The 56,240-nt window shown below is 73.6% G+C and carries 51 protein-coding genes and 1 pseudogene (2 of these 52 only partly in view); 26 read left to right on the forward strand and 26 right to left on the reverse strand.

All coding sequences use genetic code 11. The features are described from left to right. Positions 1 to 652, forward strand: the final stretch of a protein-coding gene (locus ABT158_RS16015) for an alpha/beta fold hydrolase (protein ID WP_352353778.1). The gene continues 875 nt to the left of window position 1, outside the view; 652 of the gene's 1,527 nt are visible here — the last part of the coding sequence; the start codon falls outside the window, past its left edge; it ends in the stop codon at positions 650 to 652. Between the two features lie 47 nt (positions 653 to 699). On the opposite strand, the gene ABT158_RS16020 is transcribed toward ABT158_RS16015, so the two are convergent. Continuing rightward, positions 700 to 1,956, reverse strand: coding sequence for a cation:proton antiporter (locus ABT158_RS16020; protein WP_352353780.1), 1,257 nt, complete (start codon positions 1,954 to 1,956; stop codon positions 700 to 702). Between the two features lie 189 nt (positions 1,957 to 2,145). Here ABT158_RS16020 and ABT158_RS16025 point away from each other — a divergent pair, with 189 nt between their 5' ends. Next, complete coding sequence (locus ABT158_RS16025; RefSeq protein ID WP_352353782.1) at positions 2,146 to 2,667, forward strand: snapalysin family zinc-dependent metalloprotease; 522 nt, start codon at positions 2,146 to 2,148, stop codon at positions 2,665 to 2,667. Between the two features lie 138 nt (positions 2,668 to 2,805). Continuing rightward, positions 2,806 to 4,227, forward strand: a complete 1,422-nt coding sequence (locus tag ABT158_RS16030) for a PI-PLC domain-containing protein (RefSeq protein WP_352353784.1) — start codon at positions 2,806 to 2,808, stop codon at positions 4,225 to 4,227. On the opposite strand, the gene ABT158_RS16035 is transcribed toward ABT158_RS16030, so the two are convergent. From ABT158_RS16035 to ABT158_RS16050, 4 genes are all read right to left on the reverse strand, one after another. After that, a complete protein-coding gene (locus ABT158_RS16035) occupies positions 4,202 to 4,732 on the reverse strand; it encodes a GNAT family N-acetyltransferase (protein WP_352353786.1) in 531 nt (176 codons plus the stop codon). The genes ABT158_RS16030 and ABT158_RS16035 overlap by 26 nt on opposite strands. Before the next feature lie 64 nt (positions 4,733 to 4,796). After that, entirely contained in the window at positions 4,797 to 5,396 is a 600-nt protein-coding gene (locus ABT158_RS16040; protein WP_352353788.1) for a hypothetical protein, read from the reverse strand. 126 nt (positions 5,397 to 5,522) lie between these two features. Then, positions 5,523 to 5,930, reverse strand: a complete 408-nt coding sequence (locus tag ABT158_RS16045; RefSeq protein WP_352353790.1) for an ATP-binding protein — start codon at positions 5,928 to 5,930, stop codon at positions 5,523 to 5,525. 183 nt (positions 5,931 to 6,113) lie between these two features. Further along, a complete protein-coding gene (locus ABT158_RS16050) occupies positions 6,114 to 6,665 on the reverse strand; it encodes a helix-turn-helix domain-containing protein (protein ID WP_352353792.1) in 552 nt (183 codons plus the stop codon). Positions 6,666 to 6,737: 72 nt separating this feature from the next. Between ABT158_RS16050 and ABT158_RS16055 the strand changes: the two genes are divergently transcribed. Continuing rightward, a complete protein-coding gene (locus ABT158_RS16055; RefSeq protein ID WP_352353794.1) occupies positions 6,738 to 7,571 on the forward strand; it encodes an alpha/beta fold hydrolase in 834 nt (277 codons plus the stop codon). Here the strand turns inward: ABT158_RS16055 and ABT158_RS16060 are convergent. The 3 genes from ABT158_RS16060 to ABT158_RS16070 all read right to left on the reverse strand — a co-directional run bounded on the left by ABT158_RS16060 (position 7,561) and on the right by ABT158_RS16070 (position 12,342). After that, positions 7,561 to 8,103, reverse strand: coding sequence for a cysteine hydrolase family protein (locus ABT158_RS16060; protein WP_352353796.1), 543 nt, complete (start codon positions 8,101 to 8,103; stop codon positions 7,561 to 7,563). The two genes, ABT158_RS16055 and ABT158_RS16060, sit on opposite strands and share 11 nt — an antisense overlap. 64 nt (positions 8,104 to 8,167) lie before the next feature. Further along, positions 8,168 to 9,916 (reverse strand): CBM35 domain-containing protein, encoded by a 1,749-nt coding sequence (locus tag ABT158_RS16065; protein WP_352353798.1) that lies wholly within the window; start codon positions 9,914 to 9,916, stop codon positions 8,168 to 8,170. Positions 9,917 to 9,933: 17 nt separating this feature from the next. Continuing rightward, positions 9,934 to 12,342 (reverse strand): PQQ-dependent sugar dehydrogenase, encoded by a 2,409-nt coding sequence (locus ABT158_RS16070; protein WP_352353800.1) that lies wholly within the window; start codon positions 12,340 to 12,342, stop codon positions 9,934 to 9,936. Positions 12,343 to 12,653: 311 nt separating this feature from the next. Between ABT158_RS16070 and ABT158_RS16075 the strand changes: the two genes are divergently transcribed. Then, positions 12,654 to 13,127: a GNAT family N-acetyltransferase gene (locus tag ABT158_RS16075; protein WP_352353802.1), complete on the forward strand. Its 474-nt coding sequence runs from the start codon at positions 12,654 to 12,656 to the stop codon at positions 13,125 to 13,127. A gap of 13 nt (positions 13,128 to 13,140) precedes the next feature. Here the strand turns inward: ABT158_RS16075 and ABT158_RS16080 are convergent, their stop codons facing one another. Continuing rightward, positions 13,141 to 13,590 carry a DUF6789 family protein gene (locus ABT158_RS16080; protein ID WP_352353804.1) on the reverse strand — a complete coding sequence of 150 codons (450 nt, stop codon included), beginning with the start codon at positions 13,588 to 13,590 and terminating at the stop codon, positions 13,141 to 13,143. A 123-nt stretch (positions 13,591 to 13,713) separates the two neighbouring features. Here ABT158_RS16080 and ABT158_RS16085 point away from each other — a divergent pair, with 123 nt between their 5' ends. Further along, positions 13,714 to 15,354, forward strand: a complete 1,641-nt coding sequence (locus ABT158_RS16085) for a RecQ family ATP-dependent DNA helicase (RefSeq protein ID WP_352353806.1) — start codon at positions 13,714 to 13,716, stop codon at positions 15,352 to 15,354. Here ABT158_RS16085 and ABT158_RS16090 read toward each other — a convergent pair. Continuing rightward, positions 15,351 to 15,827, reverse strand: a complete 477-nt coding sequence (locus ABT158_RS16090; RefSeq protein ID WP_352353808.1) for a protein-tyrosine phosphatase family protein — start codon at positions 15,825 to 15,827, stop codon at positions 15,351 to 15,353. The two genes, ABT158_RS16085 and ABT158_RS16090, sit on opposite strands and share 4 nt — an antisense overlap. Before the next feature lie 28 nt (positions 15,828 to 15,855). Further along, complete coding sequence (locus ABT158_RS16095; RefSeq protein WP_352353810.1) at positions 15,856 to 16,920, reverse strand: serine hydrolase domain-containing protein; 1,065 nt, start codon at positions 16,918 to 16,920, stop codon at positions 15,856 to 15,858. Between the two features lie 296 nt (positions 16,921 to 17,216). Here ABT158_RS16095 and ABT158_RS16100 point away from each other — a divergent pair, with 296 nt between their 5' ends. Continuing rightward, positions 17,217 to 17,930 (forward strand): S1 family peptidase, encoded by a 714-nt coding sequence (locus tag ABT158_RS16100; protein ID WP_352353812.1) that lies wholly within the window; start codon positions 17,217 to 17,219, stop codon positions 17,928 to 17,930. Between the two features lie 191 nt (positions 17,931 to 18,121). Beyond that, complete coding sequence (locus tag ABT158_RS16105; protein ID WP_352353814.1) at positions 18,122 to 19,105, forward strand: BtrH N-terminal domain-containing protein; 984 nt, start codon at positions 18,122 to 18,124, stop codon at positions 19,103 to 19,105. Positions 19,106 to 19,150: 45 nt separating this feature from the next. Here the strand turns inward: ABT158_RS16105 and ABT158_RS16110 are convergent, their stop codons facing one another. Both ABT158_RS16110 and ABT158_RS16115 read right to left on the reverse strand, forming a co-directional pair. After that, entirely contained in the window at positions 19,151 to 20,428 is a 1,278-nt protein-coding gene (locus ABT158_RS16110) for an NAD(P)/FAD-dependent oxidoreductase (RefSeq protein ID WP_352353816.1), read from the reverse strand. Positions 20,429 to 20,457: 29 nt separating this feature from the next. Then, a complete protein-coding gene (locus tag ABT158_RS16115) occupies positions 20,458 to 20,676 on the reverse strand; it encodes a hypothetical protein (protein WP_352353818.1) in 219 nt (72 codons plus the stop codon). Between ABT158_RS16115 and ABT158_RS16120 the strand changes: the two genes are divergently transcribed. Then, complete coding sequence (locus tag ABT158_RS16120) at positions 20,668 to 21,420, forward strand: serine/threonine-protein kinase (protein WP_352353820.1); 753 nt, start codon at positions 20,668 to 20,670, stop codon at positions 21,418 to 21,420. The two genes, ABT158_RS16115 and ABT158_RS16120, sit on opposite strands and share 9 nt — an antisense overlap. A 12-nt stretch (positions 21,421 to 21,432) precedes the next feature. On the opposite strand, the gene ABT158_RS16125 is transcribed toward ABT158_RS16120, so the two are convergent. Then, positions 21,433 to 23,286 carry a serine hydrolase domain-containing protein gene (locus tag ABT158_RS16125; RefSeq protein ID WP_352353822.1) on the reverse strand — a complete coding sequence of 618 codons (1,854 nt, stop codon included), beginning with the start codon at positions 23,284 to 23,286 and terminating at the stop codon, positions 21,433 to 21,435. Between the two features lie 201 nt (positions 23,287 to 23,487). Between ABT158_RS16125 and ABT158_RS16130 the strand changes: the two genes are divergently transcribed. From ABT158_RS16130 to ABT158_RS16150, 5 genes are all read left to right on the forward strand, one after another. Further along, positions 23,488 to 24,279, forward strand: a complete 792-nt coding sequence (locus ABT158_RS16130) for a CPBP family intramembrane glutamic endopeptidase (RefSeq protein ID WP_352353824.1) — start codon at positions 23,488 to 23,490, stop codon at positions 24,277 to 24,279. Further along, positions 24,276 to 25,532 carry a sensor histidine kinase gene (locus ABT158_RS16135; protein WP_352353826.1) on the forward strand — a complete coding sequence of 419 codons (1,257 nt, stop codon included), beginning with the start codon at positions 24,276 to 24,278 and terminating at the stop codon, positions 25,530 to 25,532. Before ABT158_RS16130 ends, ABT158_RS16135 begins: the two co-directional genes overlap by 4 nt. Further along, complete coding sequence (locus tag ABT158_RS16140; protein WP_352353828.1) at positions 25,496 to 26,140, forward strand: response regulator transcription factor; 645 nt, start codon at positions 25,496 to 25,498, stop codon at positions 26,138 to 26,140. The genes ABT158_RS16135 and ABT158_RS16140 overlap by 37 nt, the downstream gene beginning before the upstream one ends. A 70-nt stretch (positions 26,141 to 26,210) precedes the next feature. Continuing rightward, complete coding sequence (locus tag ABT158_RS16145) at positions 26,211 to 26,501, forward strand: hypothetical protein (RefSeq protein ID WP_352353830.1); 291 nt, start codon at positions 26,211 to 26,213, stop codon at positions 26,499 to 26,501. A 77-nt stretch (positions 26,502 to 26,578) separates the two neighbouring features. Beyond that, complete coding sequence (locus ABT158_RS16150) at positions 26,579 to 27,289, forward strand: SDR family NAD(P)-dependent oxidoreductase (RefSeq protein ID WP_352353832.1); 711 nt, start codon at positions 26,579 to 26,581, stop codon at positions 27,287 to 27,289. A 41-nt stretch (positions 27,290 to 27,330) separates the two neighbouring features. On the opposite strand, the gene ABT158_RS16155 is transcribed toward ABT158_RS16150, so the two are convergent. The 8 genes and pseudogenes from ABT158_RS16155 to ABT158_RS16190 all read right to left on the reverse strand — a co-directional run bounded on the left by ABT158_RS16155 (position 27,331) and on the right by ABT158_RS16190 (position 34,673). Beyond that, entirely contained in the window at positions 27,331 to 28,308 is a 978-nt protein-coding gene (locus ABT158_RS16155; RefSeq protein WP_352353834.1) for a hypothetical protein, read from the reverse strand. Next, positions 28,305 to 28,865: an RNA polymerase sigma factor gene (locus ABT158_RS16160; RefSeq protein WP_352353836.1), complete on the reverse strand. Its 561-nt coding sequence runs from the start codon at positions 28,863 to 28,865 to the stop codon at positions 28,305 to 28,307. The genes ABT158_RS16155 and ABT158_RS16160 overlap by 4 nt, the downstream gene beginning before the upstream one ends. A gap of 119 nt (positions 28,866 to 28,984) precedes the next feature. Next, positions 28,985 to 29,860, reverse strand: coding sequence for a hypothetical protein (locus tag ABT158_RS16165; protein WP_352353838.1), 876 nt, complete (start codon positions 29,858 to 29,860; stop codon positions 28,985 to 28,987). Then, positions 29,853 to 30,452 carry an RNA polymerase sigma factor gene (locus tag ABT158_RS16170; protein ID WP_352353840.1) on the reverse strand — a complete coding sequence of 200 codons (600 nt, stop codon included), beginning with the start codon at positions 30,450 to 30,452 and terminating at the stop codon, positions 29,853 to 29,855. Before ABT158_RS16170 ends, ABT158_RS16165 begins: the two co-directional genes overlap by 8 nt. A 106-nt stretch (positions 30,453 to 30,558) precedes the next feature. Beyond that, on the reverse strand, positions 30,559 to 31,938 hold the full coding sequence (locus tag ABT158_RS16175) for an amino acid adenylation domain-containing protein (RefSeq protein ID WP_352353842.1): 1,380 nt from the start codon (positions 31,936 to 31,938) through the stop codon (positions 30,559 to 30,561). Further along, entirely contained in the window at positions 31,931 to 33,205 is a 1,275-nt protein-coding gene (locus ABT158_RS16180) for a condensation domain-containing protein (RefSeq protein WP_352354267.1), read from the reverse strand. The genes ABT158_RS16175 and ABT158_RS16180 overlap by 8 nt, the downstream gene beginning before the upstream one ends. Next, positions 33,202 to 33,393, reverse strand: a pseudogene (locus ABT158_RS16185) (cytochrome P450); the annotation flags it as partial. The gene ABT158_RS16180 and the pseudogene ABT158_RS16185, both read right to left, overlap by 4 nt. Before the next feature lie 983 nt (positions 33,394 to 34,376). Further along, positions 34,377 to 34,673 carry a phosphopantetheine-binding protein gene (locus ABT158_RS16190; protein WP_352353844.1) on the reverse strand — a complete coding sequence of 99 codons (297 nt, stop codon included), beginning with the start codon at positions 34,671 to 34,673 and terminating at the stop codon, positions 34,377 to 34,379. Positions 34,674 to 34,797: 124 nt separating this feature from the next. Here ABT158_RS16190 and ABT158_RS16195 point away from each other — a divergent pair, with 124 nt between their 5' ends. Then, the gene (locus tag ABT158_RS16195) at positions 34,798 to 35,250 is read left to right on the forward strand and encodes a hypothetical protein (RefSeq protein WP_352353846.1); all 453 of its coding nucleotides are present in this window, start codon (positions 34,798 to 34,800) and stop codon (positions 35,248 to 35,250) included. A 231-nt stretch (positions 35,251 to 35,481) separates the two neighbouring features. Continuing rightward, on the forward strand, positions 35,482 to 37,032 hold the full coding sequence (locus ABT158_RS16200) for an alpha-L-arabinofuranosidase B (RefSeq protein ID WP_352353848.1): 1,551 nt from the start codon (positions 35,482 to 35,484) through the stop codon (positions 37,030 to 37,032). A gap of 64 nt (positions 37,033 to 37,096) precedes the next feature. On the opposite strand, the gene ABT158_RS16205 is transcribed toward ABT158_RS16200, so the two are convergent. After that, a complete protein-coding gene (locus ABT158_RS16205; protein WP_352353850.1) occupies positions 37,097 to 38,002 on the reverse strand; it encodes a polysaccharide deacetylase family protein in 906 nt (301 codons plus the stop codon). A 107-nt stretch (positions 38,003 to 38,109) separates the two neighbouring features. Here ABT158_RS16205 and ABT158_RS16210 point away from each other — a divergent pair, with 107 nt between their 5' ends. Continuing rightward, positions 38,110 to 38,667, forward strand: a complete 558-nt coding sequence (locus tag ABT158_RS16210; RefSeq protein WP_352353852.1) for an LOG family protein — start codon at positions 38,110 to 38,112, stop codon at positions 38,665 to 38,667. Between the two features lie 80 nt (positions 38,668 to 38,747). After that, positions 38,748 to 40,799, forward strand: a complete 2,052-nt coding sequence (locus ABT158_RS16215) for a SpoIIE family protein phosphatase (RefSeq protein ID WP_352353854.1) — start codon at positions 38,748 to 38,750, stop codon at positions 40,797 to 40,799. On the opposite strand, the gene ABT158_RS16220 is transcribed toward ABT158_RS16215, so the two are convergent. Together ABT158_RS16220 and ABT158_RS16225 are read right to left on the reverse strand one after the other, a co-directional pair. Further along, positions 40,800 to 43,496: a M48 family metalloprotease gene (locus tag ABT158_RS16220; protein WP_352353856.1), complete on the reverse strand. Its 2,697-nt coding sequence runs from the start codon at positions 43,494 to 43,496 to the stop codon at positions 40,800 to 40,802. It lies immediately after the preceding gene. A gap of 2 nt (positions 43,497 to 43,498) precedes the next feature. Beyond that, positions 43,499 to 44,047, reverse strand: a complete 549-nt coding sequence (locus tag ABT158_RS16225; RefSeq protein WP_352353858.1) for a hypothetical protein — start codon at positions 44,045 to 44,047, stop codon at positions 43,499 to 43,501. A 185-nt stretch (positions 44,048 to 44,232) separates the two neighbouring features. On the opposite strand from ABT158_RS16225, the gene ABT158_RS16230 reads away from it, so the two are divergent. The 3 genes from ABT158_RS16230 (at position 44,233) to ABT158_RS16240 (ending at position 46,839) form a co-directional block, all read left to right on the forward strand. Next, a complete protein-coding gene (locus ABT158_RS16230) occupies positions 44,233 to 45,189 on the forward strand; it encodes a Rossmann-fold NAD(P)-binding domain-containing protein (RefSeq protein WP_352353860.1) in 957 nt (318 codons plus the stop codon). 32 nt (positions 45,190 to 45,221) lie between these two features. Then, complete coding sequence (locus tag ABT158_RS16235) at positions 45,222 to 45,530, forward strand: hypothetical protein (protein ID WP_352353862.1); 309 nt, start codon at positions 45,222 to 45,224, stop codon at positions 45,528 to 45,530. Positions 45,531 to 45,681: 151 nt separating this feature from the next. Then, complete coding sequence (locus ABT158_RS16240) at positions 45,682 to 46,839, forward strand: FAD-dependent oxidoreductase (protein ID WP_352353864.1); 1,158 nt, start codon at positions 45,682 to 45,684, stop codon at positions 46,837 to 46,839. A gap of 90 nt (positions 46,840 to 46,929) precedes the next feature. Here the strand turns inward: ABT158_RS16240 and ABT158_RS16245 are convergent, their stop codons facing one another. Beyond that, the gene (locus ABT158_RS16245) at positions 46,930 to 48,777 is read right to left on the reverse strand and encodes a S8 family serine peptidase (protein ID WP_352353866.1); all 1,848 of its coding nucleotides are present in this window, start codon (positions 48,775 to 48,777) and stop codon (positions 46,930 to 46,932) included. Between the two features lie 220 nt (positions 48,778 to 48,997). Between ABT158_RS16245 and ABT158_RS16250 the strand changes: the two genes are divergently transcribed. The 5 genes from ABT158_RS16250 to ABT158_RS16270 form a co-directional block, all read left to right on the forward strand. Further along, positions 48,998 to 50,386, forward strand: a complete 1,389-nt coding sequence (locus ABT158_RS16250; RefSeq protein WP_352353868.1) for a serine hydrolase domain-containing protein — start codon at positions 48,998 to 49,000, stop codon at positions 50,384 to 50,386. Between the two features lie 179 nt (positions 50,387 to 50,565). Further along, positions 50,566 to 52,626: a dipeptide ABC transporter ATP-binding protein gene (locus ABT158_RS16255; protein ID WP_352353870.1), complete on the forward strand. Its 2,061-nt coding sequence runs from the start codon at positions 50,566 to 50,568 to the stop codon at positions 52,624 to 52,626. After that, positions 52,623 to 53,573, forward strand: a complete 951-nt coding sequence (locus ABT158_RS16260) for an ABC transporter permease (RefSeq protein ID WP_352353872.1) — start codon at positions 52,623 to 52,625, stop codon at positions 53,571 to 53,573. The genes ABT158_RS16255 and ABT158_RS16260 overlap by 4 nt, the downstream gene beginning before the upstream one ends. Beyond that, on the forward strand, positions 53,570 to 54,457 hold the full coding sequence (locus ABT158_RS16265; protein ID WP_352353874.1) for an ABC transporter permease: 888 nt from the start codon (positions 53,570 to 53,572) through the stop codon (positions 54,455 to 54,457). Before ABT158_RS16260 ends, ABT158_RS16265 begins: the two co-directional genes overlap by 4 nt. Positions 54,458 to 54,516: 59 nt before the next feature. Next, positions 54,517 to 56,240, forward strand: the 5' portion of a protein-coding gene (locus ABT158_RS16270) for an ABC transporter substrate-binding protein (RefSeq protein ID WP_352353875.1). Its footprint extends 139 nt past the window's final position; only the first 1,724 of its 1,863 coding nucleotides appear in the window; its start codon is at positions 54,517 to 54,519; its stop codon lies off the right edge, out of view.

Below are 56,240 nucleotides of genomic sequence, written 5' to 3' on the forward strand. Positions count from 1 at the left end.
CAAGCTGCGCAGGCTCGACCTCATCGGCCTGGCCTTCGGCGCGTTCTACGGCCCGGCCTGGAGTCAGCTCGCCGAGCTGCTGGCCGCCATGGAGAGCGGCGCCGGCCCGGTCAGCCCGCTCCTCGCGCCGCCCGTCCGGGCCGCCGGGGAGACCGTCAACGACGCGAGCATCGTCTTCTGCCAGGACTACGCGCTGCCCGTCCGCGGCTACCGCGACTGGGACCGGCTGCTCCGCCGGTCGGCGGCCGTCGCGCCGGACATGCTGGTCAGCGCCGCGGCGCACCCGCTCGCGCTGGCCTGCCAGGGCACGGCCACGCCCAACCGGCAGCACCGGCTCAGGGTGGACGGCTCGCCGGCGCTGCTGCTCGGCAACGCCCTGCACGACCCGGCCACGCCGTACGTGTGGGCGGCCTCCACGGCGCGGCAGGCCGGCCGGCAGGCCCGGCTGCTGACCTACGAAGGGTGGGGGCACGGCATCTACGGGCGCGGCGAGTGCACGACGGCCGCCTTCGACCGCTACCTGCTCTCCCGTGACCTGCCCGCCCAGGGCGCCCGCTGCCCGGCCGTCCCGCCGGACGAGCTGTCGCTCAGGCGGGTCCCGGGCCCGAGCCCGCTGCCCGGCCGCCCCGGGTGGACGTCCGTCCTGCGGTAGCCGGATGGTGACGCGGCCTCGCGGCCCCCTCCCCGCGAGGCCGCGTCCTACCCCCGGGCGCCCGTGGTCAGGCGCTCGCGGAGGGCGTCGAGGCGGGCCATGGCCGGGGTCGCGGTGATGCCGTGCAGGACGACCGAGAGCACCACGGTGAAGGCCGTCACCGCCCACAGCTCCTCGGGCGGCACGCCGAAGTCGGCGTGACCCAGCGCGTACGCCAGGTAGAACAGCGACCCCACGCCCCGGATCCCGAACAGCGAGATGACCCGCCGCTCGCGGGGGCCGGCCGGGCCGCGGACCTGGGAGAGCCGGCCCGCCAGCGGCCGGATGACCAGGATCAGCAGCACCCCGACGAGGGCGCCGCGCCAGGTGAGCGGGGCCAGGCCGCCGGCGGCGACGAATCCGCCGAGCAGGAGCAGCAGCCAGGAGGTGAAGAGCCGTTCGAGCTGCTCGACGAAGCCGTGCAGGACGTTGTTGTAGCCGTGGCCGTGCTCGACCCGGCGGATGGCGCAGGCGGCGACGAACACGGCGATGAAGCCGTAGCCGCCGACCAGCTCGGTGACGCCGTAGGCGAGCAGGGTGGCGCCCAGGGCGACGAAGCCGTCGCGGCGCTCGGCCAGGCGCAGCTCCTCGGCGGGGGAGTGGAAGAACAGCCGGCCGAGCAGGCGGCCGATCAGCAGGCCGCAGACGACCCCGGCGACGATCCGGTAGAGCACGTCCGTCAGCGCCCACTCGCCCGTCCAGCCCAGGCCGCCGGCGGTGGCCAGGGCGATGGCGGCGTACACGATGGGGAAGGCCAGGCCGTCGTTCAGGCCCGCCTCCGAGGTGAGGGCGAAGCGGACCTCGTCGTCGGCGTTCTCGGCGTCGGCGGGCTCGCCCACGCTGACGTCGGAGGCGAGCACCGGGTCGGTCGGTGCGAGCACGGCCCCCAGCAGCAGCGCGGCGGCGACGGGCCAGCCCAGCACGCCGTACGCCGCCGCCGTGACCCCGGCGACGGTCAGCGGCATCGCCCAGCCGAGCAGCCGCCAGGTCGTCGACCAGCTCCGTAACCCGATCCGCCGGTTGAGCGCCAGCCCCGCGCCCATGAGCGAGACCAGCACGCAGATCTCGGTGATGTGCTCGACGGCCGCCCGGTGGGCGACGGGGTCGGGCTCGGGCAGCCCGATCGGCAGCAGGTACAGCCCCATGCCGCCGAGCAGGTAGACCAGGGGAGGGGAGAAGGCCCGGCGGGCGAGCAGGCCGGGCAGGACGGCGGCGAGCAGCGCGGCGGCGCCGCCGAGGGCCAGGACGAGATCGGGGGTGGACATCCGGGCCCCCCTGCCCTGATCAACTCACGACAATCTTCCTTTTATGCGTGCAAACCGCCCAGTATTGCGCGGATCGACAAGCCGGGGCCGTCGTCGGCATATCGCGGCAATATGCACTAATAGCTACTTTTCTGACCCCGGAGTGCGCGCCTACCGTGACAGGACCCCCCAACTTCTGGAGGAGGATCCGTGTCAAGGTCTCTCCGTGTCACGCTCTCCGTCGTCCTCGCCCTCTCCTTCCTGCTGGTCACCTCGCCGGCCCAGGCCGCCGTGCTGGTCCGGGTGCTGCGGTACGACGCCTCCCGGTCGGCGGAGTTCGTCAACGTGATCGACCAGGCCGCCCAGGTCTGGAACGCCAACGTGGTGAACGTCCGGCTCATGCAGGGCACGCCCGCCAGCTTCGTCGTCCTGGCCGACAACAACTGGCCCAGGACGCTGCCCACCAGCCTCGGCCGCGGCACGATCTGGATGGGCCGCCAGGCGGTCAACCAGGGCTACTACCCGCTGCGGATCGCCACCCACGAGATCGGCCACATCCTCGGCCTGCCGGACCGGCGCACCGGGCTCTGCGGCGACCTGATGTCCGGCTCCAGCGCCCCCGTGAGCTGCACGAACGCCACCCCCAGCGCGGCCGAGCGGGCCGAGGTGGACCGCAACTTCGCCGGCAGCGCGCCCGCGGTCGAGTTCGGCCGCGTCCACGAGGACCGCTGACCTCCGGCGCGCCGCGCCAGGCCAGGTCACTCCGCGCCGCCCCTCCGGCCAACCCCGCCGGTTCGTCCGGCGGGGTTGGCCGGCGGGCCGTGATCGTATTGTCTGGGAGCAATCGCCCCCCGACGTGAGGATCAGCGCATGCACCGTTCGAGAGCCGTCCTGTCAGCCCTCGCCGCCGCGGCCTCGGTCCTGACGGCGGGCGGATCGGCCGAGGCGGCGGCGGACGTGCCGTTACCCTCGGCGGTCTTCCGCGCCACGCACAACAGCTACTCGGGCAACATCGCCGGCGCCCGGAACTCGATCGCCTACCAGCTCGACCACGGCGTGCGCTTCGTCGAGCTCGACGTGCACGACAACGGCTACGCCACCGCCCGCGACTACTCCGTCGGCCACGACGCCCCCGGCGACGAGGTGGACCACGCGGGCAACCCGGCCTCCAACCTCCTCGGCGACTGGCTCGCGGTGATCGCCGGCTGGTCGGCGGGGCATCCCACGGCCGCGCCGATCGTCGTCGCCCTCGACCTCAAGGACGACCTGACCGACAACCCGTCCCACGCCGCGGGCAACCCGGCCGCGCTGAACGACGAGCTCGTCGCCGCCTTCGGGCCGCGGCTGCTGCGGGCCGAGGACTACCCGGCCGGCCCGCCTGCCGTGGACGCGCTGCGCGGCCGCGTGCTCGCGGTGATCTCCGGCGACGGCACGACCCGCACGCTGTACAAGCGCGACCTCGGCTCGAACCCGGCCGTCGCGGCCAACGCCCGCGGCCAGGTCGTGGAGGTGCACGACTCGGGCGCCGGAGCGCTGTGGTACTGGACCGGCGCGTACGGCGCCGACGGCCGGGTGACCTGGCTGCGCCACGGCAGGTACGACAGCGGCGTCACCCCCGCCGTCGCCCTCAACGACAACGGCGACCTGGTCGAGGTCCACCAGTCGCAGAACGCCGCCACGCTCTGGTACCGCGTCGGACGCCTGGACGCCGCCGGCGAGATCACCTGGTCCGCCAGCCGGCAGTACGACAACGGCGTCCTGCCGACCGTCCGCTTCGCCGACGCGGGCGGGACCCGGCTCCGGGAGATCCACCGCAGCCAGAGCAACAGCCAGAACTGGGAGTGGTCCGGCGCGCTCGACGCCGGCGCGGCGAGCGTCGCGTGGAGCGGCAACGCCAGGACCTCCGACGCCCGCCACGACAAGACCACCTCCTCCGGCGGCGCGCCCCGCGTGCACGTGTGGACCGGCGCCGACGGCCCGACCCCGTCGCGGACCCTGCGGGTGGACACCGACGCGTTCACCGGCGACCGCATCCGCTACCGGCAGGTCGCCTTCGCCGAGTTCCAGCAGGGCGACAGCGCGGAGCTGCGGCAGGACGCGCTGTTCTACGCGGCGCCCGCCGGGCAGTCGTCGTTCGTCACCGACGCGCGGCGGGCGGGCCGGCTCGTGCGCGGCTGGGACTTCGACTCGGCGGGCCAGGCGACCGATCCGCCGGCGAACTACCCGGCCACCAACCATCCGTACGACGCCTGGTACCGGGACCTGCTCACGCGGACGGGCGCGGTGGAGTGACCGGCGGACGGCGGCGGGTCAGCACGCGGGTGGTGCCGCCGTCGTCCTCGGTGATGTCGCGCACGTGCTCGAAGCCGAGCTTGCCCAGCACGGCCAGCGAGGCGAGGTTGTCCGGCGCGACGGTGGCGTGCACCTCGGTCAGGCCGAGGGCGTCGAAGCCGTGGCCGACGATCGCCTCGGCCAGCTCCCGGCCCAGGCCCGCCCCCCACACCGCGGGGACCAGCGCGTAGATGAGCTCGTGACCCGACACGGTGTCGGTCGGCTTGATCTCGGCGTGCCCGACCAGCTCGCCGTCCCGGCGTACGGCCCAGACGGCGAACAGGTCCTGGGCGTAGACCTTGCTGAAGATGCGGCCGAACAGCGCGCGGTCCTCGGCCTCGGTGGCGGTGCCGTCCCCCATCCATCGCGTGACCCGTGGATCCTGGAACATGGCGACGAACGCGTCCTCGTCGGCGGGGACGTACGGCTCCAGCAGCAGCCGCTCGGTGCGCAGAGTAGGGGTCATGAACGGCGAACCTACTCGAACGACGCCTGCCCCGACGACTCGTTTTCCGCCGGGGCGCCGCCGGTCAGGCCTCCAGTTCGGCCGCCCGGCGCAGATCCTTCGGCCGGCCCAGGGCGCGGCGCATCCGGATCAGGTCCTCCCGCGTGACGTAGTGGACCTCCAGGCCGCCGGGGCCGGTCGCGGTCAGCGCGCGGTCCAGGCACTCGCCGACCCGAAGCCCGCCCCAGGGGAGCGCCGGGGTGCAGCAGTCGCCGCCGGCCCCCGGCGAGGCGAACTGCGTCTTCGGGCGCAGCAGGGAGTCCGGGTGCAGGGGCAGCGGGCCGCCCGTCTCGTCGGCGAGCCGGGCGCCGACGGAGGCGAAGGCGGCGGCCAGGGCCGGGGCGTGGGCGGGGCGGCCGTCCCAGAGCAGGTCGAGGTCGCCGGTCAGCTCGGCGGACCCGTGCATGATGCCGGCGACCTGCCCGATCACCACGGCCCGGACGCGATGCCGGTGCAGGGCTTCGAGCAGGGGGAACGGGTCGAAGCCGAGGGCGCCGTCGGTGCCGATGGTGCCGGCGTCGTCGTCGGCGTCCTCGTGGCCCACGCCGGTGGACCCCCGTTCCAGGGCCAGTTCGCGGGTACGTCGTGCGGCGGCGCGGAGGCGGTCCAGCGGTTCGTCGATCATCCGGACATGCAACACCGGCCGCCGCCGGGGCGCACGCGATTTTCCCGTGCCGACTTGGCGCCCCCCGCCGCTCGCCGGCTCTGCCGCGTCATGGGCTTCGCCGTCGACGGCGGCGTGCCCAGGGGTTCACGGCTGCCCGTCCTGGTCCGTGGGGGCGCGGCGGATGAACAGCTCCAGCCGGGAACGGCCGTCCGGATGGTCGAGCGTCACCCGGTCGCACACGCGCTGCATCATCCACAGCCCCATGCCGCGCTGCGGCGGCCAGGCCGGGACGCGGTTGAGGTGGGCGTCCGTCAGGGTGCCGCGCTCGTCGATCACGTGCACCGTCACGCCGTCCTCGTCGCTGCGGGCGCTCACCGTGCCGGGCGCCTGGGCGTGTTCCAGGACGTTGCCGGCCGCCTCGCTGACCGCCAGCACGAGCCGTTCCACCCGCTGTCCGTCGAGCCCCGCCTCCACGGCGAAAGCGCGCACCAGGCTCCGCAGATGAGCCAGGTTCGTACCGATCGGCACGTGCAGCCCGAAGGACTCGCCCATGGTCACCGCCTGATTCGTCCTGTTGGCCGGTACCAGCCCCGCCGTGAACGAGCCGACCGTGCGTGCGGCCGCTCATCCGTCAGTGAGCAAATCCTAAGCACCCTGATACGACATTCGGCCGGAAATTCCGCGAAACCCCCCGAGGGGCGTGCCGCGCCTGCCCGGGATGGGGACGACCTCGGGCTACCGGCCGGTCTCGTGCGCGGGCGGCTCGCCGGAGGGGAACAGGATCGCGCTGAGCAGGTAGGGGGCGCGGCCGGGGGCAGGGGCGTTGCCCAGCCGGTCGCCCAGCACCGCCAGCAGGTCGGTCAGCATCGCGGCGAGCTCGCCGGGGCTGAGCCACACGGTGCCCTGCCGGTAGGAGACCGAGTCGGCGACCGGATCGGCGCCCTCGCGGCGCAGGTAGGCGTCGAACTCGGCGATCAGGACGGCCATGGCGGCGGCGAACCCCCTGCGGTGGTCGTCGAGCGACATCGACGCCGCGGCCCCCGCGTCGATCGCGGGACGGTCCTGGCGCAGCCGGTAGCGGCGTTCGGTGGCGCCGCGTACGCGCTGCTCGCCCTCGATCTCCAGGAACCCGCCCTCGGTCAGGTGCGCGACCTGGCGGTAGACGGTGATCTTGGGAACCTCGGGCATGCGGGCGCAGAGCTGCGCGATCGTCATCGTGCCCGCGGCGGCCACGGCGTGCACGATGCGCAGCCGTACGGGATGCAGCAGCTGCTCGACAGGATCCATGGCCTGACGATTTCATATGAGATACCGTTATCCAAAATGAAAACGTTCGGTTCGCTGAGCTGAGGAGGCGGCATGCGGGACGTGCCGGGGCGGACGGTGCCGGTGAACGGCCGGCACGTCTATGTCGAGGAGACCGGTGAGGGGCCCTTACCGGTGGTGTTCGAGGCGGGCGGCGGCTGCGGGCGCACCTGCTGGGACGCGGTGACGCCGCTGCTGGCGAGCAGGGCGCGGCTGGTGACCTACGACCGGGCCGGGCGCGCGCGCAGCGGCCCCGCCGGGCCGCTCGGCATCGACGACCTGGCGGCCGACCTGGTCGCGATGACCGAGGCCGTCGTGCCGGGGGAGTTCGTGCTGGTCGCGCACAGCATGGGCGGGCTGGTCGCGCGCCGTGCCGCCGAGCTGCTGGGGCCCCGGCTGCGGGGGCTGCTGCTGGCCGACGTCCTGCCGGAGACCTCGCCGGTGTACGACACCTGGGACCGGACCGCCGCGCAGGTCGACCGCGTGATGGCGGTGACGCAGGCGCTCAGCCGGTTCCGTCCGCTGGCGCGGCTGTTCAGTGGGAACGTCCGGCGGCTGTTCCCCGCCGACACCTACCGGACCATGCTCGCCGAGGACTTCACCCCCGCCGGGGTGGCCTGGACGCGCCAGGAGATCCGGGCCGTGACCGCCGCGATCCCGCAGTTCCGGGCACGACCCCCGCGGCCGCCGCACTGCCCGACGATCGTGTTGTCGGTGACCCGCGCCGCCCGAGGGCGGGAGCGCCAGCACGCCGCCAACCGCGAGCACCAGCGCCGCTACGCCGACAGCCTGCCCGACGGGCGCCACGAGGACGTCCTCTCGGGCCATCTGGTCCAGGCCGAGCAGCCGCACATCGTCGCCGACCGCACGGCCCGGCTCATCGGGTGAAGCAGTCGCCGGACGGGGTGAGCCGGGCGGACATGTTGCGTTCCATCATGTTCAGCGCCGCCTGCCCGAGATCGTCATGGATGGCGGCCACGCAGTCGGGCGGCACGGTCAGCTCGTAGTGCCGCACGTACGCGTCCAGCGCGCTGTACAACACGCACTGCTCCGTCACCTGCCCGGCCAGGACCACCCGCTCGACCCCGCTCTGCGCCAGCAGGTACTCCAGCGACGTGCCGAAGAACGCGCTGTGCCGCACCTTGGGCAGGAACGCGCATCCCGGCGGCGGCAGGACCGGCTGCACCAGGTCCGGCCGCCGGCCCTTCATCGCCCGCTCCTCGATCTCCCGCCGGTCGGCGGCGAAGTCGCCGTAGTTGTCGTTGACGTACACCAGCTCGACGTCGTCCCGCTCGCGGGCCCGCGCCACCAGGTCCGCGAGCGGCTCGACGATCGGCTCCACCTGCCGGGCGAGCCGCTCGGCGTCCTGGTGCTCGTACGGGTTCAGCATGTCGATGACGACCAGCGCAGATCTTGCCATAACCCCTGTCCTGTCCAGCTACCTGCTGTTTTATCCAGGACAAATCAGGGCATGGCGCGGTCGGTCAGTTGGCGTCGATGAACCGCTGGGCGAGGGTCCGGCCCAGCGTCACGGCCTGGTCGTGGTTCTCGATGGCCGCCACCTTCGTCCCGGAGCCGGTGAACACGATGTACGTGACGCCGGAGTCGGTGCCGCCGTTGCTCGGGTCGGGGTTGATGCCGAGGTCGGCGGCGGTGCGGTAGGAGGCCTCGCCGATGATCCCCGACGGGCCCGTGTCGCCCGTGACCGCGTACTCGACCTGGCCGTTGTAGATGACCGCCACCACCGTCCCGCAGCCGATGCCCTTGGTCCGGTAGTCCCAGATCGAGCTGGGGCTCGGCACCACCACGTACGGGAGCTGCGCCGCGTTGAGCGGCGTGTCCGAGGTGGTGTGGCAGAACGTGTCGGCCTGGAAGCAGCAGTCGGTGCTCTCGTTGCACTGCGCGGTCCGGACGCCGTCGCAGTCGATGTCCAGGTCGCCCTTCCAGAACACGCCGCCGGTCTTGCCGCACACCGCGACGGTCCCGGAGGAGACGTCGGAGTCGGTCTTGTACTTGCCGTTGGAGATCTGGGCGCACGTGGTGACCTTGGCGAGGAGCTGGTCGGCGGTGGGCCCGCCGGCGCCGCCGGTCGTGGTGCCGGTGACCGCGGCGCTGTGCCCGGACTCGTTGCCCGCCGCGTCCACCGCCGTGATCGTGTAGGTGTGGGCGGACCCGGCGGCCAGTCCCGCCACCGTGGCGCTCGCGGTGGGCGAGGTCGCCACCACGGTCGTGCCCTCGTAGACGCGGTAGCCGGTGACGCCCACGTTGTCGGTGGAGTCCGTCCAGGCCAGGGAGATGCCGGTGGCCGAGACGCCGGTCACCCGCGGGCTCGCCGGCACGGTGGGCGCCTGGCCGTCGGCGCCGCCGGCGCCGCTGACCGACAACCTGTCCACGTTCGGGCCGCCCTCGGCGCCGGTCCCGGTCGCGCGGACGGTGTTGACGCCGGCGTTCAGCGTCACCGTGGCGCGGGCGTCGGCCCAGGTGTCCCAGCTGCCGGTGCCGGGGAAGGCCAGGCCGGTCACCGCGGTGACGCCGTTGACGGCGACGTCCATCGGGCGGCCGGCGGCGGTGCCGTTGGCGTAGCGGAAGGTCAGCGTGTGGCTGCCGGCCTCGGCGACGTTGACCGACCACTCGATCGAGCCGCCGGGGGCGTTGACGTAGTCGACGAACCCGGCGCCGGTGTAACCGGTGTGGTTGGTGGCCACGCTCGCCCCCGTCAGCGTCGCCGCCTCGGCCTGGTACTCGGTGGCCGGGGCGTCGGCGGTCGTGGCCTCCAGGAAGTCGAGGTTGGGGTTGCCGCCCGCGGACGCGGCGGTGACCCGGATCTTGTTGTCGCCCCGGTTCAGGGCGGCGGTGAGGGTGGAGGTCGCCCAGGTGTCCCAGTTCGCGGTCGCGCCGAACGAACGCCCGGCGGACACGACCGTGCCGTTGACGGAGACGTCGGCGACGCGGGCCGAGCCGGTGCCGTTGGCGTACCTGATGGCCAGGGTGGCGGTGCCGGCCGCCGGGGCATTGACGGTCCATTCGGTGTACGGGCCGGCCGCGTTGACGCTGTTGACGAAGCCGGTGCCGGAGAACCCGGCGTGGTTCGCCTCGACGGCGCCCTGGACGTTGGTGGCGTTCTCGGCCTCGTAGCGCACGGTCGCCGCGCGCGCGGGCAGCGCCACGAGCGCGGAGACGGCCAGGCACGCGACGGCGACCGGGACGAAGGTGCGTAAGCGGGTTGCGAGCACGGTCACTCCCTCGGGGGCTATTGGATGGCGGAGCGGCGGATCGTGTCGGCGGTGCCGTCGCCGTTGTTGTCGGAGTTGGTCGAGCCGAACCAGATGGCGGCGGCGCCCGGCACCTTCTCGACCAGGCGCAGCCTGCCGTACGTGCCGTTGAAGTAGGAGTTGACCGTCGAGACGTTCTCGCCGTTCAGGACGATGCGCCACAGCCGCTGTCCGCGCAGCGCCGCCATGAAGACCGTGTCGCCGACGATCGCGATGCCGCTCGGCGAGGCCTCGGCGACGCTCCAGGTGTACTTGGGGTTGGTCATGCCGGAGGTGGTGCAGGTGCCCTCGCAGGTGGGCCAGCCGTAGTTCTTGCCGGGCTGGATCAGGTTGAGCTCGTCGCGCGCGGAGTTGCCCAGCTCCGACGACCACAGCCGGCCGGCGGAGTCCCAGGCCAGGCCCTGCGGGTTGCGGTGGCCGTAGCTGTAGACGCGGGTGCCGAACGGGTTGCCGGGCGCGGCGGCCCCGGTCCTGGTCAGGCGCAGGATCTTGCCGTTGAGCGAGTTCAGGTTGGGCGCGTTGGCCGACTGCTGGGCGTCGCCGGTGGTGGCGTACAGGTAGCCGTCGGGGCCGAAGCGGATGCGGCCGCCGTTGTGGTAGCGGTTCTTGTCGATGCCCTGGAGGATCGTGGTGTAGCCGCTGAGCGTGCTGCCGTTGAAGTTCATCTTCGCGATGCGGTTGCCCTCGGCGGCGGTGTGCATGAAGAACACCTCCTGGTCGGTCGTGCCGTTCCAGGTGGGGGAGAGGTCCAGTCCCATCAGGCCGCCCTCGCCGTCGGTGGTCTGCACGTTCGGCACGGTCCCGACCTGCGTCTTCGTGCCCGACGGTGTCACCTTGAACACCTTGAACGTGTCCCGCTCGGTGACCAGCGCGAACGAGCCGTCCGGCGTCCAGGAGGCGTCCCAGGGCACGTCCCAGCCGCCCGCGACGGAGGTCGGCGTCTGGGGCACGGTCCCGCAACCGCCCGTGGTGAACGCGGCCGACGCCGCGCTCGGCGCGGAGAGCTGGCCTGCGGTGTCGCGGGCGACGACGTCGAGCTGGTAGGTGTGCGCGCACTCCAGCGGCACGCTCGTGCTGGTGGCGGGCGGCGCGCCGGTGACGGTGGCCAGCACGGCGCCGGAGGCGTGGTCGCGGACCAGGTAGGCGCGCACGCCGCCGTCGTCGGTGGAGGCGGCCCAGGTGACGGTCGCCGACGTGGGCTGGACGCCGCTGACCACGGGCGTGCCGGGCGGCGAGGGCGGGTCGTCCGGCGGCGCGGGCAGCGTGTGACAGGCGGCCTCGGGGCTGCTCAGCGAGACGTTGCCGGAGGCGTCCCGGGCGAACACCGACAGCTGGTAGCCGAAGTCGGGGGTCAGCCCGGTCAGCGTGGCCGGCGGCGCGGGGGCGGTGGCGATGAGCTGGCCCTGCTGGTAGATGTCGTAGGCCACGACGCCGATGTCGTCCGTGGCGGGCGGCCAGTCCAGTTTGAGGCTGTTGTGGGTGATCTCGCCGCACACCGGCTGGCCGGGCGCGGTCGGCTTCTGGGTGTCGGCCGGTCCGCTGACGCGCAGCCGGTCGAGGTTGGGACCGCCGTCCGCGGTGGTCGCGGTGGCCCGTACGGTGTTGGCGCCCGCGTTCAGGGTGGCGTTGAGCGTGACCTCGTTCCAGGTGGTCCACGCGCCGGTGCCGGGGAAGGAACGGGTGGTCGCGGCGCCGTTCACCGAGACGCTCAGCGGCCGGTCGATCGTGGTGCCGTTGGCGTAGCGGAAGGTCAGGCTCTGCGGGCCGGTGGCCGCCGCGCTGACCTGGAACTCGACGTACGAGCCGACCGCGTTGTCGTAGTTGACGAAGCCGGAGCCGGTGTAGCCGGCGTGGTTGGACTCCACGACGCCCCGCGCGATCGTGGCGGTCTCGGCCTGGTAGTCGGTGAAGCCGCTGACCTGGACGTCGGCGTCGAGGTAGTCCCAGTTGGGGTTGCCCCCGGCGGTGGCGGCGGTGGCCCTGATCGTGTTGGGGCCCGCCTTGACCTGGGCGGTCAGCGTGACCGTGGCCCAGGTGTCCCAGTTCGCGGTGGGGGCGAAGGCGCGGGAGGCGGCCACGACCGAGCCGTTGACGGCCAGGTCGGCGGGCCGGTCGCCGGTGGTGCCGTTGGCGTAGCGCAGGGCCAGCGTGGCGGTCCCGGCGCCGGGCGCGTTGAGGGTCCACTCCGTGTAGGAGCCGGCGACGTTGTCGCCGTTCACGAAGCCGCTGCCGGAGTAGCCGGTGTGGTTGGACTCGACGGCTCCCTGCGAGATCGTCGCGTTCTCGGCCTCGTACCGGGTGGGGGCGGCGTCGGCGGGGCCGGCGGGCACGGCCAGTGCGCCCGCGACCAGCGCGAGGACGCATAACCGGGGTTTCCACGAGTTCATCGGGTGGCTCCTGGGGGGTGAGCGGCTTTTCATCGTGTTCCCACAGGGAGTCACACCCGTCAACAAGTTGTCGATCTTGGAACGCTCCAAGTTTAGGAAACTTTACTAACTCGGCCTGGAAGAGACATCGGAGGTGCGGACGCCCGTGGACAGACATCCGTGCGAGATGTATGTCTGGACCAGACGGGAGGTCGGATCTGTGATCGTCACCCTCGGGCGGGAGGTCGGCGCCCTGCGCCCCGGAAACCGACGTCAACGCTCACCCCCGGCGGCTGGACAACCGCGCGGCGGTGCCGGGACGATACGTGATCATGGATCAGAACGACCCCGGGGAGCCGCGCCTGCGGCCGGCCGAGCCCGATGACCACGGCCGCATCGTCGCCGTGCTGGACGACTGGTGGGGACGGCCGATCAGCGCCGGGCTGCCGCGCCTGTTCCTCGACCACTTCCACCGCACCAGCCTGGTGGCCGAGGACGGCGACGGCCTGGCCGGGTTCCTCGTCGGGATCCTGTCACCCTCGACGCCCGGCCTGGCCTACGTGCACTTCGTCGGCGTCGCGCCGCGCCTGCGCGGCGGCGGCCTGGCCCGCCGCCTCTACCGGCGCTTCTTCGCGCTCGCCACGGCCGACGGGCGCGACCGGGTCAGGGCGATCACCTCCCCGGTCAACGGCGCGTCCATCGCCTTCCACGCCGCGATGGGCTTCACGGTCACCGGGCCCGTCCCGGACTACGACGGCCCCGGCGTCGACCGCGTCGTCTTCGAGCTGCGGCTCCCGCCGTCATGACCGCCGCGCCCGCTCATCCGGGGTCCGTACGGGCGTTGAGCCGGTTCAGGGTCGCCGCGAGGGCCGATCCGTAGACCACGTGCCCGAGGGCCATCACCGCGGGACGGCCGGGCCGGTCCCGGGAGACCGGCGGCAGGATGTCCAGGCTCGGGATCCAGCCCTGGTAACTGGCGATCCAGATCGTCAGCGCGTACCCGACGCCCAATGCGGACGGGGTGCGGCGCCCGCGCGTCAGCAGGCCGAACAGGGCTCCGGCGGTGACGCCGAACCCCAGGTGGGCCAGCGCCCCCACGACGCCCTCGCCCGGTTTGGGGCGGTGCCGGTGGCCGGGCAGCAACGCCCGCGCGATGCGTTTCGGCGGCTGGTCCTCCATCAGGCCCGCCCGGCTGCCGGCGAGCATCACCACGCTCATCGCCGCGGTCGCCACGGCGCCGCCCGCGGCGCCCTTCATGAGGTTGCGCATGCGAAGCCCGGTGCCCGGGACGCAACGCCGGAAACCGGCCATGACCCGGATCACGGCCGGCGGCTGACATGCCGGCCGGCCGGCGGGGCAGGAGGAACGGTCTTCCCGACCAGAGAGGACCGGATGGGCGACACGGCGGCGGAATGCGAGCGGGTGGCCAGGCAGGCGCTCGGCCTGACCGACCTGCGGCCCGGCCAGCTCCGGGCGATGACGGCCCTGGCCGAGGGCAGGGACACGCTGGTGGTGATGCCCACCGGAAGCGGCAAGTCGGCGATCTACCAGGTGCCGGCGTTGCTGCTGCGCGGCCCGACCCTGGTGGTCTCGCCGCTCATCGCCCTGCAGCGCGACCAGGTCGAGGCCCTGCGTGACCGCGACGAGGAGGCCGTCAGCCTGGACGCGGGAACGCGGGCCGCCGAGCGGGCCGAGACGTTCCAGGCGCTGCGGGCGGGGGAGACGGAGTTCCTGTTCTGCGCGCCCGAGCAGCTCGCCCGTCCCGACGTCCTGCGCGAGCTGGCCGCCGCGGCCCCCTCGCTCATGGTGGTGGACGAGGCCCACTGCGTCTCGGCTTGGGGGCACGACTTCCGCCCCGACTACCTGCGGCTCGGCGCGGTGGCCGACGCGCTCGGCCGTCCGGTCGTCGCGGCGCTGACGGCGACCGCCGCCCCGCCGGTACGGGCGGAGATCGCCGAGCGGCTGGGCATGCGGACGCCGGTGGAGATCGTCCAGGGGTTCGACCGGCCCAACATCGCGCTGGAGGTGCGCCGGGCGCTCGGCGACCCCGCCGGCGACATCGTCACGACCGTCTTGGCGGCGAAGAAGCCCGGCATCGTCTACACGAGCTCGCGCAGGCAGACCGGCCGGCTGAGCGGGCTGCTGGCCGAGGCCGGCGTACGGGCCGCCGCCTACCACGCGGGGCTGCGCCGGGCCGACCGGGACGCGGTGCACGACCGGTTCATGGCCGGTGACCTGGACGTCGTGGTCGCGACCAACGCCTTCGGCATGGGCATCGACAAACCGGACGTGCGTTTCGTCCTGCACGCCGAGATCCCCGGTTCGCCGGACGCGTACTACCAGGAGATCGGCCGGGCGGGCCGGGACGGCGAGCCGGCCGACGCCGTGCTCTTCTACCGGCCCGAGGACCTGGGGCTGCAGCGGTTCTTCACCGGCGGGACGCCCGACGAGGAGCGGCTGGCACGGGTCGCCGAGGCGGTCGCCGAGTCCGGCCCCGGCAGCGACCGCAAGGGCCTGGCCGAACGCGCCGGATTGTCGGCGCGACGCCTCACGGCGCTGCTGGACCTGCTGGAGAGAGCCGGCGCGGTGCGCCTCGGCACCCGCAAGGTCGATCCCGTGCCCGGCCTCGATCCCCGGGCGGCGGCGAGCCGCGCCAGGGAGCTGGCCGAGCGCCGCCGGGACGTCGACCGCAGCCGCCTGGAGATGATGCGCCGCTACGCCGAGACCACCGACTGCCGCCGGCGTTTCCTGCTCGGCTACTTCGGCGAGGAGCTCGCCGGCAACTGCGGCAACTGCGACACCTGCCGCGCCGGGACCGCCGCGCAGGCGCCCCCGGAGAGCGGCCCGTTCCCGCTGCACGCCCGGGTGGAACACCGCGCGTGGGGGCCCGGCCAGGTCATCCAGCGCGGCGAGGACCGCCTGACGGTCCTGTTCGAGGACGCCGGATACCGCGAGCTCCAGCTCGACGTGGTCCTCGAAGAGGGCCTGCTCGCCGAGACCCGGACCGGCGAAGGGGCCCGCGGACGGGCCTAGCGCCGCGCCGGGCCGGGGAAGCGCAGGATCCAGCGGCGCTGCCACGGGGTCTCGACCGCCCGGGGATGGTGGTGCTCGCGCGTCCAGGCGACGGCGTCGGCCGGGTCGAGACCGGCCAGGACGGCCAGGCAGGCGACGACGGTGCCGGTGCGGCCCACGCCGCCCCCGCACGCCACCTCGACCGCCTCGCCCGCCCGCGCCCGCCGGTGCAGGTCGCGGATCCGCTCCACGGCCGCGTCACGGTCGCGGGGCAGCAGGAAGTCGGGCCACTCGATCCACGCGTGCGGCCAGCGCAGCCCGTCCTCGTGGCGGCGGGTGAGCCGGGCCGACCCGAGGTAGAGGCCGAAGCCGGGCGCCGGGCCGTCCGGCAGCGGGTGGCGCAGGCCCCGGCCGCGGATCCAGGAGCCGTCCGGGAGCCGGAAGGCGCCCGCGAGCGGCGGCTCGCCCGTCGGGCCGTCCGTCGGAGTCGTCACGGATCCTCCTCGTGGTCTCGGGGGCTGCTCAGCCCGCGGTCCCGCAGAATACCTTGACGGCCATGCCCATGATCTCCGCCGTGGACGGGTTCCTGGTCGAGGGGTTGAGCGACAGGGTCAGCGACTTGCCCGAGTCCGAGCGGAACGCGAACGTCAGGTAGCCGATCAGCTCCCCGCTGTGCCCCCACACCGTGCCGCACGGCAGCGCGTACGCCTGCAGCCCGAGGCCGTAGCGGAACCCGGCGCCCGTCTCGACGGTCGTGCGCATGGCCTTCAGGGACGCGGCGCTGGTGAGCCTGCCGCCCAGCAGGGCGGACATGAACCGCTCCAGGTCCGCGGCGGTCGAGATCATCTCGCCCGCGGCCCAGTCCAGCGAGGGGTTCATCCGGGTGGCGTCCACGAGGCCGGGCATCGGCTCGTACCCCTTGGCGTGGGGGGACGGCAGGCCCGCCCGGTCGCCGGGGACCAGCGTGTGGCGCAGGCCCAGCGGGCGCAGGATCCGGCGGGCGACCTCCTCGCCGTACGTGCGGCCGGTCAGCTTCTCCACCAGCAGGCCGAGCACCACGTAGTTGGTGTTGGAGTAGTGCCATCTGCCGTCGTCGGGGAGCTTCTTGGCGAAGGCCACCTTGAGCAGCTCGCCCGGCCGGTAGGAGCGGAAGCGGGCCTCGCCGCGCCAGCGGTTGGTGGAGTAGCCGGGCTCGCTCATGTAGTCGTACAGGTGGCTGGTGTGGTCGAGGAGGCCGCGGACCGTGATCCGGTCGCCGCCGGGGACCAGGCCGGGCAGGTGGTCGCCGATCGGGTCGTCCAGCTTCAGCTTGCCCTCGTCCACGAGCTGGAGCACCACGGTGGCGACGAAGGTCTTGGTCACGCTGCCGATCCGGAAGTAGCCGCCCGGCGAGGGGCGTCCGCCGCGCTCGACGTCGCGGACGCCCGCCGAGCCCGTCCAGGTGCCGCGCTCGTCGGTGACCCGGGCGAGGGCCGCCGTCGCGCCCTGTCCTGCCACGATCCCGGCCAGCTCCTTGCCCACCCCGGCGCCCGGCGCGCCCGCCGCCATCGTCGCCGCCACCAGCACGTTCATCATCGTCTGCATCATGCGGTCAACGTTAGGAAGATCGGCCGTACGGCGGAATGCGGTGCTCCGCCCAGTCCTGCTGCGGAAAACCGCAGCGCGTCGTGAGGGGGGTTGTCCCTACCGCGGGTTGGCGTGCTGGCGTACTGATGCGCGTGAATTCTTCGCAGATAGCGTGTTTTCATCGTAATCACGCACTGAAATGGATAAATCAGTTGTTTAGTAGTAAATCGCTGGGTCGTGTCCTGGGTCGTTCCGCCGTCGTCGCCGTGGCGGGCGCGGCCTGTCTCGCCGTCACCGCCGGCGGCGCGGGAGCGATCGTGAACGGCGGGAAGGCCACGGAGGCGTACCCGTTCATGGCCTCGATCCCGATCTCGGCCCCGGCCATGGGGCTCACGGACGGCGTGTGCGGAGCGGCGCTCATCGCGCCGCAGTGGGTGGTGACCGCGGCCCACTGCCTGGACATGGAGATTGGGTCGATCCCGAAGGGAACCGTCCGGGTCGGCAGCGACCAGCGCGGGTCCGGCGGGGAGGTGCGCGAGATCGCCCAGGCCGTGCTCCACCCCCGCTACTCCCAGAACACGCCCAACAGGAACGACATCGCCCTGGTCCGCCTGGACCGTCCCGTCACCTCCAAGCCCGTGCCGATCGCCGCGCGGCCGGGACGGCCCGGCACCCCGACCCGGATCATCGGCTTCGGCGTCACCGAGGCCAAGCCCGACCCGGCCGACTGGAAGATGTCCCCGCGGCTCAACCAGCTCGACACGCGCCGCGGCGCCCCGTCCGAGTGCGGGCCCGGATACGCGAGCGGCACCCGCCTGTGCACGGTCAGCCAGGTGCCCAAGGCCATGGCGTGCAACGGCGACTCCGGCTCACCGCAGCTGCAGCGGGGCGGGAACGGCCGATGGGAGCTCATCGGGGTCACCTCGGGGCCCGGCGCCAAGAGCCCGTCCTGCGCGGAAGGCCCCGGTCTGTACACCAGCGTGCCGGCGTACGCGGAGTGGCTCGACCGGACGATCCGCGCCTACAGCTGACCGGCGGGGCTGCACCGGCGGTTGAGGGCGCGCCGCCCGGCGGCCCAGCGCCGCCCGCCGCATCAGGCGCGAAGCTTCCGGGGGCGGGACGATGGACTCTCCCCCCGTGGGAGGCGGCAGGCTGCCTGACGGGGCCGGACCGGCCGGCGGCCCCACGCCCGATGACCGAACCGGCCAGAGGAGAGCGACGCATGACCATCGTGGAAGGCATCGAGGCTCGCGGCATGGAGCACTGCGAGACGACGGCGCTGGGGGTGCTGCTCCGCCACCAGGGGCTCGACCTGTCCGAGCCCATGCTGTTCGGGCTCGGCTCGGGCCTGTCCTTCGTCTACTGGGACGCCAAGGGCATGGACGTCCCGTTCCTGGGCGGCCGGGTCAGGCCGTTCGAGCTCACCAGGAACCTGGCCGAAAGGCTCGGGCTGACCCTGGACGTGGCCGAGACCGGCTCGGCCCGCCGGGCCTGGGAGAACGTGGCCGCCCGCATCGACGGCGGCCTGCCGGTCGGCCTCCAGCTCGACAGCCACCACCTGGACTACTTCGGCTCGAAGGTGCACTTCGGCGGCCACGTCGTCGCGATGTACGGCTACGACGAGCGGCAGGCGTACCTGGTGGACACCGCGCAACAGGGCGGCGCGGTGCGGACGAGCCGGGACAGCCTGGCGGCGGCGCGGTCCGAACGCGGCCCGATGACCGCCAGGAACCGGTCCTTCACCCTCACCCTGCCGGGCGGCCCGCCCGCCTGGCGGGAGCGGGCCGTCCCGGCGATCAGGGCGTGCGCCGAGGCGTTCCTCGCCGCGCCCATCGCCAACCTGGGCCACCGCGGCATCGACAAGGCCGCCCGCCTGGTGCCCACGTGGCTGGACCGCGTGGCGGAGCCCGCGCGTGACCTGTCGCTCGCCGCCCTCCTCATGGAGAGGGGCGGCACCGGCGGCAGCCTGTTCCGCGCCCTCTACCGGGACTTCCTCGGCGAGTGCGCCGCATTCGTCGACGACGACCGCCTGCGCGCCGGCCACCGCCTGTACGCCGAGGCCGCCGCCCTGTGGACGGACGTGGCCGCCCTGATCGCCAAGGCCGGCGAGGGGCGCGAGGCGGCGTACCTGGACCAGGCCGGGGCCGTCCTGCGCGACCTCGCCCGCATCGAACGGGAGGCCATGCAGGCGCTGCGCGAGCTGTGACCGCGGGCCGCTCCGGCGCCCTGCGCGAGTCGTGACCAGGGGCCGCTAGAGCGCCGCCCGGTCGAGGGCGGCCAGGCTTTCTGCGCGCAGTGACGGAAGGTCGCCGAGCACGGCGTCGGCCGCGCGCCGGCCGGACACCAGCGCCCCCTGCAGGGAGCCGGTGTCGCGGTGGTCGCCGCACACGTACAGGCCGGCCCGCAGCCGCACGGACCTGCGCAGCGGGTACGGCGGCCGCATCGCCGGCAGCGCCGCCGGCACCTGGTACGTCGCCACGTGCTCCCAGCCGGAGGTGTCGCCGTAGATCTCGGTCAGCCGGCGGCGGACCGGGCGTTCGTCGTCGGCCAGGCCCAGGACCGACGTGGACACCAGCGCCCGCCCGTCGGCGGAGTACCCGGGGGCCGCGTCGGTGAGCACCAGGGTGTCGGTGACGGCCCCGGTGGCGTCCACGACCTGGATCGGCTCGCGCATGGGGGAGCGGGGGGCGGCGTGGTAGAAGGTGGTCACCGCGCGCATCTCCGGCGTCTCGATCCCGCTCAGCAGGCGGCCCGCGGCCCCCGGGTCGGCGGCCACCACCACGGCCCGGCCCCCGACCGTGGCGCCGTCGGCGAGCCGCACGCCGCCCGGGCTCACCTCGATGACACGGGCGCCGAGCGTGACGGTGCCCGGCGGCAGCCGGTCGGCGAGCCGGCGCGGGATCTCGCCCATGCCGAGGGCGGGCACCGCGATGGTGCCGCGCGCGAACGACCGCCAGAACAGGTGGAAGATCCGGCTGGAGGTCTCCAGGTCGCGTTCCAGGAGCACCCCGGCCAGGAAGGGACGCATCAGGCAGTCGATCATCTTGTCCGACATGCCCCAGGCGCGCAGCTCGTCGTCGGTGCGCCGGTCGGGCCCGCCGCGCAGCCGGGACGCCGGCAGCGCCAGGTCGCGGGCCGTCACGGCGGCGAGCACGGCGTCGTCGCGCGGCGTGCCGAGGCCGGTCAGCAGCCCGCTCAGCGCGTGCCGGGGATGCCGCCACGGCAGCATCACCCTGGCCCTGGCCCGCGTCCCCTGGACGATCACGCCCGAGGCGAACGGGCGCAGGTCGAGCGCGTCCAGGTCGAGCAACCGGCGGGCCTCGGGGTAGGCGGTGTTGAACACCTGGTAGCCGCGGTCCAGCCGGAACCCGTCCACGACGTCGGTGCGCACCCGGCCGCCCACCCCGTCGGACGCCTCCAGCACCCGTACCGGCACGCCGGCCTCGTGCAGCCGCACTGCGCAGGCCAGCCCCGCCATCCCGGCCCCCACGACGATGACGGTCCCCGCCGCTCTCCGCTCGTTGTCCATGCCAGGGGCCCTACCCGCGACCCCGCAGCTCAGACCCGGCGACCGCGCGGCGGGCGGGCGGCGACCATGATCCGGCGGCGGCATACGGCGGCGAACGGGGGGACGAGCAGCCGGGCGCGCCGGCCGACGGCCCGCGCGGTGACCGTCTCGGCCCCCACGGCGGCCCCCACGGCGGCCCGCGCGGTGACCGCCTCGGCCCCTACCGGCTGGTCCGCAGGCTGGGCGAGGGCGGCACCGGCGTGGTGCACCTGGCCGTCGAGCCGGGCGGCCGGCAGGTGGCGATCAAGGTGCTGCGTCCCGAAGTGGCCGGCGACGCCCTCGCCCGGCGGCGCCTGGCCCGGGAGGTCGAGGTGATGCGCCTGGTCCGTGACGACCACGTGGCCGAGGTCGTCGACGCGGACGTGACCGGCGACCCGCCCTACATCGTGACCCGGTACGTGCCCGGCGTGCCCCTGCACCAGCTGGTCGGCCAGGAGGGGCCGCTGGAGGTCGCCGCCCTGATCCGCGTGGGGAGGGGCATGGCGGAGGCGCTGGCCGCCATGCACGCGGCGGGGGTCGTCCACCGCGACCTGAAGCCGAGCAACGTGCTGCTGGTGGACGGCGACCCCGTCGTGATCGACCTGGGCATCGCCCAGGCCGTCGACTCCACCAGGCTCACCATGACCGGCATGTTCATCGGCACCCCCGGCTACCTCTCGCCCGAGATCATCTCGGGACAGCGGGTGGGGCCGCCGGCCGACGTGCACGCCTGGGGGGCCACGCTGCTCTTCGCGGCCACCGGCCGGCAGCCCTTCGGCGAGGGCTCGTTCGAGAAGATCTTCCTCAACATCGTGGAGGGCAACGCCGACGTCGGGGCGGCTCCCGTCCTGCTGCGCCCGCTGCTGACCGACGCCCTCGCCAAGGACCCCGCCCTGCGGCCGACCGCCGCCCTGCGGCCGACCGCCGCCCGGCTGGTCGGCCGCCTGGCCGAGCTGGAGAGGGGCCCGGCCTGACCCCGCCGCGCCCTACGCCCAGCCGTAGACCGACCTGACGGCCGCGGCGACCTCGTTGACCAGCGCCGTGTCGTTGCCGTTGGCCAGCACGGCGTAGCCCGCGCCGAGCTCCGGATAACCCTTGAACACCGACCTGAAGCCGTAGTTGGAGCCGTCGTGGGTGTAGGAGAAGTCCCGGGTGCCGGAGCCGGCGACGAACAGGCCGCGTCCCATCCCGGGCTGCGGGCCCTCGGTGAGCAGCGAGCGCACCGAGGCACGGGTGAGCGGCCCGGCGATGTCGCCGGTGGCGGTCCAGGCCCGGTTGAGGTACGACACCAGGCGGCACAGGTCGAGCACGTTCGTGTAGAGGCCGGCGGCGGCGGACTCGGGGTACCGGTTGTGGCCGCCCGGGATGACCGTCCCGGTGGAGGTGTGGCCGGAGGCGAGCTCGAAGGCGGGGGAGAGCGCGTACGAGCTGCCCGCCATGCCCAGCGGGGCGAACACCTCCTGGCCCATGTAGTCGGCCAGCGACCGGCCGGTCAGCTCCTCCACCATGCGCTGCAGCAGCACGTACCCGGCGCCGGAGTAGTGGTACTCGGCGCCCGGCTCCGTGGACAGCTCGATCCTGGGGGAGTTGCCCTCGCCGTTCATGACCTGGAGCAGTGACGGGACCGTGGCGGCGGCGCCGTACCCGGCGAAGCCGCCGCCGCCGGCGTCGAAGCCGGAGCAGGCCCCGGCGGGCGAGGTGGAGCCGCGCCCGACGACCCCGGCCCGGTGCGTCAGGAGCTGCTCGACGGTCGGCGCCGCCGTCGGCGACACGCACGAACGGGTCGGCAGCGTCCAGCCGAGATGCGGCCGGACGTCGGCGGTGAGCGCGATCTTGCGCGTCTGGAGCAGCCGCAGCACGCCCACCGCGGCCACGGCCTTGCTGATGGAGGCGGCCTGGAACGCGCTCTCCGGATGCGCGGCGGGGGCGCCTCCGGCGGCGAGCCGCCCGTAGCCGGTGGACCAGGCGATCTTGTTGCCGACGACCACAGCGACCGCCACGCCCGGCGTCTTGTACGCGCTCATCCGCTGCCAGATGGTCGAGCCGCCGACCGCGTTCTCGAACTGGCGCACCCGGTCGGCGGGCAGCGCGGGCGCCTTGCCCCGGGAGCACAGCGCCCAGCCGCCGCCCGGCGCGAAGGCCACGTTGTGCAGCTGCCAGCCGCCGCCGGCCAGGCTCTTCATCTTCGCGAAGCAGGCGTCGTCGACGCCGCGGGCGTGGAACTCGTCCTGCGCGACCAGGGCCCAGCCGCCGGCCTTGGGGAAGGCGACGCGGGTCAGCCGGCGGCCGCCCTGGGTCAGGTTGCGCATCATCTGGTAGCACTCGTCGTCCACGCCGTTGGCCTGGAAGGCGCCGGACGCGACGACCGTCCAGCGGTCGCCCCCGGCGGGCGGGAAGGCCACGTCCACGACCTGCTGCCCGGCGGTGTAGTACGCCTTGATCCGGCTGAGGCACGCCGCGGGCAGGCCGCGGGACGACACGCCCTTCTCGGTGGTGATCACCCAGCGGTCGCCGCCCTCCGGCGGGAAGGCGATGGCGTTGACCTTCCGGCCGGCCTTGACCAGTGCCCCCAGCTCCGTGAAGCAGGCGTCGGGGATGCCGCGGGCGAAGTACCGCCCGTCCTGCGTGACCACGACCCAGCCGCCGGACGGCGTGAAGGCGAGCGCCGTGACGCCGTAGGGAGCCAGCTCGGCCAGCTTGGCGTGCGCCTCGGCGGTCAGCCCGGCGTCCGCGGACGGGTAGGCCGCCGCGAAGGCGGGCCCGGCGGGCACTGCGGCGGGCACTGTGGCGGCCGCCAGTCCGGCGACACCGGTCAGGGTGAGAAAACGTCTCCTGTCCACAGGGCTCCTCGGTGCAAGGCGGGGCGAAACACGGTGATCTTGGCAGAGATGTCCGGCCAGGGCCAACCGCGACCGGCTCCGGCGCGGGCCGGGGGGTGTACCTGGATCCACCCTCGCCCGGGGGACAGGTGCAGTGACCGGCCGTGCGGCGGGCGGGATCGTCGTCCTGGATCTACCGGTTCGACGAGGATGTGAGAGCACATGGTGCAGACAGGAAGCAGGACGGCCCGTGGCGTGGTGGCGCCGGCCGGCGTGTTCGTCGCCGTCGCGTTCGTGGCGGCGGGCGTTCTGGGCGCGGCGCAGGCGGGCACGCCGATCCCGGCCGAGGTCATCCAGCTGACCCAGTTCGGCCCGGCCCTGGCCGTGGCGGTCGTCGCGCTGCTGTGGCCGCGCACCGCCCGCGAGGCGCTGACCGGGGCCGTGGGCCGTGGCGACGGGCCGGCGCTGCCCGGAGCGGCTGCCGTCGGAGTGGCGTTGCAGGTGACGGCCTTGCTGATCGTCGCGCTGAGCGCCGGGGTGTACGGCCTGCTGACCGGCGACGCGCGTTTCACCGCCCCGGGGGCGTTGGGCAGCCCGTTCGCGCTGATCGTGGTCGCGCAGCTGATCGGGGCGTGCGCCGAGGAGATCGGCTGGCGGTGCCTGCTCCAGCCGCTGCTGCGCCGCCGTACCGGCCCGCTGGCGGCGTCGGTCGTGGTGGGCCTGCTGTGGGGCGCCTGGCACGTGCCGGTGTTCGGCCGGCCGCCGCTGTACGCGGCCGCGTTCCTGCTGGCGACGGTGTCGATGTCGGTGGTGATGGGGCTGGCCGTGGAACGGCTGCGCGGCCACCGGCTGCTGCTGACCGGCGGCTTCCACACCCTGGTCAACCTCGGCCTGCTGCTGTTCATGGACGAGGAGGCGGGCGCGCTCGCGCCGATCGCGCTGTTCGGCGTGACGTGCCTGCTGGCGGCCCTGCTCTGGGTGTGGAGGGCACCGGCTAGAATCCACGTTCGATGAGGGGGAAGGGGAGGCCGGCCGCGGCGGCGCGCTGCCAGCTCGCGGGGCTGCTCGCCGTCGCCGTGTCGGCGGTGGGGGCGTTCGTCGTCCTGGCTCTCGTCCTGCTGCCGGTCGGGGCCGGCTTCTGGCTGCTCGGGCCCGGGGCCAGGACGTTGCGGTCGCTGTCCGACCGCGCCCGCGACCGCGCCGCCCGGTGGACGGGCACGCACGTCGCCCCGGCCGAGCCGTTCGCCGGCGACCCGTCCTGGAGCCGGTACAGGCGGGCCGGGGCGATCCTGGCCGCCGAGGGGTTCTGGCGGGACCTGGTCTGGGCCTGGCTGGAGCCGTGGATCGGCGGCGCCCTCGTCGCGATCCCGCTCGCCTTCCTCTGGTACGGCGCGTTCGGCGCGCTGGTCCAGCCGTTCGTGTGGCCGCTGCTCGGCGACGACAACTGGTACGCGTTCGTCCCGGTGAGCGACACTGCGACGATGCTGGCGGCCCTCGTGCTCGGGATCGCCTTCATGGCCGCCGGGCTCCTGCTGGCCCCGCCCACCCTGCGCCTGCACGCGCGCTGGACCCGGCTGCTGCTGGCGGTGCCGCGCCGCGCCGAGATGGCCCGGCGCATCGCCCACCTGACCGACGCCCGCGCACAGGTGCTCGACGTGCAGGCGGCCGAGCTGCGGCGCATCGAGCGCGACCTGCACGACGGCGCCCAGGCCCGGCTCGTCTCCCTCGGCCTGACCCTCGACAGCGCCACCCGGCTCCTCGACAGCGACCCGGCCGCCGCCCGCGCGCTGCTGCTGGAGGTGGGCGAGACCGCCGCCCGCGCCCTGGAGGACCTGCGCAACCTGGTGCACGGCATCCAGCCGCCGGTCCTCGCCGACCGGGGGCTCGGCGACGCCGTCAGGTCGCTGGCGCTGGACAGCTTCCTCGACGTCCACGTCGAGGCCCGGCTGACCGGCCGGCTCCCCTCGCCGGTCGAGTCGGCGGCCTACTTCGCGATCGGTGAGCTGCTCGCCAACGCGGCCAAGCACGCCGCCGCCCGGGAGGTCGCCATCGTCCTCGACCACGACGGGCGGCGGCTGCGCGCCACCGTCACCGACGACGGCCGTGGCGGCGCCGACCCGGCCAAGGGCACCGGGCTGCGCGGGCTCCGGCGTCGTCTGGGATCCTTCGACGGCGTCCTGACCCTGCACAGCCCGCCCGGCGGGCCGACCACTGCGACCCTGGAGATCCCGTGCGCGTTGTCCTCGCCGAAGACCTCTTCCTGCTGAGGGACGGGCTGACCAGGACCCTGCGCGAGCACGGCTGCGAGGTGGTGGCGTCGGTCGACAACGGCCCGTCCCTGCTGCGGGCGCTGCTGGAGGACGAGCCGGACGTGGCCGTGGTGGACGTCCGGCTTCCGCCCACGTACACCGACGAGGGCCTGCAGGCCGCGCTGGAGGCCCGCCGCCGCCGTCCCGGCCTGCCCGTCCTGGTCCTGTCGCAGTACGTCGACCAGCTCTACGCCAACGAGCTGCTGGCGACCGGCGACGGCGCCGTCGGCTACCTGCTGAAGGACCGGGTCACCAACACCGACCAGTTCGTCGACGCGGTCCGCCGGGTCGCGGCGGGCGGCACGGTGATGGACCCCCAGGTCATCACCAAGCTGCTGTCCCGCAGCCAGGCGCGCGGCATGATCGGCAGCCTGACCCCGCGCGAGCTCGACGTGCTGGAGATGATGGCCGAGGGCCGGTCCAACGTCGCCATCGCCGCCGCCCTGCACTTCAGCGAGAGCGCGGTGGCCAAGCACACCGCGAACATCTTCACCAAACTCCGCATCGCCCCCTCGGCCGACGACAACCGCCGCGTCCTGGCCGTCCTCGCCTACCTCAAACGCTGACCTCCGCGACGGGGGAGCTCGGCGACGCCCTCTCCCCGCATGCAGGCGTACGAGTGGGAAGGACGAGGGGTTGACGACGAGAAAGCTGCTCGCGGCGCTGGCCGCCCTGCTCCTGGTGTGCTGTGGTGCGGGCTGTTCCACCTGCTCCGTCACCCAGGGGCCGCCGGTCACCATGCCGAAGCGGGACGCGGCCGCCGATGTGGTGGTGCGCGCGTATCTGGCGGCCATCGCCGTCGACATCGAGGTGCGCCGGTGCGATGAGGAGCCGCCGGACGACGACAGGCACTGGCCGTACCTGTTCCTCACGGGCCGGCAGTCGGACGACGCTCCCTGGAAGGTCATCGGGTACGGGGCAGGGTGAGGGCCGCCGGTGCGCCTGTGCCGGGCCTGCCAGGGCGAATTGACTTCGAGCGCGCTCGAATTCCTAGCGTCGTGCCCATGACGACGACACTGATCACAGGGGCCAACAAGGGGCTCGGGTTCGAGACCGCGCGGCGGCTCGTCGGCGCGGGGCACACCGTCTACGTGGCGAGCCGGGACGCCGGACGTGGACGGCTGGCCGCCGAGCGGCTGGGCGCGCGGGCGGTGGCGCTGGACGTCACCGACGACGCGTCCGTGGCGGCGGCGGCGCGGGCCGTCGAGGCGGACGGAGGGCTGGACGTGCTGGTCAACAACGCCGGCATCCAGGTGGAGATGGGGGAGGACCAGGAGGTGGCCGGGGCGGCGGAGGTGACCGCCGAGATGATGCGGCGCACGTTCGAGACGAACGTGTTCGGCATGGTGCGCGTGCTCCACGCGTTCCTGCCGCTGCTGCGGCGATCCGGCGCGCCGGTCGTCGTCAACGTGAGCAGCGGCCTGGCCTCGCTGTCCCGGATGACCGACCCCGGCATGGTCGGCTATCCGTACCCGGGCGTCGCCTACCCGGCCTCGAAGGCGGCCGTCAACATGGTCACCGTCCAGTACGCCAAGGCGTTCCCGCAGATGCGGATCAACGCGGTCGAACCCGGCTTCACCCGTACCGACCTGAACGGCAACAGCGGCGTGCAGACCGTCGAGCAGGGCGCCGAGATCATCGTGCGCATGGCCCAGGTGGGACCGGACGGCCCCACCGGCGGCTACTTCGACGCCGACGGGCCGCTCGCCTGGTGACCGTCCCGCGCGCCTCCCCCGGAGGCGCGCGGGAGCGCCGGTCAGTCCTTGATGACCGCGTCGCGGGGGCCGCCGTAGACCGGGTTCCTGTCCAGACGCTCCTCCGTCACGAGCAGCCGGATCACCCCCTCGGCGTTCTCCTCCGCCTCCCAGACCACCCAGTCGTCGCCGACGGGCGTGCTCTGGGTGCGGTCGATGCCGTACCCGCCCGGGTTGCCGGGCGGGACGGTGATGATCGCGAAGATCACCTTCTTCCCGCGCTTCCGCAGCTCGGGCAGCACCTCGCCGACCGTCTTCTCGTCCACCCGCAGGCCCGCCAGCGAGCGGCCCTGGTCGGTGGCGGCGCGGAACTCCGGCTCGATCTGCCGCGGCGTGGGCGCGGGCACCGGCTCGCAGGGCGACACCGGGCCCTCCATCAGGTAGGTCGTGGTCATGCCGGTCTTGCCGCTGATGGTCCAGACGAACGTCTGGCCAGGGCCGAACAGCTTGCTGTTGATGCGCATCTGCCAGCCCTCGGTCTCGCCCGGGATGTTCTCCGGCACGCTGTAGAGACCACGCGGGATGTTCTCCACGAACTTCCCGCGCGGCTCGCGGCACATCATGCCCGTCGGGACGTGGTCCACCATCGCGGGCACGCCCAGCTCCTTCAGCCGCCGCTCCAGCTCCGGGGCGTCGTCGAAGTCGCGGATCCGGATCGTCACCATCCCGTCGTCCAGGTTGACGGCCCACGAGGCGGGCGCGCCGTCCTTCAGCACGATCGGGACCGTCACCACACCGGCGGCCAGCGCGACCGCGGCGGCCAGCCCGAGCGCCAGCCGCCGCGGCCTGACGCCGCGCCGCACCCGCCGGGCCGTGCCCGGCTCCGGCCCCGGGTCTTCGGCGGTGATCGCGGCCAGCAGCGCCCGCGCCCCCGCGCCGGACGGCTCACCTCCCCGCTCGCCCGGCGCGACCCGGGCCAACGCCCTGATCGCCGCGATCTCGTCGGCGTTCTTCACGGTGTCCTCCACGGTGTCCTTCACAGGGCTCCCCCCAACGGCCTCTCCGCCGGGACCAACCGGCTCTCTGCGGTGACGTGCACGCCCGCCGACGTCAAAGCGCGCGACAGGCGCTTGCGGGCGCGGTGCAGCCTGATGCGCACGGCGTTGCGGGACAGCCCCAGCGCCTTCGCGATCTCCTCGCGCTCCAGCCCCTCCCAGGCGACCAGGGACAGCAGCTCCCGGTCGTCGTCGGGCAGGCTGCGGAACGCCCGGCCGATCGCGTCCAGCTCGACCTGGGTGTCGGGCGAGTGGCCGTACCGGTCGGCCAGTTCGGCGTCCAGCTCGGCCGTGCGCTCCCTGCGGCGGTTGTCGCCCCGGAAGTGGTTGGCCAGGACCTTGCGCGCCACCCCGTACAGCCAGAGGGTGGCCTCGGGGCCCTCCGGCAGCTCGTCCACCCGGCGCCAGGCGACGGTGAAGGTCTCGGCCACCACGTCGGCGGCGTCCTGAGGCGAGTCGCACCGGCGCACGGCGTAGGCGGTGATCTGGCCGTAGGCCCGGTCGTAGGCGGCCTCGAACTTGGCCGACCGCTCGTCATCCACGGGCGGTTCCCATGGCGGATCTCCTCATCGAATCATTTGTTCGGACACCTCTGCCTATGTGCGCGCACGCGCCATCATTTCGCCGGAAACAGCGGCGAGGTGTGAGAGGAGACGCGAGGTCACTCGCCGCTCACCGGGTTCTTCGGCACCCGCTTCTCCGACACCAGGAGCCGCACCGCGCCCTGCCGTTCCGGCTCGGCGGCCCACACCACCCAGTGGCCGCCCACCTTCGCCGACTGCTCGCGCGGGTTCACCGAGAAGCCGTTCCCGTCGGGAGCGGGTTCGATGACCTGGAACGTCACCCCCAGCCCCCGCCTGCGCGTCTCGGCCAGGACCTCGGCGACCGTGCGGCCGTCGGCGACGTACCCCTCCAGGGCCTCGCCCTTCCGGCCGGCGTCGGCGTTGTTCTGGTACGGCTCGCCGGGCCTGGCCGGACGGCCGAGGTAGAGCGTCCCCTTGCCGCCGAACCCCTTGGAGACGGTGACGGTGAGCGCGCAGCCCGGCTGCCCGGGGGTGCAGCCGTGCGGCCGGAGGGTGCCGCCGATGCGGTCGTGCTCGGTCGTGCCGGCGAAGCCGAGCCGGAAGACCCGGCCGACCCCCGTCGGGGACGCGGGCCGCAGGTCGAGGGCGACGTCCAGGCCCATCGCCCGGAACGCCTCGTTGTAGAGGGCGTGGTCGGCGAACGGGTCCTTGATCGTGGCCACGTACTCGTCGCCGCGCAGCTCGATGTCGATCGCGGCGTTGGCGTACGCGGCCGGACGGGCGTCGCGGCCGCCCACCACCGGCCCCAGCACGGCCACGGCGGCGAGCACGGCGGCCGCCAGCAGTCCCGCGAGCAGGAAGCGGGCGCGCCGGGGAACGCGCGGCGCGGCCGGGACGCGGTCCCCCTCCGCGGCCAGCGCGGCCAGGAAGCGGCCCTCCTGCGCGGCCAGCGCGTCCGCGGCGGGCGCGGGCACCTCGGAGCGGAGGCGTTCGAGCTCGGTCATCTCATTCATGGACGGGCTCCTCGCTGACGATGGCCATGGGGTTGACTCCGCCGAGCTCCCCGCGCAACTTCTCCCTGGCCCGGTTGATCCGCGACCGCACGGTTCCGATGCGCACGTCCAGCGCCTCGGCGACCTCGGGGTACGTCAGCCCGGCCCACGCGACCAGGAGCAGCGCGTCCCGGTGCCCCCGGGGCAGCGTCGCCAGCGCCCCGGCCAGGCGGCGGCGGGCCGCGGCGGCGCTGACCCGGTCGTCGCTGCGGTCGGTGAAGGAGGCCGTGACCGGGTCGGTGCCGGTTCGTTCGAGCACGCGCAGCTGGTGCACCTCGGTGCGCACGTGGCGGCCCATCAGGTTGGTGGCGATGCCGTACAGCCAGGGACGGGCGTGCGGGCGGGACAGGTCGTAACGGCCGCGCTGCCGGAACGCCGTCAGGAACGTCTCCGCCACCACGTCGTCCGCGGCGTCGGCCCCCAGCCTCCTGGTGACGTACCGGGTGATGCCGGAGGCGTGCCGGCGGAACAGCTCGGCGAAGGCTTCCGGTTCGTGCAGGGAGCGTTGGACATGGGAGGCGTCATCACCTTCCGTAGGGTTCGCGGCGCTCACTTCGTGGCCTTTCGGCGATGAATCAGGACAACTGTTGTTGCCTGACCGGCCGCGAGCGGTTCCCGGCGACCGCGTACGGAACGCCCCCCATCATCCCGGGAGGCGGTCAGCCGCCGTCGAGGGCGTTGTAGTCGACCTTGCCGTTGGGCAGCCGCGGCAGCGCGTCCACCCGCTGGAACACCGTCGGGACGGCCACGATCGGCAGCCGGTCCAGCAGATGGGCGCGCAGGGCCCGGCGGTCGATCCGGTCCTCGCCGGTGACCAGGTAGCCCTTGAGCCGGGCCGGTCCGGAACCGGCCCGCGCGACCCCGACGGCGGCGGCCAGCACGCCGGGGAAGCCCGCCATGGCGTGCTCGATCTCCGCCCGTTCCAGCCGCGCGCCGCCCAGCTTGAGCTGGTGGTCGGCGCGGCCGTGGAACAGCAGCTCGCCGTCCGGGCGCAGGGAGACCAGGTCGCCGGTACGGTAGGCGTCCCCGATGCCCTCGGCCAGGCCGGGGCCGGAGATCACCAGCTCCCCGACGCCGTCCGGGCCGGGATCGGCGATGGACACCCGCGCCCCCGGGACCGGGCGGCCGATCGGCACCCGGGACGCCGCCGCGTCCTCGGGGACGCAGCGGTGGACCGTGCTCCAGACGGTGCACTCGGTGGGGCCGTACTCGTTGTGCAGCACCGCGCCGGGCAGCGCCGCGTAGTGCTCCCCGACCAGCGCGGGCGGGCACGTCTCGCCCGCGACGATCACCGTGCCGAGCGAGCCGAACGCCTCGGCCAGGCCGTTGCGGAGCGCCAGCCCGTAGAACGACGGCACCATGAGCAGGTGCGAGGGCCGGTGCTCGACGGCGAAGCGCGCGACGGCGGCCAGGTCGGACGGGCGCTGGCTCGGGATGACCAGCCTGCCGCCGCAGGCCAGCGTCCAGTAGATGCCGGCGACCGAGCTGTCGAACGAGATGGACGAGCAGAGCAGGAACCCGGTGACCGGCGCCGCGTAGTGGGCCAGCCGGGCCCCGGTCGACCAGGCCAGGGCGGCGCGCGAGACGGTGACGGGCTTCGGCGCGCCCGTCGAGCCGCTGGTGAAGCAGGTGTAGGCGAGCCGTGCCGAGGTCGGGGGCAGCGGCCCGTCCGGCAGCTCCGTGCCGGACATCTCCACGCGACGGGCCGGGCCGGTCAGCGGGACGATCATGTCGGGCTCGATGAGCGCGATCCGCGCCCCGCACGCCTGCGCGACGTCCTGCTGCCGCTGGAAGGGGAAGGCGGCGTCGATGGCCACGTAACGGCCGCCGGCCCGCAGGACGGCGAGCATGCCGATCACCGCCCACCGGGACAGATGCGCATGGATCACCACGGGCTCGTCGGGGCGCAGGCCCGCGTCCAGCAACACCCGGGCCAGCCCGGCGCTGAGCCGGTCCAGGTCCCGGTAGGACAGCTCGCCCTCGCGGTCGGCGATCGCCGTGGCCGTGCCGCCCAGGTGCGGCTCGATGAGCTCAAGCATCGGCCAGCCGCTCCAGCACGCGCAGGAACCCGGCGACCTTCTCCTCCACCCAGTCCCGGCCGAACATCGCGGCCTCGTAGGAGACGATGCCGACCACCTCCTCGTCCACCCGCATCGACCACAGCAGGTGCACCGGCATCACGGGCGCGGGCTGCCGCTCCTCCGGCACCGGCGTGAGCACCAGCGCCGGGTCCTCGGCGGTGGGGGCGAACGGCGTCCTGGGGATGAGCTGGAACACCGGGAAGGTGCGCTCGACGACCTCCGACGGGTCGAACATCACGGCCGCCAGCTCCGGCGCCTCGGGCAGCACCCGCAGCAGCGGCACGTCGTGCCGGTAGGCCGCCCGGCACGCCTCGTCGGCGCGGCGGCTCAGCTCGTCCAGGTCGGCGGGGTCGCCGGTGGTGATCCGCAGCCACAACATGTTGAGCATGAACCCGGCCGTGTACCACTCCGACGGCTTGCGCCCCGCGGTGATGACCGGCACGACCGCGTCGTGGCGCCCGGCCCAGACCGACGCGGTGAACGCCGTCAGCAGCAGGGTGAACGGCGTGGTCCTGCGGCGGCGGGCCGCCCGGCCCAGGTCCCGCCACAGCGGGCCGGGCACGGTGAAGCGGCACGTCCGCTGGTCGCCGCGGCGGCCGGGCGTCGGCACCGGCATGGCGAGCTCCGCCACGCCGTCCAGCCGCTCCTTCCAGTACGGCAGCGCGTCGGTGATCGTCCGCTCCCAGGAGGGCGAGAAGTCGTCGGCGGCGACCTCGGCGTACCCCATGACGGCGGAGCCCGGCGGCGGCCCGCCGCGCAGCCGGGCGGTGTAGGCGTCGGACAGGTCGCGCGCCAGCAGCGGCAGCGACCAGGCGTCGGAGGTGAGGTGGTGGGCGACGATCACCAGCAGGCTCGTGCCGTCCGCGCACCGGCCCAGGTGCACCCACAGCAGCGGCGGCTCCTCCGGCGGGTACACCGAGCCGGTGGCCATCGCGAGGAAGGCGTCCTCGTCGTCCACGTCGTGCACCAGCAGGCGGCCCGGCGCGCTCTCGTGCACCCGTGCCCGGACCTCGCCGTCCGGGTCGCGGGACACGGCCGTGCGCAGCGCGTCGTGCCTGGCCACGACGTCGTCCACGGCCAGGCGCAGCACGCCGGCGTCCACCTCGTGCGCCACCCGGTAGGCGGCCCGCACGATGAACGTCGAGTTGACCACGCTCCCCGGCACGGCCTGCTCCAGCCCGAGCAGCAGCTGCTGGGCGTAGGTGAACGGGATCTCTGTCGTCATTGGCCTCTCCTGGGCGTCCCCGAGATGATCAGCTTCTTGAAACCGGTGAGGAAGGTCGATCGCACCCGGACCGGTTCGCCGGCCACCTCGACGTCGGCGAAGGTCGCGAACAGCGTCGCGAAGAACAGCTGCAGCGTCAGCCGGGCCAGGTGGGATCCGATGCAGTAGTGGTGTCCGCTGCCGAAGGCGAGGTGGCGGTTGGGCGTGCGGGCCGGGTCGAACGTGTCGGGGTCGGCGAAGACGGCGGGGGTCGCGGTTGGCCGAGCCGATCCAGGCGACCACGGGCTCGCCCGCCGCGAGCTCCACGCCCGACAGCCGCACCGGCCGGGTCGTGTGCCGCATGAAGTGGCTGCCTGGCGACGCCCAGCGCAGCGCCTCCTCGACCCCGCCGCGCAGCAGGTCCGGACGGCCGGCCCAGGCGCGGTAGCCGCCGCCCCGGGCCAGCTCGAACACCGTCGAGCTGGCCACGTTCGGCAGGGTGACGCTCGCCCCGAGCAGCAGGCCGTAGCAGTTGGAGACGGCCGTGCCGGGGTCCATCCGGCCGCCGTCCTGCGACACCATCAGGCTGATCAGGTCGTCGCCCGGCTTGCGGGCGCGCTCGCGCACCAGGTGCAGGAAGTAGGCGAACAGCTCGCGGTGCGCCCGGCGCAGCGTCCCGGACGCGTCGCCGGCGAGCTGGTAGTCGGGGTCCTCCTCGGCGCTGGCCGCCATGACCAGCGTCAGCAGGCGCGGACGGTCGTCGCGGGTCAGCTCCAGCAGCGGCCCGACCAGGGCCAGCGGCAGCCCCCGTACGGCGGCGGCCAGGTCGAATTCCGGCCCGTCCAGGCCGGGGGCGAGCAGGGCGGTGATCGCCGCGATGACGGACGGCTCGTAGGCCGCGGCCGAGCGCATGCCCATGACCTTCTGCAGCGGGGCGCGCATCCGGTCGTGGTCGGGCGGGTCGGTGGCGGCGAGCTGCCGCCCGGCGGCCGGGTCGGCGCGGCCCAGCAGGTTGAGCAGGGTGCCGCGCTCGCTGGTGAAGCACGTGTGGTCGCGCAGGACGCGGTCCACGTCGGCGTACCGGGTGACCGACCAGAAGCCCCGGTCGTGCCGGTGGACCGGGTCGTTCTCGCGCAACCACCGCCAGGTCTCGTGCTGGCCGCCCGCCTCGAACAGGGCGGGGTCGGCGAGGTCACGCATGGTCGAGCGGGGCCGGCGAGCCGATCACTTCGGCCAGCTCGGCGATCGTCGGCGACAGGAAAAGCGTCCAGGCGGGCACCTCGAAGCCGAACTCCCGGTCGATCGCGAACTGCACGTCGGCCGCCAGCAGGGAGTCGCCGCCCAGCTCGAAGAAGTCGTCCTCGATGCCGACGGGCGCGACGCCCAGCTTGGCCGACCACAGGCCGGCCAGCCGCCGTTCGATGTCGGTGCGCGGAGCCTCGTACGCCGATTCCAGTTCGAGGTCGTCCCGTGACGTGACAGTGGTCATCCCAGCTCCGTGGTGAGGTGAACGCGAAGACCCGGCCACCCTGCCGCGCCGACGTTGAGTCCTCGTTGAGAAAGCGTTGATCACCCCTCCCCGTGCCCGGTTAGACTCCCGCCGGGAGGTGACCGTGAACGGTCCGCGCACGAGGAACGCGCTGCCGGCCCTCTGCCTGTCGGCCGCCCTCACCGCCTGCGGAACCCAGTGGTTCCCCCATCGCCTCCAGGCCGACCCGGCGGCCCTCGCCCAGGTCCGGGAGATCGGCCGGACGGTACGGCAGGAGCAGGCGGAACTGGCCTATGGCGGCACGCTCCAGGTCGAGGACGTCGTGGTGCTGGACCTCGGCGCCGCCACCTTCGAGGAGGCCCTGCGCCTGGCGCACGACCGCCTGCGACTGCGCGGCTGGCAGGACGCCGGCGACGGGCCGAATCTCCTCCGGATGACGTCGCCGACATGGAAGCAGGCGTCCCTCACGCTCAGCTCTTCGTGGAGCGACGGCACCCACCGGATGCAGGCGGACGCCTTCGCCGGGCGGTTGAAGGGCGGTGCGGTCGTCGTGGTGCGGCTGTGTGAAACGGCGTGAGCGGGCACCGCTGAAAACCGGCAGGGCAGAGCTTGACGGGTTGCCGGATTTCGATTCATAGTGGGCCGGTCAAGTCTCTTACGTATGTCCGGAGGTTCTTGCCGGTAATTATGTTAGCGATAACATCGCCGCGAATCATTCGGCGATGCGGCAGGTGGGTGGGCATTTCTGGGGTGCGCGCGAGTGCGCGTTCTCATGCCTGGAATTTCCTGGGGAAGCGGAGGTCCATTGATGAGGTCCCGGTCCGGATTAAGCATTCTCGAAAAGGCGGGAGCCGCCGTCGTGCTGGTCGCCGGGCTGCTCGCCGGCGCGCCCTCGGCGGCGCGGGCCGCCGCCCAGCAGTCGTGCGACATCTACGCCGCCGGCGGCACCCCCTGCGTGGCGGCCCACAGCACGACCCGCGCCCTGTACGCCGCCTACAACGGCCCGCTCTACCAGGTCCGCCGCTCCTCCGACAACGCCACCCGCGACGTCGGCCTGCTCGCCGCGGGCGGTTACGCCGACGCCGCCGCCCAGGACACGTTCTGCGCCGGCACGACCTGCCTCATCACCGTCCTCTACGACCAGTCAGGACGCGGCAACCACCTCACCCAGGCGCCCCCCGGCGGCTTCCCCGGCCCGGCGCCCGGCGGGTACGACAACCTCGCCATCGCGACCGCGGCCCCGACCATGGTCAACGGCCACAAGGCGTACGGCGTGCGCGTCACCCCCGGCACCGGCTACCGCGACAACGTCACCAACGGCATCGCCAAGGGCGACCAGCCCGAAGGCATGTACGCCGTCTTCGACGGCACCCACCACAACGGCGGCTGCTGCTTCGACTACGGCAACGCCGAGACCAACAGCCGCGACAACGGCAACGGCACCATGGAGGCCATCTACTTCGGCGACATCAAGGTCTGGGGCTACGGCACCGGCAACGGCCCCTGGGTCATGGCCGACCTGGAGAACGGCCTGTTCTCCGGCGTGAACCCGGGCTACAACCCGGGCGACCCCAGCGTCAGCCACCGTTACCTGACCGCCGTCGTCAAGGGCGAGCCGAACCACTGGGCGATCCGCGCCGGGAACGCCCAGTCCGGCGGCCTGTCCACCTACTACGACGGCCCCCGTCCCAACGCCCCCGGCTACAACCCCATGAAGAAGGAGGGCGCGATCATCCTCGGGATCGGCGGCGACAACAGCAACGGCTCCGCGGGCACCTTCTACGAGGGCGTGATGACCGCGGGCTACCCCTCGAACGCCACCGAGAACGCCGTGCAGGCGAACATCGTCGCCGCCGGTTACACCACCACGGGCGGCGGCGCGGACGGGACGCTCACCCCCGGCGCGTCCGTCTCGCTGCGCGCGACCACGGCCTGCTGCACCACCCGCTACCTGCGCCACCAGAACGACCAGGTGGTCACGTCGGTGATCGGTTCCGGCAGCTCGTCGCTGGACAGGAGCGACGCCACGTGGATCGTCCGCAGCGGCCTGGCCGGGGGCTCGTGCGTGTCGTTCGAGTCGCGGAACTACCCGGGCGACTACCTGCGGCACCGCAACTACCAGCTCTACCGGCAGCACGACGACGGCAGCGCGCTGTTCGCCGCCGACGCCACCTTCTGCCCGCAGGCCGGCAAGAGCGGCCAGGGCACGTCGTTCGCCGCCGCCAACTTCCCCGACCGGTTCCTGCGCCACTACGACAACACCGTCTACCTCGCGAGCAACGGCGGCTCGCACGCCTTCGACAACGCCGCCTCCTGGGCGGCGGACGTGAGCTGGGCCGTCGGCCCGCCCTGGGCGTAGACGGGGGCCGAGCCGTCCCCGGCCCACGGCCGGGGACGGCCCGGTGGACGGCTCGGTGGACGGCTCAGTGCATGTCGGCCGGGCGCGCCCGCCCGTCGAAGGGGAAACGGGCGCGGAAGTCGATCTCGGCCTCGGCCATCGACATGAACGTGACCCCCTTGTGCCCGCGCATGTACGCGATGAGCCGCTCCAGCATGAGCAGCACCTGGGGACGCCCGCTGACGTCGGGATGCAGCGTGACGGGGAAGACCGCGTAGTCCAGCTCGCGGTAGACCCAGTCGAACTGGTCGCGCCACTGCTGTTCGAGGTCGCGCGGGTTGACGAAGCCGTGGCTGTTCGGCGAGCTCTTGATGAACATCATCGGCGGCAGGTCGTCGAGGTACCAGTTGGCCGAGAACTCCACCAGGTCCACCTCCTGGCCGGGCACGAGCGGCTTCATCCAGGTCGAGGCGGCCTGCTCGTAGTCGATGTGCGTCCACCGCTCGCCCTTGCGGGCGTAGAAGGGCTGGAAGTCGCGGTAGGACTGCGAGTGGTCGTAGCCGAAGCCGTAGCGCAGCAGCAGCTCGACGGTCCGCGCGGACATCTCCCACCACGGGGCCACATAGCCCCGGGGCCGGACGCCGAGCTCCCTGTCCAGCACCTCCAGGCTGCGCGCCAGGACGTCCTCCTCCTGCTGGGCGGACATCGCGACCGGGTTCTCGTGCATGTAGCCGTGCGCGCCGACGTCGTGCCCGGCCTCGACGATCCGCCGCATCTGGTCGGGGAACGACTCCGCCGAATGCCCGGGGACGAACCAGCTCGTCCTGATGCCCTCGCGGGCGAACAGGCGCAGCAGCCTCGGGGTCCCGACCTCGGCGGCGAACACGCCCCGCTGGATGTCGTTGGGCGAGTCCTGGCCGCCGTACGAGCCGATCCAGCCCGCCACGGCGTCCACGTCCACGCCGAAGCAGACGTTGATGGCTTTCTTCATGGACCAGGACGTACCCCCGCCGCGACGGACGGGCACCGGGCTCGACGGATCTTGGGCAGATCCTTCCCAGGTGCCCTGGCCTGGACGGGTTCGCCTACAGTTACGGCGTGAACATCTGCGTCTTCTGCTCCGCCGCCGACCTCGACGAGCGTTACACCCGTCCCGCCCGCGAGTTCGCCGAGCTCATCGGCAAGGGCGGGCACACCCTGGTGTGGGGCGGCTCCGACAGCGGCCTGATGAAGGTCATGGCCGACGGCGTGCAGGAGGTCGGCGGCCGCCTGGTGGGCGTCTCGGTCGAGTTCCTGGCGCACAAGGCCCGTCCGGGCGCCGACGAGATGATGATCACCCGCGACCTGGCCGAGCGCAAGGCGCAGCTGCTGTCCCGCGCCGACGGCTTCGTCGTCATGGTGGGCGGCAGCGGCACGCTCGACGAGGCCACCGAGATCCTGGAGCTGCGCAAGCACGGCCTGCACAGCAAGCCGGTCGTGCTGCTGAACACCGCGGGCTTCTACGACGGGCTCAAGCAGCAGTTCCAGCGCATGGAGGCGGAGGGCTTCCTGCCGTTGCCCCTCACCGAGCTGGTGTTCTTCGCCGAGGAGGGCGTCGGGGCGATCGCCTACCTGGAGGAGCAGTCGGGCCTGGTCCCGCCGGGCGCCGGCGGCTGACCGGCCCCCGCGGCGCGCGTTCGGGGCGGATCGTGCGCGGGTAGGGGTGAGGGAGGCTGTGGCCGTCGGGGGAGGTCACGATGGGGGCTGACGGCGAGCCCGCAGGCAGCGGGCTGGCGTTCGAGGTGCTGGAACCGGCGCCGGTCGGCGTGGCGGTCGCGCGCGGCCCCGATCACCGCCTGGTCTACACCAACGCCGCCTACCGCTCCCTGTTCGCCGACAGCCGCACCGGGATGCCGGTCGAGGAGGCGTTCGCGGAGTTCGTCCAGGTGCACTTCCGCGCGCAGTTCGACCGGGTCTACGCCACGGGCGAGCCGTTCGTCACCACGGCGGAGCCGGAGTACGTCGTCGGGCAGCAGTGCGTGGAGCGGCGGTTCTTCACCTCCAGCCTGTCGCGCGTGGTCTTCGGGCCCGGCGACTACGGCGTGCTCGAAGTGGTGATGGAGGTGACCGAGCAGGTCACCGCGGCCCGCCGGATCGAGGCGCTGGCCGAGGAGCGCCGCCGCATCCTGCGCCGCTACGAGAGCCTGATGAAGGTCAGCGCGCAGATCGTCTGGGTGACCACCCGCGACGGCTACGTGAAGGAGCCCAGCCCGAGCTGGGAGCGGGTCACCGGCCAGCCGTGGGAGGGGCACCGCGGGCAGGGCTGGCTGAAGATGGTCCATCCCGACGATCGCCAGGACACGATCAGGTCGTGGGCCCGGGCGGTCGACAGGGCCACCGAGACCTGGGAGCACGTCTACCGGCTGCACACCGTCGACGGCTCCTACCGGCACTTCCAGCTGCGCGCCGTGCCCATCTGCGAGCACGGCCAGGTCGTGGAGTGGGTGGGGTCGTGCACCGACATCGAGGAGCAGTGGCAGGAGCAGCGGCGGCAGCGCCTGCTCGACCGCGCCGCGGCCGCCACGGCCCAGCTCACCAGCCTTGAGGAGATGCTCGGCGCGCTGGCCGACGTCATCGTGCCCGAGCTGGCCGACGGCTGCAGCGTCTACCTCGTCACCGACCTCACCGGCGAGCGGCACGGCGGGGCGCCGTTCGTCGTCGAGCGGCTGGTCACCGCGGCACGCCGCGGCCTGGTGCCGCTGTCGCCGCACAGCGAGGAGCAGCTCGACGACGGCAACGCCTTCGTGACGGCCGTCCGCCGGCGGCGGCCCGTGCTGCAGACGTTCCCCGCCGGGTGCCCGCCGCCCGACCTGGCGCCGGCCGGCACCCGCGCGTGGCTGGCCGCCAGCGGCGCCAACAGCATGCTGGTCCTGCCGGTCGTGGTCGACGGCGCGGTGCCCGCCGTGGTCGGGGTGGTGACCTGCGGGGACCGTCCGGCGATCAACCGGGCCGACATCACGCTGCTGGGCAACATGTTCGGGCACACCCACGACGCCCTGAGCCGGGCCATCCGCTTCCAGCGCACCCAGCAGGTCGCGCTGGCCCTGCAGTACAGCCTGCTCGCCGAGCCGCCGCGCCTGCCCGGCCTGCGGATCGTGGCCCGCTACCGGGCCAGCCCCAGCGCCGCCGAGGTGGGCGGCGACTGGTACGACTCCTTCGTCCTGCCCGACGGCGTCCCGGCGCTGGTCATCGGCGACGTGGCGGGGCACGACCTGTCGGCGGCCGTCCTGATGAGCCAGGTGCGCAACATGCTGCGGGCGCTGGCGATGGACCGCTGCGAACCGCCCGGCGAGATCCTCACCCGTCTCAACGTCGCGATGGAGTCGTTGTTCTCCGAGGTCACGGCCACGTGCGTGTTCGCCCGCGTGGAGAAGGGCAACACCGGCCACCGGCTGCGGTTCGCGGTGGCCGGCCATCCGCCGCCCCTGCTGGTCACCGCCCAGGGCCGCGGACGTTTCCTGGAGGAGGCCGTCAGCCCGCTGCTAGGCTTCTCCGACGACGAGCCCCGCCCCTCCTGGACCGAGCCGCTGCCGCCGGGCAGCACGCTGCTGCTCTACACCGACGGGCTCATCGAACGGTCGGGCGAGCACCTGGACCTCGGTCTCGAACGGCTGCGCCGGGTGGCGGAGTCGCTCGCCGCCGAGCCGCTGGAGAGCTTCTGCGACCAGGTGCTCAGCGGCCTGCCCAGCACCGGCCTCGACGACATCGCCGTCATCGCCCTGCGGCTGCCGCCCGCGGAGGAGGAGTGATCAGGAGGGCAACGCGCCCGTGACCGCGCACAGGTCGCGCAGAGCGCCATGGTCGCGGATCGCCCGTGCGGAGTCCCCGGCCAGCAGCGCGGCCGCGGTCTCGCGTCCCATGGCCTGGACGGCCGGGTCGCGCGCGGCCATGGCGTACCCGGCGCTCCCGGCCATGCCCGCGATGACGCGGGAGAAGTCGAAGGTGTCGGTGAACAGCAGTCCGGAGCTGACCGCGTCGACGGCCGAGCAGGCAAGGGCCGGCGTCAGCGGGCCCCGGGGAGCCGCGCCGAGCTCGCGGGCCACGGCCGCGCGATCGACCGCCACCGGCCTCTCGCCCGCGACGGCCACCATGTTGACGGCCAGGTAGCCGAAGAGCAGCACGCCCAGCGCGGTGGGGACGAGCGACAACACGGCGCCGACCGGTCGCCCGGTGACGCCGTTCCACGGCCGCGCTCCCCAAGGCCGGGGGCCAGCGGCGGACAGCGCCCGCGCGGCGCCGCGCAGGGCGCTGCCCAGCCACGCTGCGGCGATGCCCGTGACGACCAGCCCGGCGAACCCGACCATGATGATCGGCCCGCTCTGCGACAGGTCGAACACGCGCGGAAAAGAAGCCATGCAGGACGAGAACAGCCCGGCGCCGCACACCGCGCCGGCCAGATGGGCCACGAACAGCGCTCCGAGGCCGAACACGGCGAGCAACATCAGAACCCCGGCGCCCGCCACGACCGGCGCGGTGCCGTCCCGCCCTCCGGCCGCCACGCCGAAGCAGAACGCCCCGGCCAGAGCCACGATGGCCGCCACGATCAGCAACGGGGTGAAGTGACCGGCTGCCTCCGCCGTAGGGACGGCCCCCTTGGGCGGCATGCCGCCGAGGACCGAGCGGAGCCACCCGTAGAAGGGGATCATCACCCCGGCGTAGACGAGGCAGATCGCCAGCGCGGTGACGTTGACCGCCGGCAGCGGCATGCGGGGGGCCGCCAGACGGCTCGGCGGCGCGTCCCGCCAGACGGCCGCGAGGGGCCGGGGCGGCAGGCCGCGCCGCACCGCCCAGCCGATCGACGCGGTGGTGCAGGCCAGCACGACGCAGAGCTGCAACGCCGGGCTGACAGCGGCGGTGTACAGGCCGAACCAGAGCATGTCCCAGCCCGCCGCGCTGTTGATCATAGAAGCGATCATGTCGAACCAGAAGCTCAGCCACGCCCCGAAGATCACCGCCGACAGCGCCGAGCCGGCCAGCGCGGCCGTACGGACCCGCCGGGCCAGCGGCAGCCACACCGACGCGCACAGGAGCGCCCACCTGAGCATGAGCTGGAACAGGACGGCCAGCAGCGCCGCCAGCACGACCGCGATCGCGGGGGACCTGACCACGATCCCGGCCCACGAGCCGGCCGCGGTCTCCAGCGGCGGCGCGACGACCTGACCGGTCACCAGCCCCGCCGTCAGCGCCAGCGCGGCGGGCAGCGTGGACGGCGGACGCGTGTGCGTGGCCAGGGCCAGCAGCCCGGCCCGCCACACGGTGCCCGCGACCGTCCCGGTGGCCAGCGCCCCGAACAGCACCCCGACGGCCAGGCGCTCCAAGCTGAACAGGGAGGCCACGGGCGCCCTGAAGATCATCTCCACGAGGTGGACGCACGGCGAGTACCCCAGTCCGAGCAGCGCGCCGACGGCCGCGGACTCCACCACGCCGATCCGGAACAGCCGGGGCGCGCCGCGGATGACGGCCGCCCGCTCCTCGTCGCCCGGGTGGAAGGACCACGGCCCGCGGTCCCGTCGGCGCCGCCGGTCGTGCGGCCGCGACGGGCCCAGCGTGTCCAGGAGCAGCCGCTCCCCGTCCGGGGTGGCGCAGCCGCGCAGGTCGGCGTAGTACTCCCTGGTCCTGAGCACCGAGGTGCGGGCGAACCACAGCAGGGCCAGCACGGCCGCCACCCGCCACGGCAGGACGGTGAGCAGGCCCGGCTCGGCCGCCGCGAGCAGCAGCAGGGGCAGCGCGACGACCAGCAGGTACGCCCACCAGATCGCGAAGGCGAACGTGGTCAGGCCGACGTCCTTGTTGCGCAGGTGGGCCACCTCATGGGCGAGGACGGTGTCGAGCTGCCCGGGGTCGGCGTCGGCCGCGCGCAGCAGCCCGAGGTCGAGGACGATCCGGTACCGGGGACGACGGCCGAAGGCCCGGCCGCCCGCGCTCGCGCGCAGGGTCGCGACGTACACCTCCGTCCCGGGGGCCAGGGCCCGTACGGTGTCCTCGACGCGCCGCACGACGGCGGCCATGCCCTCGTCCACCGCGAACCGGGCCAGCGGTCGCGGGCCGGAGAGCATGACCAGGCGCGGGTGCAGGAGGTGGATCACGACGGCCACCGCCAGCAGCCCGGCCACCATGCCGATCACCACCCACCCGGTACGCGCCGAATCCCGCTGGACGCACTCGACGTAGGCCGAGACCAGGGCGGCGTCGGGGATCCGTCCCGCGCCGGACCGCGCGGCCAGGGCGCAGGCGCGTGAGCCGCGGTCCGTGCCGGCGGCGGCGTACCGGTCGAGCAGGACCAGGTACAGGTGCACGGCGCTGGTGACCGCGACGACGATCATGAGCAGGAAGCGGGCCGTGGTCGCCGCCGGCAGCGCGAACGGGTCCAGCCTCGGCGGAGGCGGCGCCGCGGGCCTGCCGGCCGGCGCCGTCGCCTGCCGGGAGGGGCCGGCGGGCTGGCCCACGGTCAGGGCCGCGGGTCGATGAGGGCCGCGGCGAGCAGCGTGTTCACGCGCTGGGCCAGCTCCTTCGACATCCCCGCCGCCAGCACGATCTCGGCCGCCTGCGCGCCGATCGCCGCCGCCTCGACCGCGCTGACCCTGGGCAACGGCGTGCGCTCGCCCTGCGGGGCGACGGCCGAGGTCAGCGCCCTGCGACGGCGGCGCTTCCGCCACCGGGCCCGCAGCCGGTCGACCTGTTCGGTCGTCATGCCCGTCAGCACCTCGCAGGCCACGCCGTTGAGCAGGGTCAGCACCACGCCGAGCACGAGCTGCATGCCCTCGCCCGCGTCGAAGCCGGTGGGCTGGTCGCGTTCGCGTCCGCGCAGCGTGGCGCGGACCGCGCGTCTGCGGGCGGTCGGGTTGCCGAAGAAGTCCGCGCAGGCCAGGGGCAGGAAGCGCACGTCCTCGGGGGCCACGTCGAGCAGGATCGTCCGGGCGGCCTCTTCGATGGTCGGCGCCGTGCCACGGGAGCCGCCGCCGGATCTGCCGGGTTCTGGGGAGCCTGGTTCGGGCATGTCTCCTCGCCTGACTTGAACTGAGTCCCCGAATCACCCCCTATGAGAGCATGTCCGCCGCTCTGCGGATACATGGCCGCTGAAGGCGATCGGCCCCCCTCGCGGACGCCCCGCCGCCGGGGGAGTGTTGCGCTGGAAGTGAAGGGCGGGGGTCAGGACGGGCCGGATGGGCCAGGATGGCGGGCATGCGGACACTTGTTCTCGGCGGCACCAGGTTTCTGTCCAGGGAGATCGCGCGGCAGGCCCGCGACCGCGGGCACGAGGTGGTGTGCGCGGCGCGCGGCGTGGCCGGCGAGCCGCCCTCCGGCGTGGAGTTCGTCCGGGTCGACCGGGCCGAAGACGGCGGGCTCGCGCCGCTGAAGGGGGCGTTCGACCTGGTCGTCGACGTCGCCCGGCTGCCCAGCCAGGTGCGGCGCGCGGTCACGGAGCTGGCGGGCCGGGCCGGTCACTACACGTTCGTCTCGTCGTGCAGCGTCTACTCCGACGCGACCCGGGTCAGCCAGGTGCTGCACGACCGGTTGCCCGCCGGCGCCGACGAGAGCGATCCGGAGAACTACGGGCCGGCCAAGGTGGCGTGCGAGCAGATCCTCGGCGACGGCGCGCTGCACGTACGGGCCGGGCTGATCGTCGGCCCCGAGGACCAGTCCGACCGGTTCACCTACTGGGTCGAGCGGCTGGCGCGCGGCGGTCGCGTGCTGGCTCCCGGCTCGCCCGGCGATCTGGTGCAGCTCGTCGACGTACGCGATCTCGCGGCCTGGACGCTCGACGCGGCCCAGGCCGGGCTGACCGGCCCGTACGACGGCATCTCCATGCCCTTCACCAGGGGCGAGCTGCTGGCGGGCATCGCCGAGGGGCTGGCGGTGGCGCCGGAGCTCGTCTGGGCGGGCCAGGAGTTCCTGACCGGGCACAAGGTCGAGCCGTGGGCCGGGCCGTGTTCGCTGCCGCTGTGGTTGCCGTTGCCGGAATACGCCGGGTTCATGGCCCGGGACACCTCCGCCACGCTGGCCGCCGGGCTGCGCATCCGTCCGGTCGCCGACACGGCCCGCGACACGCTCGCCTGGCTGCGCGACTCCGGCCACCGGGTGACCCGCGCCGGCCTCACGGCCGACGAAGAGACCGAACTCCTCCACCTGCTTCCCTGACCCCCGGCCCCCTGCCCGCGCAGGGGGGCGCCGTGACCGGGATCATGGACGGTGTGCTGCGCGTGACGATGAACGACTCCGCGGCCGGTCTGCTCGGCATGCCGGGCGGCCCGGCCCTGCCGGACGGCGCGAACGACGTGGCCGGGTGCGAGGTCGGCTACGGGCCGCCGTTCGTGCTGGATCCCGCCCAGGTGGCGGCGGTCGCGCGGGGCCTGGCCGAGGAGGGGTGGCGGTTCGGCGCCGGGCACGCGGGCGGGACGTACGAAGGGCTGGAGGCGCCGGCGCCGTTCTACGCGGCGGCGGCCCGTGAGGGCAGGGCGGTCGTGGGCGCGGTGCGCTGACGGCCCTCGACCCCGCGTGCGCGATGCACGGTCCCGGCTTCGGGCCTCGGAGTGCACGTGCCGCCGGTGGTGTGGTGGGGGTGTGCAGGTTGGGGACGGGTACCGTGCAGACTGCCCCTTGGGTGAGGGTTCGCGCCTAACGTCCCTGAATATGCAGACAGTGGACGTTCTGGTGGTGGGGGCGGGGCTGGCCGGGTTGAGCACGGCCCGCCTGCTGGCCCGGCGGGGGCTGGACGTCATGGTCGTCGACCGCCGCAGGTCGTTGTCGGCCGGCGTCCGGACCACCGGGATCTTCGTACGCCGCACGCTCGACGACTTCGACCTGCCCGGCCACCTGCTCGGGCCCGGTGTCCGGGACGTCCTGCTGTATCCGCCGTCGCGGCGCTCGCCGATCCGGCTCACCAGCGACCGGGACGAGTTCCGGGTGGCCGACATGGCCGCCGTCCACGAGCACGCCCGCCGCGCGGCGGAGTCGGCCGGGGCCCGGGTCCTGCTGGGCGTCCGGTACACGGGCAGCTCGTCGGGCCTCGTACGACTGGAACGCACGAGCGGCGCTGAGGGGGCGGAGGTGGTGGGGGTCAGGTTCGTCGTGGGGGCGGACGGGGCGCGGTCGCGGGTGGCGCGTGATCTCGGTCTCGACGTCAACCGGCGCTTCCTCGTCGGCGCCGAGATCGTCCATGCCGTCGCGCCGGGGTCGGGCGTCCCGGCGTTCCACTGCGTGCTGGATCCGCGGGTGGCTCCGGGGTACCTCGGGTGGGTGGTGGACGACGGGCGGCACGCCCACGTGGGTGTCGCGGGGGAGCCGGGGGCGATGCGGGCCGGCGTCCGCCATCTGCTGGACGCCTTCGCCGCCGACGCGCCGGGCCGCGCGGCGCCCGCCGGGCCGGTCGAGCGCCGGGCAGGCCCGATCCCGGTCGGGGGCGTGCTGCGGCGGCTGGCGTGCCCGGACGGGCTGCTGGTCGGGGACGCGGCGGGCGCGGTGTCGCCCCTGACGGCCGGTGGGCTGGACCCTTGCCTGCGGATGTCCGAGCCGGCCGCGGCGGTGATCGCCGACTATCTGCGTACCGGCGACCGAGAGGTGCTGAAGCGGTACGACGGGGCCGCGCTGCGGGCCCGGTTCCGGGGCCGGTTGTCGCTGCGGCGGCTGTTGGCGGGGATCCGGTCACCGGTGGCGGCCGAGGCCGCGGTGACGGTCCTGCGCACCCGTCCCGGCCGGGCGCTGGCGGCGCGGATCCTGTTCGGCGACGGCTCCTTCCCCGAGCTCGAACCCCGGCTCACGGCGGGGGCGGGCACGGTCCGGCCACCCTGACGATCCCCGGCGCGCCGCCGGCCTGGCGACCGCGGCAGCCGGGGAGCGGGGGCGACCCCGTGCGGGGCACGGGGTCGCGGAAACGCGCGGTCACGGCTTGGTGTAGCCGCCCGTGTAGGCGCCGGACCCGCTGTACGCGTACACGCGGATGCGGTAGGTGCCCGCCGTGCCGTTGTAGGTCAGCGACTCGTCAGGCCCGCTGCCCGCGCTGCTGGCCACCGTGGTCCAGCCGAGGATGCCCTGCTTCTGCAGGTACAGGTCGAAGTCCACGCCGGAGGGCCCGTCGAGGCACGCCCGGTGCGTCCCGGCGGCGGCCGTGTAGCCGGAGCTGTTCGGGTAGTACACGTTCTGCCCGCTGGTCAGGTTGCCGGAGAACGGCGTCTGGTAGCCGGTGCAGTTCCCCGGGGTGGTCCCGACCGTGATGCTCTTGCTGGTGGAGTTCGTGGCCCCGCCGTTGTCGGTCACGGTGAGGGCCACGGTGTACGTGCCCGCGGCGGCGTAGGTGTGCGACACGGTCGCGCCGCTGCCGGTGGAGCCGTCGCCGAAGGTCCACGCGTAGGAGGCGATGGTCCCGTCGGGGTCGCTGGACCCGGAGCCGTTGAACGAGCACGCCCGCGTGGTGTTGTCGCACGACTCGGTGAAGCTCGCCACCGGCGACTGGTTGCCACCGGTCGTCGGCGGGTACTGCGTGGCGTCGTGCACGTCGAGCAGCGGCTCCTTGACCCCGTCACTGGCGTCGTCGGTCCAGTTGAGGTTGCCCGTGGCCTTGAGCTTGTCCCGTACGGCCAGCGCCCCCGCCCGGGTGGTGGGCTTGTTCGAGCCGCTGGTCAGCACGGCCGCGGCGCCCGCGACGTGCGGGCTGGCCATGGAGGTGCCGCTGATGGTGTTGTAGCCGCCGTTCATCCACGTGGAGTAGATGCAGGTGCCGGGGGCGGCGACCTCGACCGTGGTGCCGTAGTTGGAGAACCAGGCGAGGGTGTCGTCGGTGTCGGTCGCGCCGTCGGTGCGGCACGGCACGGTGATCGTGCCGGCCAGGCCGCCGGGCTGGCCGTCGAAGTCGGTCACGGCCGAGACGGTGACGACGTCGGGGTGGTTGGCGGGGAAGAAGCCGGAGGCGTCGGCCGAGCTGTTGCCGGCGGCCACGACGACGACGATGCCCGCGTTGGTGGCGTTCGTGATCGCGTTGCTGATCGCGGAGCTGCTGCAGCCCTGGCAGCCGAGGCTCAGGTTGATGACCTCGATCGTGCTCGCCCTGGCCACGACCCAGTCGAGACCGGCGGCGATGCCGGCCAGCGTGCCCGAGCCCGCCGAGTTGAGCACCTTGACGGCGTGGATGCGGGCGCCGGGGGCGACGCCGACCGCGCCGACGGAGTTGTCGATGGCGCCGATCGTGCCGGCCACGTGGCTGCCGTGCCCGTTGTCGTCGTCGCCGGTGCCCGAGCAGACGCCGCTGGTGCAGTTGGTGCTGGCCACCACGTTCAGGTCGGGGTGGTCGAGGTCGACGCCGGTGTCCACGACCGCCGCGTCCACGTCGACGCGGACGTCGTCGGTGCCGTCGATGTCGAGGTTGATGTTCTGGTCGGCGTAGATGCGCTTGATGCCGCTCGGTACGGTCTGCGCGAAGGCGTGCACCTCGTGGTCGGGCTCGACGGTGAGCACACCGGGATCGCCCTTCAGCTTGGCGGCCTCCTCGGGGGTGAAGAGGGCCGAGTAGCCGTTGAAGGCGTACCGGTAGGTGCCCACCAGCACGCCCTTGTGCGCCGTGACCTGCTGCTGTGCCTCGTTCGCCACCTGCGCCCGCGACACGCCGGAGAGCTGGACGATGTAGCGCTGCTGGCCGGCGGCGGCCGGGGAGTCGGCCTCGGCGGCGGTGGCCCAGCCGGACATTGCCAGGCAGACGCCGGAGGCCAGGGCTAACAGGGTTGAGATTCGACGCATGGAAACGCCTTTCTCCGGGGGTGACATGAGCTGCGCTCATGCGGCTTGTGAGCGGAACATCGCATATGACATCGAGTCAGGCAATACTGAAATATCTGTCATAGATCACATCGGTCTGGGTCGTTCCGACGAAGAACCGGGGCCGTCATAGTGACGGTGGACGAACCGGGCGGCCCCCGCCGGCTCTAGGGTCGGGCGGAGTCGACCAGGGGGGACACCGGTGCCGGAGCTGGAGGAGATCGATGCGTGGCTGCGTCACCGGCTGGCGGGACTGCTCGCCGAGAACCAGGTGCCCGGCGCCGCCGTGGCGGTCCACGCGGGCGGCCGGACGGTCGAGGTCGCGGCCGGGACGCTGAGCACGGCGACGGGCGTCGAGGCGACCCCCGGCTCCCTGTTCCAGATCGGCTCGATCACCAAGGTGCTGACCGCGACGCTGGCCATGCAACTGGCCGACGAGGGCCGGCTCGACCTGGACGCGCCCGTGCGCGACTGCCTCCCGGCGTTCCGGATCGGCGACGAACGGGCCGCCCGGCGGATCACCCCGCGCCAGCTCATGTGCCACGTCGCGGGGTTCGAGGGGGACGTCTTCACCGACACCGGCAAGGGCGACGACTGCGTCGAACGGTTCCTGGACGTCCTGCACGACGTGCCGCAGCTGTTCGAGCCCGGCGAGATGTTCTCCTACAACAACGCCGGCTACTGCGTGCTGGGCCGGATCATCGAGGTCGTGCGGGGCAAGCCGTTCGACGCGTGCCTGCGCGACCACCTGCTCACGCCGCTCGGCATGACCCGCGCCGCCTGCGACCCGTACGAGGCGATCGTGCACCGCACGGCGGTCGGCCACGTCCAGCGCACGCCGGACGGCCCGTACCGGCCGACCCCGGTGTGGGCGCTGGCCCGCTCGAACGCGCCCGCCGGGTCGATGCTGGCGATGCCGCCGCGTGACCTGCTGGCCTTCGCCCGCATGCATCTCGCCGGCGGCACCGGCCCGGACGGCGTACGCGTGCTGAGCGCGGAGAGCGTCGCGGAGATGCGGCGGCCGCAGGTCAGGCTGCCCGACTTCGACCAGGGCACGGCCTGGGGCCTGGGCTGGGAGCTCTTCGACCGGCCCGGCGGCGCGGTCTTCGGCCACGACGGCAGCACCGTCGGCCAGGCGGCGTGCCTGCGCGTGGCGCCGGGGCGCGACGTGGCCGTGGTCGTCGTCGCCAACGGCGGCCGGACGCGGCCCGTGTTCGCCGAGATCACCGGCCGGGTGCTGGGCGAGCTGGGCGGGGTCGAGCTGCCCGCGCCCCCGGCGCCCGGCCCGGTCCCCGTCCCGCCCGCGAACGCGGCCCGGTACGCCGGCACGTACACGTCGAGCACCTGCGAGACGGAGGTGACCCTGGACGGCGCCGGGCGGCTGTGGCTGCGCCGGACGCCCGTGGGGATCACCGCCGACCTGGACGAGGTGCCGTACCGCACTGAGCTGGCCGCCTGGCGCGACGACGTGCTGATCCCCCTGGAACCCGAGCGCGGCGCGCACGCCCCGATCGCCTTCCTCGGCGACGACGGGACCGGCCGCGCCCTCTACCTGCACGACGGCCGCGCCGACCGCCGCACGTCCGGCTGAACCCCCGCACCGAGGACGGCCCGCCCGCGCACAGCGCCGGCGGGCCGTCCTCATGCCCGCCTCCGTCTCCGCACCGCGCTGATCAGTGCTGATCAGTTGGTCCGCCCGGACGAACCCCGGCCCCAACGTTCGATGTCCGCGACGAACACCGCCGGGGACGCGGGTCCCACTATCGTCGGATGGATTTGGAGAGCGATCGCGTGCTGGCGATCCGGGATCTGTCGGTCGAGATCCGGCGCGGCGACAGGGTCGTCCGCCCGGTCTCGGACGTCAGTCTGGTGCTGAACCGCGGCGAGACCCTGGGGATCGTCGGCGAGACCGGGTCCGGCAAGTCCATGACCGGCCTCGCGATCATGGGCATGCTGCCGGCCGGCGGCCGGGTGACCGGCGGCTCGATCGACTTCGGCGGCGAGGAGCTGGTCGGCCTGCCCGCCGCGCGCTACCGGGCGCTGCGCGGCAACGAGATCGCGATGGTGTTCCAGGACTCGCTGACGGCGCTGAACCCGACCCGGCGCATCGGCGAGCAGGTCGCCGAGCCGGTCCGGCTGCACCACGGCGCCTCCAGGCGGGCCGCCCGCGAACGCGCCGCCGAGGTGCTCGCCCTGGTCGGCCTGCCCCGCCCGGCCGAGCGCATGGACGACTACCCGCACCAGCTCTCCGGCGGCATGCGGCAGCGCGTGATGATCGCGATGGCGCTGGCCTGCGAGCCGCGGGTCGTCATCGCCGACGAGCCCACCACGGCGCTCGACGTCACCATCCAGGCCGAGATCCTCGACCTCCTGGACGGCCTGCGCTCCCGGCTCGGCATGTCGATGATCCTCATCACCCACGACATGGGGGTCATCGCCCGGCACGCCGACCGCGTCGGCGTCATGTACGCCGGCCGCCTGGCCGAGACCGCCCCCACCCCCGTGCTCTTCGCCCGGACCCGGCACCGCTACACGCACGCGCTGCTGGCCTCGATCCCCTCGCTCACCCACGACCGGGACGAGCGGCTGTTCAGCATCCCCGGCGCGCCGCCCGACCTGACCGCGGCCGGGCCTGGCTGCCCGTTCGCGCCGCGCTGCGAGGCCGCCACCGACCGGTGCCGCGAGGAGCGCCCGGCCCCCGCGACCGAGGACGGCGGGCACGTCCACGCCTGCCACCACCCGGCCACCGGACCGGCCGACCGGGCCCGGAGCCGCTTCCGCACCCGCCCGGTCGAGCCCGCGGCGTCCGCGGAGCGCGCGCCGCGGCTGCGCGTCGTCGACCTCAGGCGCGAGTACCCGGTCGGCGGCAGGGGCCTGTTCGGCGCGCGCCGCACCCTCAAAGCGGTCTCCGGCGTGAGCTTCGAGGTGGCGGCGGGGGAGACGTTCGGCCTGGTCGGCGAGTCGGGGTGCGGGAAGTCCACCCTGGGCAGGATGCTGGTCGCCCTCGACCGGCCCACCTCCGGCGAGGTGATCTTCGACGGCGAGCCGGTCAGCCGGATGGGCGCGCGGGCGCTCGGCCCGCGCCGGAGCCGGCTGCAGATGATGTTCCAGGACTCCGGCGCCGCCCTCGACCCCCGCATGCGCATCGGCACGATCCTGCGCGAACCCCTGGCGATCCAGGGCGCAGGCGACCGCGCCCACCGCACGGCCCGCGCCCGCGAGCTGCTGCGGGACGTCGGCCTTCCCGCGGGCGTCATGGAGCGCTACCCCCACGAGCTGTCCGGCGGGCAGCGGCAGCGGGTGAACCTGGCCCGCGCCCTGGCCCTGGACCCGGCGGTGCTGGTCGCCGACGAGCCGGTCAGCGCCCTGGACGTGTCCATCCGCTCCCAGGTGCTCAACCTCATGCGCGCCGTCCAGCTCGACCGCGGTCTCAGCAGCGTGGTGATCTCGCACGACCTGGCCGTCGTGCGGTACCTGGCCGACCGGGTCGGCGTCATGTACCTGGGCAAGCTGGTCGAGACCGGCACCACCGAAGAGGTGTACGGCGCCCCCGCCCACCCCTACACCGCCGGGCTGCTGGCCGCCGTCCCCGACGCGGACCCGCAGGCCAGGCAGCCGCGCGGCGAACGCGTACGCGGCGAGCTGCCGAGCCCGATCGACCCGCCCAGCGGCTGCCGCTTCCGCACCCGCTGCGCCCTGGCCGACGACCTGTGCGCCCAGGCCGAACCCCTTCCGCGGCCGGTCACCGGCAGCCACCAGGTCGCCTGCCACCACCCGCTCCAGCCGCTCGAACCCGCCGCCACCCCGCTGAAGGGAGCCTCCCGGTCATGACCTGGTACGTCGTCCGGCGCCTGGCGATCTCGGTCGTCGTCCTGCTCGGCATCTCCGCGGTGGTGTTCCTGCTGCTGCACCTCGTCTCGGACAGCCCAGGGCGGGTGGTCCTGGGGCAGCGCGCCTCGCCCGAGGCGGTCGCCGACTTCAACCGGCAGCACGGGTACGACCGCCCGGTCCTCGCCCAGTACGTCGGCTACCTGGGCCAGCTCGCCCGGGGAGACCTGGGCAGGTCGTACAAGCTGAACGAGAACGTGGCCACCCTGCTCGGGCAGAACGCCGGCCGCAGCGCGATGCTCTCGGCGGCCGGACTGGCGCTGGCGCTGGTGATCGCGGTGCCGCTCGGCGTGCTGCAGGCGGTCCGGCGCAACAGCGTCGCCGACCGGCTGCTCACGGCGGTCTCGTACGTGCTCTACGCGACGCCGTCGTTCCTGCTCGGGCTGATCCTCATCGCCGTCTTCAGCCAGGCGCTGCCGATCTTCCCGGCCGAGGCGTCCCAGTCGCACTCGCCGTGGGTCGTGCTCACCGATCCGCGGGCGATGGCGCTGCCGGTCATCACGCTGGCCGCGGCGAGCGTCGCGGTCTTCGCCCAGTACCAGCGCTCCGCGGCCCTGGACCAGCTCGGACAGGACTACATCCGGGTGGCGCGGGCCAAGGGGCTGCCCGAGCGGCTGATCCTGCTGCGGCACCTGCTGCGCAACGCCTGCCTGCCGCTGGTCACCCTGGTCGGCACGCTCATCCCCACGCTCCTGGCGGGCAACCTGATCGTCGAGTCGCTGTTCAACTATCCCGGCCTCGGCCTGCTGTTCCTCAACAGCCTGCAACGCGAGGACTATCCGGTGCTGCTCGCCTACACCCTCGTCGGGGGCGTCCTGACCGTGGCCGGCAACTTCGTCGCCGACCTCGTGGTCGCCGCCGCCGACCGCCGAATCGAGCTGACGAAATGACCACACAGAACGTGGAGGCCCGCCCCGAGGCCGAGGCCGTCCCGGCGCGGAGCCGGCGCTCGGTGCTGCGCGGGCTGCGGCGCAGCCCGCTCGGCCTGACCGGCGGCCTGCTCCTGCTGCTGATCGCCGGGTTCTGCTTCCTCGGGCCGCTGCTCTACCGCACCAACCAGATCGACGTGGACCTGGTCAACGCGGCCCTGCCGCCCGGCCCCGGCCATCCGCTCGGCACGGACGCCAACGGCTTCGACGTGCTCGGCCGGCTGATGGCCGGCGGCCGCCTGTCGCTGCAGATCGGCCTGCTCGCCGCCCTGTTCGCCACCGCGATCGGCACCCTGTACGGCGCGGTCGCCGGCCTGGCCGGCGGCGTCGTGGACGGCTTCCTCATGCGGCTGGTCGACGTCATGCTCTCGGTGCCGTTCCTGTTCTTCGTGCTGATCCTTTCGGCCCGCTTCCACGCCGACGCGCTGTCGCTGAGCCTGGTCATCGGCGGGTTCTCCTGGCTGGTCTCCGCCCGGCTGGTCCGCGGCGAGGTGCTGACGCTGCGGGTGCGGGAGTTCGTGCTGGCCGCGCGGGTGATGGGCGCCTCCCGCCGGCGGCTCATCCTCACTCACCTGATCCCGAACGCGCTCGGCGTGATCATCGTCAACATCACGTTCCAGGTCGCCGACGCGATCCTGGTCGTGGCGGCGCTGGGCTTCCTCGGGTTCGGGCTGACGTACCCGACCGAGGACTGGGGCAGCCAGCTCGCCGGCGGCGTCGCCTACATCTCGGCCGACTACTGGTGGCTGATCTACCCGGTCGGGGGCTGCATCGTCCTGACGGTGCTGGCGCTCAACCTGCTCGCCGACGCCCTGCGCGACGCCGTCGGGCGCCGGGCCGACTGACGTCCGCCGACCGATGAACGCCGACTGACATCTCCACCTCCACATGTAGGGAGCCTGCAATGACGCACGTGTCCGGAAAGCAGCGAGCACGCCTGGCGGTGGCGCTCGCCGCCGCGGTGGCGGTGCTCGCCACAGCGTGCACCGGCGGCGGGGGCGCCGCGAAGGACCCCGCCGCGGGGTACGCCAGCCAGCCGGCGCAGTCGGGCAAGCCCAAGGACGGCGGCACGGTCACCGTCGCGCTGACCCCCGGCCTCAGCCCGAACTACATCTACCCCTACCCGCCGGCCGCCGCCAACGGGACCGTCATCGCCCGCGGCCTGATGTGGCGCTCCCTCTACCGGCCCAGCGGCGAGGGCGACCAGGTGGCCGACGCCGAGCTGAGCCTGGCCGAGCCGCCCGTCTACAGCGCCGACCGCAAGACCGTGACCATCAAGATGAAGGACTACAAGTGGTCCGACGGCAACCCGGTCACCGCCGGTGACGTCGTCTTCTCCCTGACGCTGCTCAAGGCGGCGCTCGCGGAGAGCCCGGCCAACTGGAGCTTCTACACCCCGGGCCAGTTCCCCGACGGGGTCACCGCCAAGGCCGCCGCGCCCGACACGCTGACCCTCGAACTGGAGACGGCGTACAACCCGTCGTACCTGATGTCGATGCTGACCCTGCTGTACGTGATGCCGTCCAAGGCGTGGGACATCGACCGCGCGGGCGGCCCGCACCTCGACTACACCAAGCCGAAGAACGCCACGGCGATCTACAAGTACCTCACCAAGGAGTCGGAGTCGCAGTCCACGTTCGCCACGAACCCGCTGTGGCAGGTGGTGAACGGCCCGTTCCGGCTCAAGAGCTTCGACCCGACGACCGGCTCGTTCTCGCTGGCGCCCAACGAGTCCTACAGCGGGCCCGGCGACGCGCGGCTCGACCAGGTCGACTTCAAGGCGTTCACCTCGGCCGCCGCGGTGCTCAACCAGTTCAAGGCGGGGAACCTGACCGTCGGCACGCTCGACTCCAGCTTCATCACGCAGATCGGCGCGCTGAAGGCCAAGGGGTTCAACGTCTACGGCGCGCCCGCGCCCGCCCGCTTCGACGCGCTGACCATCAACTTCGGCAACACCGTGAACGGCTTCGACAAGATCATCGCCCAGCCGTACGTCCGGCAGGCACTCCAGCGCCTGATCGACCAGCCGGGCTACATCGCCGGCCGGGGCATCTACAACGGCGCCGGCTCGCCCAACTACAGCACGGCGGGCAGCGGCTCGCCGTACCCGCCGGCGTTCGGTGACGCGCCGCCGTACCCGCACGACCCGGCGGCGGCGGCCAAGCTGCTCACCGACAACGGCTGGCAGGTGGTCCCGAACGGCTCCACCACGTGCGTGCGGCCCGGCACGGGGCCGGGCGAGTGCGGCGCCGGCGTCCCGCGCGGCCAGAAGATCAGCTTCACCCTGGCCTCCGCGAACACCCCCGCCTACGTCGGCGCCCGGGACGTCGCCTTCGCCTCGGCGGCCAAGAAGCTCGGCGTCGAGGTCAAGATCGTCACCAAGTCCCTCACCTACATGTACGCCAACTACGGCAACACCTTCGCGCCCGCGAACAAGAACGAGTGGGCGATGCAGGACTACGGACCGCTCTACCTGGCGGCCGGGTACCCCAGCAGCAACACGGTGTTCAACGCCAAGGGCAGCTTCAACCTGGGCGGCTACCGCGACGACGAGGTGGACCGGCTCATCGACGCCTCGACCTTCGGCGCCGACGCCGGAGCCCTGTCGGCCGAGGTGACCAGGATCGC

Source organism: Nonomuraea sp. NPDC001636, from assembly GCF_040298265.1.
GTDB lineage: Bacteria > Actinomycetota > Actinomycetes > Streptosporangiales > Streptosporangiaceae > Nonomuraea.

Excerpts from the sequence above, each read along its gene's own strand:
- ABT158_RS16205 (WP_352353850.1), bottom strand. The coding sequence starts at position 38,002 with ATGAAGAAAGCCATCAACGTCTGCTTCGGCGTGGACGTGGACGCCGTG.
- ABT158_RS16245 (WP_352353866.1), bottom strand. The coding sequence starts at position 48,777 with ATGCGTCGAATCTCAACCCTGTTAGCCCTGGCCTCCGGCGTCTGCCTG.
- ABT158_RS16265 (WP_352353874.1), top strand. The coding sequence starts at position 53,570 with ATGACCACACAGAACGTGGAGGCCCGCCCCGAGGCCGAGGCCGTCCCG.
- ABT158_RS16150 (WP_352353832.1), top strand. The coding sequence starts at position 26,579 with ATGACGACGACACTGATCACAGGGGCCAACAAGGGGCTCGGGTTCGAG.
- ABT158_RS16230 (WP_352353860.1), top strand. The coding sequence starts at position 44,233 with ATGCGGACACTTGTTCTCGGCGGCACCAGGTTTCTGTCCAGGGAGATC.
- ABT158_RS16180 (WP_352354267.1), bottom strand. The coding sequence starts at position 33,205 with ATGACGACAGAGATCCCGTTCACCTACGCCCAGCAGCTGCTGCTCGGG.
- ABT158_RS16255 (WP_352353870.1), top strand. The coding sequence starts at position 50,566 with ATGGATTTGGAGAGCGATCGCGTGCTGGCGATCCGGGATCTGTCGGTC.
- ABT158_RS16260 (WP_352353872.1), top strand. The coding sequence starts at position 52,623 with ATGACCTGGTACGTCGTCCGGCGCCTGGCGATCTCGGTCGTCGTCCTG.
- ABT158_RS16165 (WP_352353838.1), bottom strand. The coding sequence starts at position 29,860 with ATGAATGAGATGACCGAGCTCGAACGCCTCCGCTCCGAGGTGCCCGCG.
- ABT158_RS16070 (WP_352353800.1), bottom strand. The coding sequence starts at position 12,342 with ATGAACTCGTGGAAACCCCGGTTATGCGTCCTCGCGCTGGTCGCGGGC.
- ABT158_RS16215 (WP_352353854.1), top strand. The coding sequence starts at position 38,748 with ATGGGGGCTGACGGCGAGCCCGCAGGCAGCGGGCTGGCGTTCGAGGTG.
- ABT158_RS16055 (WP_352353794.1), top strand. The coding sequence starts at position 6,738 with ATGCGGGACGTGCCGGGGCGGACGGTGCCGGTGAACGGCCGGCACGTC.
- ABT158_RS16030 (WP_352353784.1), top strand. The coding sequence starts at position 2,806 with ATGCACCGTTCGAGAGCCGTCCTGTCAGCCCTCGCCGCCGCGGCCTCG.
- ABT158_RS16240 (WP_352353864.1), top strand. The coding sequence starts at position 45,682 with ATGCAGACAGTGGACGTTCTGGTGGTGGGGGCGGGGCTGGCCGGGTTG.
- ABT158_RS16050 (WP_352353792.1), bottom strand. The coding sequence starts at position 6,665 with ATGGATCCTGTCGAGCAGCTGCTGCATCCCGTACGGCTGCGCATCGTG.
- ABT158_RS16190 (WP_352353844.1), bottom strand. The coding sequence starts at position 34,673 with ATGACCACTGTCACGTCACGGGACGACCTCGAACTGGAATCGGCGTAC.
- ABT158_RS16095 (WP_352353810.1), bottom strand. The coding sequence starts at position 16,920 with ATGATGCAGACGATGATGAACGTGCTGGTGGCGGCGACGATGGCGGCG.
- ABT158_RS16075 (WP_352353802.1), top strand. The coding sequence starts at position 12,654 with ATGGATCAGAACGACCCCGGGGAGCCGCGCCTGCGGCCGGCCGAGCCC.
- ABT158_RS16080 (WP_352353804.1), bottom strand. The coding sequence starts at position 13,590 with ATGCGCAACCTCATGAAGGGCGCCGCGGGCGGCGCCGTGGCGACCGCG.
- ABT158_RS16020 (WP_352353780.1), bottom strand. The coding sequence starts at position 1,956 with ATGTCCACCCCCGATCTCGTCCTGGCCCTCGGCGGCGCCGCCGCGCTG.
- ABT158_RS16045 (WP_352353790.1), bottom strand. The coding sequence starts at position 5,930 with ATGGGCGAGTCCTTCGGGCTGCACGTGCCGATCGGTACGAACCTGGCT.
- ABT158_RS16105 (WP_352353814.1), top strand. The coding sequence starts at position 18,122 with ATGACCATCGTGGAAGGCATCGAGGCTCGCGGCATGGAGCACTGCGAG.
- ABT158_RS16085 (WP_352353806.1), top strand. The coding sequence starts at position 13,714 with ATGGGCGACACGGCGGCGGAATGCGAGCGGGTGGCCAGGCAGGCGCTC.
- ABT158_RS16130 (WP_352353824.1), top strand. The coding sequence starts at position 23,488 with ATGGTGCAGACAGGAAGCAGGACGGCCCGTGGCGTGGTGGCGCCGGCC.
- ABT158_RS16060 (WP_352353796.1), bottom strand. The coding sequence starts at position 8,103 with ATGGCAAGATCTGCGCTGGTCGTCATCGACATGCTGAACCCGTACGAG.
- ABT158_RS16040 (WP_352353788.1), bottom strand. The coding sequence starts at position 5,396 with ATGATCGACGAACCGCTGGACCGCCTCCGCGCCGCCGCACGACGTACC.
- ABT158_RS16200 (WP_352353848.1), top strand. The coding sequence starts at position 35,482 with ATGAGGTCCCGGTCCGGATTAAGCATTCTCGAAAAGGCGGGAGCCGCC.
- ABT158_RS16110 (WP_352353816.1), bottom strand. The coding sequence starts at position 20,428 with ATGGACAACGAGCGGAGAGCGGCGGGGACCGTCATCGTCGTGGGGGCC.
- ABT158_RS16135 (WP_352353826.1), top strand. The coding sequence starts at position 24,276 with ATGAGGGGGAAGGGGAGGCCGGCCGCGGCGGCGCGCTGCCAGCTCGCG.
- ABT158_RS16035 (WP_352353786.1), bottom strand. The coding sequence starts at position 4,732 with ATGACCCCTACTCTGCGCACCGAGCGGCTGCTGCTGGAGCCGTACGTC.
- ABT158_RS16175 (WP_352353842.1), bottom strand. The coding sequence starts at position 31,938 with ATGCTTGAGCTCATCGAGCCGCACCTGGGCGGCACGGCCACGGCGATC.
- ABT158_RS16225 (WP_352353858.1), bottom strand. The coding sequence starts at position 44,047 with ATGCCCGAACCAGGCTCCCCAGAACCCGGCAGATCCGGCGGCGGCTCC.